Origin of the sequence: Chryseobacterium sp. MYb328 (assembly GCF_037572595.1) — a bacterium.
Taxonomy (GTDB): domain Bacteria; phylum Bacteroidota; class Bacteroidia; order Flavobacteriales; family Weeksellaceae; genus Chryseobacterium; species Chryseobacterium pennae.
Genome location: NZ_JBBGZQ010000013.1, coordinates 57,672 through 115,342, shown reverse-complemented (window position 1 = coordinate 115,342; position 57,671 = coordinate 57,672). Strand labels below are relative to the sequence as shown.

Annotated in this window: 51 protein-coding genes (2 of these 51 cut by a window edge); 31 read left to right on the top strand and 20 right to left on the bottom strand. The window is 35.9% G+C overall.

Annotation, left to right across the window (positions count from 1 at the left end):
• The 7 genes from WH267_RS14195 to WH267_RS14170 all read right to left on the bottom strand — a co-directional run.
• Positions 1-175 carry the 5' end (the start) of a 3-deoxy-D-manno-octulosonic acid transferase gene (locus tag WH267_RS14195; protein WP_340009118.1) on the bottom strand. It extends 1,064 nt beyond the left edge of the window, so only the first 175 of its 1,239 coding nucleotides appear in the window; its start codon is at positions 173-175; its stop codon lies off the left edge, out of view.
• A gap of 11 nt (positions 176-186) precedes the next feature.
• Complete coding sequence (locus tag WH267_RS14190) at positions 187-654, bottom strand: DUF1648 domain-containing protein (protein WP_123320923.1); 468 nt, start codon at positions 652-654, stop codon at positions 187-189.
• Positions 655-657: 3 nt separating this feature from the next.
• Positions 658-1,374: a C40 family peptidase gene (locus tag WH267_RS14185; RefSeq protein WP_123320995.1), complete on the bottom strand. Its 717-nt coding sequence runs from the start codon at positions 1,372-1,374 to the stop codon at positions 658-660.
• 71 nt (positions 1,375-1,445) lie between these two features.
• Positions 1,446-2,093 carry an O-methyltransferase gene (locus WH267_RS14180; RefSeq protein ID WP_340009115.1) on the bottom strand — a complete coding sequence of 216 codons (648 nt, stop codon included), beginning with the start codon at positions 2,091-2,093 and terminating at the stop codon, positions 1,446-1,448.
• Positions 2,094-2,231: 138 nt separating this feature from the next.
• Complete coding sequence (locus WH267_RS25185; RefSeq protein WP_409013142.1) at positions 2,232-2,387, bottom strand: CCPGW family putative bacteriocin; 156 nt, start codon at positions 2,385-2,387, stop codon at positions 2,232-2,234.
• Between the two features lie 483 nt (positions 2,388-2,870).
• Complete coding sequence (locus tag WH267_RS14175) at positions 2,871-5,366, bottom strand: M1 family metallopeptidase (protein WP_340009113.1); 2,496 nt, start codon at positions 5,364-5,366, stop codon at positions 2,871-2,873.
• A 209-nt stretch (positions 5,367-5,575) separates the two neighbouring features.
• Positions 5,576-6,409: an OmpA family protein gene (locus tag WH267_RS14170; RefSeq protein ID WP_340009111.1), complete on the bottom strand. Its 834-nt coding sequence runs from the start codon at positions 6,407-6,409 to the stop codon at positions 5,576-5,578.
• Between the two features lie 87 nt (positions 6,410-6,496).
• Between WH267_RS14170 and tilS the strand changes: the two genes are divergently transcribed.
• From tilS to WH267_RS14140, 6 genes are all read left to right on the top strand, one after another.
• Positions 6,497-7,846, top strand: coding sequence for a tRNA lysidine(34) synthetase TilS (gene tilS / locus WH267_RS14165; RefSeq protein ID WP_340009109.1), 1,350 nt, complete (start codon positions 6,497-6,499; stop codon positions 7,844-7,846).
• Positions 7,836-9,905, top strand: coding sequence for a protein-disulfide reductase DsbD family protein (locus WH267_RS14160; protein ID WP_340009107.1), 2,070 nt, complete (start codon positions 7,836-7,838; stop codon positions 9,903-9,905). Before tilS ends, WH267_RS14160 begins: the two co-directional genes overlap by 11 nt.
• 249 nt (positions 9,906-10,154) lie before the next feature.
• Complete coding sequence (locus WH267_RS14155) at positions 10,155-10,682, top strand: ExbD/TolR family protein (protein ID WP_115970511.1); 528 nt, start codon at positions 10,155-10,157, stop codon at positions 10,680-10,682.
• Between the two features lie 106 nt (positions 10,683-10,788).
• Positions 10,789-11,571: an alpha/beta fold hydrolase gene (locus tag WH267_RS14150; RefSeq protein ID WP_340009105.1), complete on the top strand. Its 783-nt coding sequence runs from the start codon at positions 10,789-10,791 to the stop codon at positions 11,569-11,571.
• 5 nt (positions 11,572-11,576) lie between these two features.
• Positions 11,577-12,389 carry a hypothetical protein gene (locus tag WH267_RS14145; protein WP_123320929.1) on the top strand — a complete coding sequence of 271 codons (813 nt, stop codon included), beginning with the start codon at positions 11,577-11,579 and terminating at the stop codon, positions 12,387-12,389.
• 45 nt (positions 12,390-12,434) lie between these two features.
• Complete coding sequence (locus WH267_RS14140; protein WP_115970514.1) at positions 12,435-13,259, top strand: patatin-like phospholipase family protein; 825 nt, start codon at positions 12,435-12,437, stop codon at positions 13,257-13,259.
• Positions 13,260-13,278: 19 nt separating this feature from the next.
• Here the strand turns inward: WH267_RS14140 and WH267_RS14135 are convergent, their stop codons facing one another.
• On the bottom strand, positions 13,279-14,892 hold the full coding sequence (locus tag WH267_RS14135) for a T9SS-dependent choice-of-anchor J family protein (protein ID WP_340009102.1): 1,614 nt from the start codon (positions 14,890-14,892) through the stop codon (positions 13,279-13,281).
• 77 nt (positions 14,893-14,969) lie between these two features.
• Complete coding sequence (locus WH267_RS14130) at positions 14,970-15,983, bottom strand: DHH family phosphoesterase (RefSeq protein WP_115970516.1); 1,014 nt, start codon at positions 15,981-15,983, stop codon at positions 14,970-14,972.
• A gap of 236 nt (positions 15,984-16,219) precedes the next feature.
• On the opposite strand from WH267_RS14130, the gene rpmH reads away from it, so the two are divergent.
• The gene (rpmH, locus tag WH267_RS14125; protein ID WP_115970517.1) at positions 16,220-16,378 is read left to right on the top strand and encodes a 50S ribosomal protein L34; all 159 of its coding nucleotides are present in this window, start codon (positions 16,220-16,222) and stop codon (positions 16,376-16,378) included.
• A gap of 153 nt (positions 16,379-16,531) precedes the next feature.
• Positions 16,532-17,242: a cell division ATP-binding protein FtsE gene (locus tag WH267_RS14120; protein WP_115970518.1), complete on the top strand. Its 711-nt coding sequence runs from the start codon at positions 16,532-16,534 to the stop codon at positions 17,240-17,242.
• 38 nt (positions 17,243-17,280) lie between these two features.
• Here the strand turns inward: WH267_RS14120 and WH267_RS14115 are convergent, their stop codons facing one another.
• The 3 genes from WH267_RS14115 to WH267_RS14105 are packed head-to-tail and all read right to left on the bottom strand — an operon-like array spanning position 17,281 to position 20,028.
• Positions 17,281-17,988 carry a tRNA1(Val) (adenine(37)-N6)-methyltransferase gene (locus tag WH267_RS14115; RefSeq protein WP_115970519.1) on the bottom strand — a complete coding sequence of 236 codons (708 nt, stop codon included), beginning with the start codon at positions 17,986-17,988 and terminating at the stop codon, positions 17,281-17,283.
• Entirely contained in the window at positions 17,988-19,442 is a 1,455-nt protein-coding gene (locus WH267_RS14110) for a HAMP domain-containing sensor histidine kinase (RefSeq protein ID WP_340009097.1), read from the bottom strand. The genes WH267_RS14115 and WH267_RS14110 overlap by 1 nt, the downstream gene beginning before the upstream one ends.
• 1 nt (position 19,443) lies before the next feature.
• Positions 19,444-20,028 carry a riboflavin synthase gene (locus WH267_RS14105; protein WP_340009096.1) on the bottom strand — a complete coding sequence of 195 codons (585 nt, stop codon included), beginning with the start codon at positions 20,026-20,028 and terminating at the stop codon, positions 19,444-19,446.
• Between the two features lie 48 nt (positions 20,029-20,076).
• Between WH267_RS14105 and pdxA the strand changes: the two genes are divergently transcribed.
• The 5 genes from pdxA to accC all read left to right on the top strand — a co-directional run bounded on the left by pdxA (position 20,077) and on the right by accC (position 24,116).
• Positions 20,077-21,168 (top strand): 4-hydroxythreonine-4-phosphate dehydrogenase PdxA, encoded by a 1,092-nt coding sequence (pdxA, locus tag WH267_RS14100; RefSeq protein WP_340009094.1) that lies wholly within the window; start codon positions 20,077-20,079, stop codon positions 21,166-21,168.
• 84 nt (positions 21,169-21,252) lie between these two features.
• Positions 21,253-21,783: a YceD family protein gene (locus WH267_RS14095; RefSeq protein WP_340009092.1), complete on the top strand. Its 531-nt coding sequence runs from the start codon at positions 21,253-21,255 to the stop codon at positions 21,781-21,783.
• 67 nt (positions 21,784-21,850) lie between these two features.
• The gene (gene rpmF, locus WH267_RS14090; RefSeq protein WP_002976251.1) at positions 21,851-22,054 is read left to right on the top strand and encodes a 50S ribosomal protein L32; all 204 of its coding nucleotides are present in this window, start codon (positions 21,851-21,853) and stop codon (positions 22,052-22,054) included.
• Between the two features lie 127 nt (positions 22,055-22,181).
• A complete protein-coding gene (gene accB / locus WH267_RS14085) occupies positions 22,182-22,667 on the top strand; it encodes an acetyl-CoA carboxylase biotin carboxyl carrier protein (protein WP_340009090.1) in 486 nt (161 codons plus the stop codon).
• 93 nt (positions 22,668-22,760) lie between these two features.
• A complete protein-coding gene (accC, locus tag WH267_RS14080) occupies positions 22,761-24,116 on the top strand; it encodes an acetyl-CoA carboxylase biotin carboxylase subunit (RefSeq protein ID WP_115970525.1) in 1,356 nt (451 codons plus the stop codon).
• 20 nt (positions 24,117-24,136) lie between these two features.
• Here the strand turns inward: accC and WH267_RS25180 are convergent, their stop codons facing one another.
• Positions 24,137-24,226, bottom strand: a complete 90-nt coding sequence (locus WH267_RS25180) for a hypothetical protein (protein WP_409013143.1) — start codon at positions 24,224-24,226, stop codon at positions 24,137-24,139.
• On the opposite strand from WH267_RS25180, the gene WH267_RS14075 reads away from it, so the two are divergent.
• From WH267_RS14075 to rocD, 3 genes are all read left to right on the top strand, one after another.
• The gene (locus tag WH267_RS14075; protein ID WP_340009088.1) at positions 24,208-26,055 is read left to right on the top strand and encodes a WG repeat-containing protein; all 1,848 of its coding nucleotides are present in this window, start codon (positions 24,208-24,210) and stop codon (positions 26,053-26,055) included. The genes WH267_RS25180 and WH267_RS14075 overlap by 19 nt on opposite strands.
• A gap of 58 nt (positions 26,056-26,113) precedes the next feature.
• Entirely contained in the window at positions 26,114-26,665 is a 552-nt protein-coding gene (locus WH267_RS14070) for a YdcF family protein (RefSeq protein WP_340009086.1), read from the top strand.
• Between the two features lie 233 nt (positions 26,666-26,898).
• A complete protein-coding gene (gene rocD, locus WH267_RS14065) occupies positions 26,899-28,146 on the top strand; it encodes an ornithine--oxo-acid transaminase (RefSeq protein WP_340009084.1) in 1,248 nt (415 codons plus the stop codon).
• Here rocD and WH267_RS14060 read toward each other — a convergent pair.
• Positions 28,143-29,228 (bottom strand): glycosyltransferase family 4 protein, encoded by a 1,086-nt coding sequence (locus WH267_RS14060; protein ID WP_340009082.1) that lies wholly within the window; start codon positions 29,226-29,228, stop codon positions 28,143-28,145. The two genes, rocD and WH267_RS14060, sit on opposite strands and share 4 nt — an antisense overlap.
• Positions 29,229-29,233: 5 nt before the next feature.
• Positions 29,234-30,361 carry a glycosyltransferase gene (locus tag WH267_RS14055; RefSeq protein ID WP_340009080.1) on the bottom strand — a complete coding sequence of 376 codons (1,128 nt, stop codon included), beginning with the start codon at positions 30,359-30,361 and terminating at the stop codon, positions 29,234-29,236.
• Between the two features lie 40 nt (positions 30,362-30,401).
• Between WH267_RS14055 and WH267_RS14050 the strand changes: the two genes are divergently transcribed.
• The 4 genes from WH267_RS14050 to WH267_RS14035 all read left to right on the top strand — a co-directional run bounded on the left by WH267_RS14050 (position 30,402) and on the right by WH267_RS14035 (position 35,058).
• Complete coding sequence (locus WH267_RS14050) at positions 30,402-31,304, top strand: glycosyltransferase family 2 protein (protein ID WP_340009078.1); 903 nt, start codon at positions 30,402-30,404, stop codon at positions 31,302-31,304.
• Positions 31,301-32,131 (top strand): glycosyltransferase family 2 protein, encoded by an 831-nt coding sequence (locus WH267_RS14045; protein WP_115970531.1) that lies wholly within the window; start codon positions 31,301-31,303, stop codon positions 32,129-32,131. The genes WH267_RS14050 and WH267_RS14045 overlap by 4 nt, the downstream gene beginning before the upstream one ends.
• 193 nt (positions 32,132-32,324) lie before the next feature.
• The gene (gene gltX, locus WH267_RS14040; RefSeq protein ID WP_340009076.1) at positions 32,325-34,052 is read left to right on the top strand and encodes a glutamate--tRNA ligase; all 1,728 of its coding nucleotides are present in this window, start codon (positions 32,325-32,327) and stop codon (positions 34,050-34,052) included.
• Between the two features lie 49 nt (positions 34,053-34,101).
• On the top strand, positions 34,102-35,058 hold the full coding sequence (locus WH267_RS14035; RefSeq protein ID WP_115970533.1) for an acetyl-CoA carboxylase carboxyltransferase subunit alpha: 957 nt from the start codon (positions 34,102-34,104) through the stop codon (positions 35,056-35,058).
• Positions 35,059-35,116: 58 nt separating this feature from the next.
• Here the strand turns inward: WH267_RS14035 and WH267_RS14030 are convergent, their stop codons facing one another.
• Entirely contained in the window at positions 35,117-35,881 is a 765-nt protein-coding gene (locus WH267_RS14030) for a DUF6759 domain-containing protein (protein ID WP_340009074.1), read from the bottom strand.
• Positions 35,882-36,024: 143 nt separating this feature from the next.
• Here WH267_RS14030 and tsf point away from each other — a divergent pair, with 143 nt between their 5' ends.
• The 9 genes from tsf (at position 36,025) to WH267_RS13985 (ending at position 50,752) form a co-directional block, all read left to right on the top strand.
• A complete protein-coding gene (gene tsf / locus WH267_RS14025) occupies positions 36,025-36,849 on the top strand; it encodes a translation elongation factor Ts (protein WP_340009072.1) in 825 nt (274 codons plus the stop codon).
• Between the two features lie 252 nt (positions 36,850-37,101).
• On the top strand, positions 37,102-40,383 hold the full coding sequence (locus tag WH267_RS14020) for a T9SS type B sorting domain-containing protein (RefSeq protein ID WP_340009070.1): 3,282 nt from the start codon (positions 37,102-37,104) through the stop codon (positions 40,381-40,383).
• A gap of 78 nt (positions 40,384-40,461) precedes the next feature.
• Entirely contained in the window at positions 40,462-43,290 is a 2,829-nt protein-coding gene (locus tag WH267_RS14015) for a T9SS type B sorting domain-containing protein (RefSeq protein ID WP_123320945.1), read from the top strand.
• Positions 43,291-43,403: 113 nt separating this feature from the next.
• Entirely contained in the window at positions 43,404-46,799 is a 3,396-nt protein-coding gene (locus tag WH267_RS14010) for a T9SS type B sorting domain-containing protein (protein ID WP_340009067.1), read from the top strand.
• Positions 46,800-46,994: 195 nt separating this feature from the next.
• The gene (locus WH267_RS14005) at positions 46,995-47,801 is read left to right on the top strand and encodes a hypothetical protein (RefSeq protein WP_115970538.1); all 807 of its coding nucleotides are present in this window, start codon (positions 46,995-46,997) and stop codon (positions 47,799-47,801) included.
• Positions 47,802-48,045: 244 nt separating this feature from the next.
• Positions 48,046-48,819, top strand: coding sequence for a DUF6759 domain-containing protein (locus WH267_RS14000; RefSeq protein ID WP_340009065.1), 774 nt, complete (start codon positions 48,046-48,048; stop codon positions 48,817-48,819).
• A gap of 100 nt (positions 48,820-48,919) precedes the next feature.
• Positions 48,920-49,597, top strand: a complete 678-nt coding sequence (trmB, locus tag WH267_RS13995) for a tRNA (guanosine(46)-N7)-methyltransferase TrmB (protein ID WP_115970540.1) — start codon at positions 48,920-48,922, stop codon at positions 49,595-49,597.
• Positions 49,598-49,618: 21 nt separating this feature from the next.
• Positions 49,619-50,305 (top strand): DUF6759 domain-containing protein, encoded by a 687-nt coding sequence (locus tag WH267_RS13990; protein WP_340009063.1) that lies wholly within the window; start codon positions 49,619-49,621, stop codon positions 50,303-50,305.
• A 6-nt stretch (positions 50,306-50,311) separates the two neighbouring features.
• A complete protein-coding gene (locus tag WH267_RS13985; protein ID WP_340009061.1) occupies positions 50,312-50,752 on the top strand; it encodes a DUF6759 domain-containing protein in 441 nt (146 codons plus the stop codon).
• Between the two features lie 277 nt (positions 50,753-51,029).
• On the opposite strand, the gene rpsB is transcribed toward WH267_RS13985, so the two are convergent.
• The 3 genes from rpsB to rplM all read right to left on the bottom strand — a co-directional run bounded on the left by rpsB (position 51,030) and on the right by rplM (position 52,847).
• Positions 51,030-51,791 (bottom strand): 30S ribosomal protein S2, encoded by a 762-nt coding sequence (rpsB, locus tag WH267_RS13980; protein WP_045501217.1) that lies wholly within the window; start codon positions 51,789-51,791, stop codon positions 51,030-51,032.
• 207 nt (positions 51,792-51,998) lie between these two features.
• The gene (rpsI, locus tag WH267_RS13975; RefSeq protein WP_045501218.1) at positions 51,999-52,385 is read right to left on the bottom strand and encodes a 30S ribosomal protein S9; all 387 of its coding nucleotides are present in this window, start codon (positions 52,383-52,385) and stop codon (positions 51,999-52,001) included.
• Positions 52,386-52,391: 6 nt separating this feature from the next.
• A complete protein-coding gene (gene rplM, locus WH267_RS13970) occupies positions 52,392-52,847 on the bottom strand; it encodes a 50S ribosomal protein L13 (protein ID WP_047385928.1) in 456 nt (151 codons plus the stop codon).
• A 515-nt stretch (positions 52,848-53,362) separates the two neighbouring features.
• Between rplM and WH267_RS13965 the strand changes: the two genes are divergently transcribed.
• Complete coding sequence (locus WH267_RS13965; RefSeq protein WP_340009055.1) at positions 53,363-54,460, top strand: DUF3667 domain-containing protein; 1,098 nt, start codon at positions 53,363-53,365, stop codon at positions 54,458-54,460.
• Positions 54,461-54,508: 48 nt separating this feature from the next.
• Here WH267_RS13965 and WH267_RS13960 read toward each other — a convergent pair whose 3' ends face one another.
• The gene (locus WH267_RS13960; RefSeq protein WP_340009053.1) at positions 54,509-54,841 is read right to left on the bottom strand and encodes a hypothetical protein; all 333 of its coding nucleotides are present in this window, start codon (positions 54,839-54,841) and stop codon (positions 54,509-54,511) included.
• Between the two features lie 256 nt (positions 54,842-55,097).
• Here WH267_RS13960 and WH267_RS13955 point away from each other — a divergent pair, with 256 nt between their 5' ends.
• Positions 55,098-57,671, top strand: partial view of a methylmalonyl-CoA mutase family protein gene (locus WH267_RS13955; protein ID WP_340009051.1) — the 5' portion only. 774 nt of this gene lie beyond the right edge of the window; the window shows 2,574 of its 3,348 coding nt (coding positions 1-2,574); the start codon lies at positions 55,098-55,100; its stop codon lies beyond the right edge, outside the window.

Below are 57,671 nucleotides of genomic sequence, written 5' to 3'. Positions count from 1 at the left end.
CTAAACTCGCAGCATGCATCCAGATCACCTTATCTGTTTTGGTGAAAGCAGACTTCACTTTATTCAAGGACTCCTTCCTTCCATCAACGCCCTTTTTAGTTTTATCGTGAAATAAAGCAAACACCTTCATTCCAAAGATAAGAAGGCTGATAAATATGTTATAAAGTAATTTCAATTTTGATGGATCTAGTTGTTAGATTTTATTTTACTTTCCCGAACCGATTTTATAAGTCCAATTCCAATCACAGCAAACATTAACCCTAAAATAAACAAAACAGCATCACTAAGCTCTGTCTGCTTTCCTTCTGCCACCCTGATACTCTCAACAATAATATCAAGAAATAAAATCATCACTGGAAGCTCCAGAGAAAACAGATATAGTTTCAATGTTTGTGTATTACGAAAGCTTTGGGGAACATTCAGTAACGGAGAATTCGGATTTCCGGATATTCTAAGAAAAAGAAGGTGAATAAAAGTAGCAATACCTACTAAAAACCAAATTGTTGCTTTCCCAGATTCCCCATCTACCTTTCCCTGAAAATTAAAATGGGTAGGAATGATATCAGGCAGCTCAGCATATTTAACTCCTGTAAAAACCCAGATTACAACCAGTAGCAGAGTATTCACGATTAATAATATGCTGGAAGTTTTCATATTTTAAATAATACTTTTAAGTACTCTCAGCTTATGGGTATGTTTATTCATTTCCTCGTTAAAGATTCCGGTAGAATCTAACGTATCAATTCTCACTTTTCCTGAGGCATGAATAATCTTCTGGTTTTCCAGCATGATTCCAACGTGGATAATTTTTCCTTCAGCGTTTTCAAAGAAGGCAAGGTCACCGGGCTGTGTTTCTTCCACAAAAGTGAGAGCCTCCCCCACCTCAGCCTGCTGGGAAGCGTCTCTGGGAATTTTAATATTATGTACTTTGTACACCAACTGCGTAAACCCTGAGCAGTCTACTGCAAAAAAGCTTTTGCCACCCCATAAATAAGGAACGTTAAGAAATTCTTTGGCTGTAAGTGCAATGCTCTCCCTCACATCATGGCTTCTTCTTGAAGCAACAACAGGAAATTCCACTTCAGAACCTATAGAAAGAAGGGTTTTCCCATCTTTCATCAATACGGAGGAAAAGTCTTCTGTAACTACAGTAACTTTTCTCTTCGCCAGTTCTTCGTCTGTCACAGGCCTTAGCTGCTTGGTATCTATCCATCCTTCATAGCCGTCATAGTGCATTTTTATTCTGGTCCAGTTTTTATCGACCTCCAAAATATCTGCACTTTCCCCAAACAATATTTCTGTAACAATCTCTGCCCTGTCAGAACCTTCTGCACGAACCGGCGCTACTGTTACGATACAAATCCCTTTATTCATTTTATTCATTTAGAAATTAGGAAATTAAAAAATGTGGAAATTACATTGCATGTATTTCTCCTGTCTTTTAATTATTTTCTTCTCAGAAAATTTACTCCATCACGCAAAGGTAAAATAAGATTTTCAAAATCTTCGTCTTTTGCCACTAAATCATTCAGCTCCTGAATAGACTGAGTAGATTTAAGTTTTGGATTTTCCTCAAGTACTTTTCCATACCACAAAACATTATCAAACATCACTACTGATCCGGATCGGGTATGAGGCTTTATCAGTCTGAAATAATCTGCATAGTTTTCTTTGTCTGCATCTACAAAAATCAAATCAAAAAATTCAACTGTTTCTTTTAAAAATTCTTTAGCATCCTGAAGTTTAAAATCAATCTGAGCAGCATATTCACTGGATTCAAAATATTTCTTTGGCAGATAAGCCAGATCTTCATTCACATCCAATGTAGTGATCTTACCGTCCTTTGCTAATCCTGAGGCCAGGCACAGAGTAGCATATCCTGTAAACGTACCTATTTCAAGAATACTTTTAGGTTGCAGCATTTGGGAAATGATAGTCAGCAACCTTCCCTGCTGATAGCCTGAAATCATGTGCGGCTGTGTTGTTTTCTGATAAGTTTCTCTTCTCAGTTTTTTCAGAATTTCTGATTCTGAGGAAGCGTGTGCTTCCAAATATCTATCCATTTCAGGATTCTTTTCTTCAAAAAAACTCATACAATTTTAATTTAAACAAATTTAAGGATTTTAAAATTCTTTTTAAACAAACCGCCTCTGGTCAGGATAAGATAAAAAAAGAGAGGAATTAATTCCTCTCTTTTTCTTAGGTGTATCTAACTTTTAAGTAAAAAATCATTATATGGCTATACAATATTGTCTTATACCGGCACAGACCCATCCTGGGCAACACTTAGTCTGTGGACTGGTACAAAATATCTGTGGATTACATCCTTTAATAGCACCTTGTACAGTTTTCATTTCTCCTCTTGAAAGTTTTTTTGAATTTTTCATAATTATTTTGTTTAGTATTAATTTCCTACTCTTTAAGATTTTCGGACACCTCTATATTTATTTCCTATTATAGAGATTTAAATATACACATTCTTTTATTAATCAAGCAATTATATTTATAATAAAATATTTTATAGAATTTATCTCTCTAAATTCCGGGAAAAACACCGTACAAAATACCGGGAAAATACGGATGTTTTTTATGAGGCATTAATGATAAGTTTGCAAAGAGAACGAAGGGGTAAAAACACTGGAAAACAAAATGATTGCAGAAGACCAACTACAAACTAACCATGAGAATCAAAAAAAAGTACCTCTGAAAAGAAGTACACAGTCTTCTGCAAGAAAAAACAAGACTGAAATATCCAATCCTTTTTTGAAGCGAATTATTTCCCTTTTGAAAAAAGAAGAATTAATTTGATTAAAAAATAAATCCCGAATTTCTTCGGGATTTATTTTTGGAATATTTTTATAACGAAATATCTATTTATACATTTCAAGTATTTGTTTCAGAGCAGTGATCTGCTTATTAATACTCTCCTTTTTCTGTGGATTGTTTTTCAAAAGTTCGTTCTTTTTATTCAATCCGCTTTCCAACATATTATAAATTGCTTTTTTAATCTCTGGAGTTTTTACCATTTGAGCTTTTGCATTATCTAAAATCCTGGTAATCCCCTCCGTAGCAGCAATATTATCAGACTCCATAATCATGTTGAATCCTTCTTCTGCAGCTTTCCCCAATTCCGGATTATTGGGTTTTATTAATGGATAAAAAGCTACAATGGGAACAGTATACTTCATCTGGGAGTCTATTTTATTTTGAACAACAATAGGAAGCATTTTGATAAGCACATCCTTAGAAGCCTCTGAAAGATCAATCTTATCAGTAAGAGTTTTCGTTTTTGAGGGATCAGTAGCAATGATGGCTAGTAGTGAATTTGTTTTTACGGCATTAGATACCGCTCCTATTCCTTTTTCAAATACCGGCAGATATTTTTTATTTTTTGTCTTTACCAAAGCAGAGATAGCCGCAGCCTGCACTAACGTTCTTGGATCATTAACTGCCAATTTTTCAACCTCTGTTGCCAGATTTTTATTCTGATATGTATTGGTAAGATCTAATATCTCCAACGCTTTAATTCTTATTCTGAAGAAAGGGTCCTTTAAGGCAGCAGACAACAGTTTAACAGATGCCGGATTACTCAGATCATCTTTAATTCCTACCAATGCTTTAAGGCGGCTTAAAAATTCTTTAGAATGGGTAAACTGCATTAAATTTTGTTCTGCTGTTTTCTTCTCTGTGATTTCGGAAAGTAATATTCCGTCTGCATTGATATTGATCAGGTCAGGTTTCCCGGAAGCATTAAAACTAAAAGTATTTTTCGCCCTGGCATTTACCCAAACATTATACCGTGTAGGGTTTCCATTATCATAGACATCTATTGCCAAAGGAAACTCAAAAGGGACTTCCTGTGATTGATTAATGAATACTTCCACCTGTTTTTTAACAGGCTCAAAAGTATATGAATACTCTAATTTGGGATTCCCGTTTCCGTAATACCATTGGTTAAAAAACCAATTCAGGTCTTTTCCTGATATTTTTTCAAATGATAATCTTAATTGCTGGGCCTCTGCATTTTTATATTCATAGGTTTTTAAGAAATCAGTTGTTCCTGCAAAAAAAGCATCATCCCCTAAATAGTTTCTCAACATGTGAAGAATGCCACCTCCTTTCTCATAGGATACCACATCAAAAACATCTTCGGGAGAATCATAACTGAATCTTACAAGATCTTTCTTAAATTCCGAAGGGTTGCTGATATACTTATTGATATTAGACATTAAATGATAATCTGCCTGATCTTTTCCATATTTGTATTCGTTCCAGAGATATTGGGAATAGTTAGCAAATGATTCATTCAACGTAAGATTACTCCAGCTCTCTGAAGTTACCAGGTCCCCGAACCAATGATGAAACAGCTCATGAGCAATATATTCTTCCCACCTATTTTCATCAATTAATTGTCCTGGTTTCTGCAATACTCCCATATTATGAAGGGTAGCAGTTGTGTTTTCCATGGCTACGCTTGGATAATCTCTTCCGGTTATTTGTGAATATTTCGGCCAGGGATAGTCATAGTTTAGCTTTTTAGAGAAAAACTCCATCATTTCAGGGGTATTTCCGAAGATCTGTCTGGCATAAGGTTCATATTCCTTTTCTATATAATAATCTATTGGAACATCCTTCCATTTATCTTTTACAACACTATATTCTCCAACTCCCATAAAGAAAAGATATACCGCATGCCTTTTCTCCATTACCCAATGATCTGTTCTCATATTACCGGATTCTTTCTGCGACTCTTTTAAAATACCATTAGAAAGGGTTATGTATTTATCCGGAACGGTCATATAAATTTCCTGGGTAGTTTTTTGATTCGGTTTATCTATAGTAGGAAACCATACAGATGAAAATTCAGATTCACCATCTGTCCAGATTTGGGTAGGTTTATCAGGATCTTTGCCATCGGAATTAATGAAATACAGCCCCTTTGCCGGACTTCCCTGTTGGTCCACTACATTAGGCCGGGAAGTATATTTGATATAAACCGTATAATCCTGATTTTGGCTGTATGTTTTATCCAGGTTGATTGTAAGAAGATTATTACTATACTGATACTTTAATGGAAGCTTACTTCCTCCTCTATCCATTGCCACTTCGTGAATCAGCATTCCTTTTGCATCCAGCACCAATGAATCTGACGGATAGAAATAAGGTGATGCCGTAAGCCATTCTTCTCCGTTCATTTCCTCCTTCTGGTAATCAAAATTTACTTTCAGTTTGGTATGCTTCAGTTCTGTTTTTTTTGTATGGGTTGCTTTATATATTTTTTCTCTTCCTGAAGTCTCTGTTTGGGCAAAAGCCGTTCCGGATAAAGAGAAAATTAATAAGCTTACCGATAGAATAATTCTTTTCATATGATTATTATTTTTATGGGTAAATTCATGATAAGCGGTGGCAACCTCCCTTCTCAGCAGTAAAACATCTCATTGATTTCCAAAGATCATATCAATTTATTTTCAATAAGTAGAGCTATTGATTTAAAAGTTACATCCAAAACAGACATTTCATTGCATAAAAAAAGATCCCGAAAAATCGGGATCTTGTGTACTGTATTATTCAGTAATTATTTTTTAGGAGCAATATCCATCAGCTTCATGAATTCATCCAGTTTAGGCATGATGATAATTTCCGTTCTTCTGTTTTCTGATCTTCCGGAAACACTCATATTCGTCGCTTTCGGGTTGTATTCAGAACGACCTCCTGCGGTTATTCTCGCCGGATCTACTCCAAACTGAGTCTGAAGAACCTTAGCAACAGATGTACCTCTTAATGCAGAAAGATCCCAGTTGTCTCTTGGTAAGTTTACAGAATTTAACGGAGCGTTATCTGTATTACCTTCGATCAATACTGAATATTTATCATAATCATTGATTACTTTAGCTACTTTACCCAACACTTCCTGGGCAGCAGGCAAGATATTGTAATCTCCTGTTTTGTATAACATTTTGTCTGAAAGGGAAATCATTACCACTCCTTTCAAGACTTTCACCTGTACGTCTTCATCAGATACATTATCTAAAGATCTCTTCAGCTTATTAGACAAAGCAAGATTTAAGCTGTCGTTTTTAGCATTGCTAGAAATCAACTGCTTGATATATGAATTGGAAGCATTGATCTCTCCCACAAGTTTGTCAATATTAGCAGAGCTTTTTCCTGTATTGGAAAGACATGCATCCAATGATGATTTTAAAGCATCATGTTGGCTTTTTAATAAATTATTTTCACCTGTCAATGCAGAGTTCTGAGATTTCAAATCCTGAATTTCTCTTTGTCTTTCTCCGATATTTTCAATACACTGCTTATAGTTTGTGCTTAAGGCATCATACTGCTTCTTGCTTACACAAGATGTCATTCCCAACGCCACTGCAGAAACCGCTAAAATTTTAAAAATCTTCATAAGTAATCATTTTTAGACTACTCAAAGTTAGGGAAATTCAATTGAATTATATGGTTTATCTTTGCATAAAAGAAATTCTCAACATCTATGTTGAAAAAATCAAGCTTCAGAAAACAATTAGAAAATCTTATTCAGCAACCTGAAAACCACAGCTATCTTTTAGCGGTGAGCGGAGGTGCCGATTCTATGGTTTTAGCCTCTTTATTCAGGGATTTAAGAGACGAAAAACAACGTCCGGGATGTTCATTTCAGATAGCCCATATCAATTACAAACTTCGCGGGGAAGATTCAACTCTTGATCAGAAAGTGGTACAGGATTTTTGTGAGAAAAATCATATTATGTTTCACCTGTACGAAGTTTCTGAAAAGGATAAAAAACCGGAAAATTCTATTCAGCTTTGGGCAAGAGAACTCCGGTATGCTTTTTTTAAGGAAATTCAGGAAAAAGAAAAACTGGAATTTCTGGTTACCGCCCATCACCTGAACGACCAGCTGGAAACTTTTATTATCAATCTGTCTAAAGCTGCCGGAATTAATGGTCTGAGCGGCATCCCTTCCAATGACAATAATATTCTTCGCCCGCTTTTACAGTTTTCAAAACAGGAAATCTATAGATTTGCAGAAGACAATACGATTGAATTCCGGGAAGATCTCTCCAATAAAAAAAGTGATTATTTGAGAAACAAGATCAGAAATGAGATTGTCCCGAAATTGCAGGAAACCAATGAGCATTTTCTGGAAAACTTTAAAAAAAGCTCCTCATACCTGAACCAAACCAGAAATTTTGTTCAAAAACAGATCCAGGAGATAGAAAATAAGCTTAGTATATTTAACCCAGACCATAAAATCCTATCAAAGGAAAAGCTGGATCAGGAAAGTGATTTTGTCAAGTTTGAAATTTTAAAAAAATATGGGTTCAATCAGGAAGAGGAAATTCCCAAAATTTTTAAAGCAGAAAACAACAGTTCTTTTTTCTCTAAAGAATATCAGCTGATTGTCAACAGAAACGAATTAGTCTTTATTGGAAGAAATAAAGACACTGAAAGCGAAAACGAAATTCTTCTGATTGATCATTTTGATTTATCAGAAAACCCAATCAGGATCAATCTTCAGGTTTCTATTGCAGACATTGATGGATTCAATAAAAATATAGAATGGGATTTTGATGCTGAAAAACTTCAGTTCCCACTGTATTTAAGAAAACAGCAGGATGGTGATGAATTTTATCCGATGGGATTTTCGGGGAAAAAGAAAGTTTCTAAATTTTTTAGGGACGAAAAATTATCTATTTTAGCGAGGCAAAAAATTTGGATATTGTCTGACAGTAACAATTCCGTACTTGGAATCATACCTTTCAGACAAGATAGAAGATATGCAAAGGATGAGAAAACAGAACGTATTCTCAAAATTTTTAATGAAACGAAAAATGAAATTTAGAAATTGGTTTTTATTAATTCTACTCTTTTTAGCAACAGGAATTAATGCACAGATTAAAAATCCTGTAAAGTTTAAGTTTACCATCAACGATCTGGGCAACAACCAGTATGAGGCGGTTTTGAATGCTACCATGGAAAAAGGCTGGCATATCTACTCCAAAGATCTTCCTGAAGATACGGGAATTCCAACCGAATACAAGGTTTCAGGAAAGAATATTGAACTTATCGGAAAATTTACTGAAGTGGGTAAAAAACATGAAGAATTCTCTGAAGCTTTCGGAGGAACTATTGTTTTCTATTCCAATACCGCTGGATTCAAGCAGAAATTCAAATTAAAAGATCCTGCAAAACCTGCTGATGTAACGTCTGAAATTACTTATCAGACCTGTGATGACAGGGTTTGTCTTGCTCCCAATACTTTAGAATTCAATCAGAAGGTGACTCCAAAAGGGGCAACTGAGGCAGCTACCCCTGAAGAAACTACAGAGCCTGTAAAAGATTCTGTAAAAACAGTGGAAACAGTAACTGAAAATCCAACCAAAACAGAAGTTACCGTGGCCGAAACCTCTGTACTGGATCCTAAACAGTTAAAAATTGAAACCCTTGATTTCAAAAATCCATTAACGGATTGTGGTACAGCCACTACAAAAGTAGAAGAAAACTATTGGACTTATCTGTTTTTAGGTTTCATTGGAGGCTTAATCGCCTTATTGACTCCATGTGTATTCCCTATGATCCCTTTAACGGTTTCTTTCTTTACGAAAGGAAGTAAGGATAAGGCTAAAGGGAAAAGAGATGCTTTGATCTACGGATTTTTCATCCTTCTTATTTTCATTTTATTAAGTATTCCTTTCCATATTATTGATGGTATTGCAGGAAATATTTTCAATGAGATTTCCACAAGTGTATGGCTGAATATTGCTTTCTTTATCATATTCATCTTCTTTGCCGGAAGTTTCTTCGGATATTATGATATTACGTTGCCTAGCTCTATTGCCAACAAGTCTTCAAAAGCTGAAGAAGCAGGTGGTATCATCGGTATTTTCTTTATGGCATTAACACTGGTAATCGTTTCTTTCTCTTGTACCGGTCCAATTCTGGGAAGTTTATTGGGAAGTGCTGTAACCGGTTCTTCTAATGTTCCGATGCTGTTAACGTTTGCCCTGGCAGGATTCGGATTAGCTTGGGCTATTGTTTTCGGATTATTGGCTTTATTCCCGCAGGCATTACAAAGTCTTCCGAAATCAGGAGGATGGATGAATACTGTGAAAGTGGTTTTAGGTTTTGTAGAACTGGCTTTAGCTTTAAAATTCTTATCAAAAGCAGACCTTGTATCGAAGACTTTCTTCTTAAAAAGAGAACTTTTCATCGCCATATGGATCATTGTTGCTTTAGGATTAGCTTTATATCTGTTTGGATTAATCAAATTCCCGCATGATGATAAAAAACCTAAGATTTCAATTACAAGAAAAATATTAGGGGCATTAGGAATCGGATTTGTGATCTATCTGATTCAGGGATTGATTCCATCCGACCGTCCGAAACTTCAGTTATTAAGTGGAATCCTGCCTCCATTGAACGTGAGCTACTTCCATGATGAAAAAGACGGTATTTTAGGCATGCACCCTGAACATGATTTCTTTAAAGCCATAGAGCTTGCTAAAAAGGAAAATAAACCGATCTTAATTGACTTTACAGGGTATGGTTGTGAAAACTGTAGAAAAATGGAAGAGTTTGTATGGAGTGAAGCGGATATTTTACCGATCCTTCAAAATGATATTGTTCTGGCTTCTTTATACGTAGATGACAAGGAAGAGCTTCCTGAAGATCAAAAAACAAAAATTGACCTTGGGGAGGGACAGATCAAAAAGGTTAAAACTATTGGAGACCGTTGGAGCTTATTCCAGCAGGTTAACTTTAATAACAACTCCCAGCCACACTATGTCTTAATAACTCCGGATGGAAAAGTAATCAATACACCTGTTTCAGGGTATATGCCGAAGGAAGACTTCAAAAAATTTCTGGAATGCGGAGTGAATTACTTCAAGAAAAACAAGTAAATAAACATTTTACATATATTCTAAACTCACACTTTTTCAGTGTGAGTTTTTTTTTATCATTGAAACCCAGACAGATCATCTATATCCAAGCATACTTTTTAACATCATTTAAGCATAATTATTTAATAAAAACAACAATTTATTACATATTTAAATAGTTAGGCATCAACTTTGTATCAACTTTTCAAAATCACGATCAGATTTTTAAAGTTTTCACCAAATACCGTTTAACATTTTAAAATATGAATTATGGCTGAAGTAATTGCACAAGAACAACAAGGCGGCAAGCAAAAAAAGAAATTAATAAAAATTGACATGACTCCAATGGTAGATCTCAATTTCCTACTGTTGATGTTTTTCATGTTTACGACTAATTTTACCAAACCCAACGTGATGGATCTTGGACTTCCCGCAAAAGACCACAACCCCAAACCACCTATTAACGACTATGTTATTGGAGATAAAAATCAGGTTACATTCATTCTGGGAAAAGATAACAGAGTGTTTTACCACCAAAGCAATGCAACAGATTTAAACACCTCAAACCTTAAAGAAACAGACTTTAGTGGATTAAATATTTCAAAAATCATTTCTGAAGCTTATAAAAACGCCCCTAACCAAAAAAAATTCACCGTAATTATCAAACCTACTGATGAAGCTAACTACAAAAACTTTGTAGACATATTGGACGATCTGGCTATTTCTAAAAAAGAGCGTTACGGAGTAACTGATATCAAACCTTGGGAAACAAAGGTTTACAAAGAATTAACTCAATAAAACAGGGAAGAGCATTTTTAAAATGCTCTTTTTTGTTTACATTTGAAAGTAAAACCGGTCAGCAGTAGATCTGCTGTATTATTTTAACCTCTCTAATTTTGAAATCATGCTGAACTTTGAAAGAAAAGGAAATGGAAAAGAAACCTTAGTACTCCTCCACGGATTTATGGAAAACCTGTCTATCTGGAGTGATATGGAGACTCATCTATCCAAAGACTTCTCCCTTTTAAAAATTGATCTTCCGGGTCACGGACAATCGGAGACCTTTGGAGAAATCCATACTATGGAACTAATGGCTGATGAAGTAAAAAAAGTTTTAGATAATCAGAATATAGAGAAAGTACATGTACTGGGACATTCCATGGGTGGCTACACTTCTCTGGCTTTTGCTGAAAAATATCCTGACACACTGAAGAGCTTAACTCTTTTCTTCTCCACTTATTTTGCAGATGATGAAGAGAAGAAACAACAACGCATCAAAAGTTACAGGATCATCAAAGATGCTTTTGCCCATTATGTCAGAGCCGGAACCCCCAACCTGTTCAATCCTAATGAGAGAGATATTCTGGAAGGAAAAATTGAAACGGCACTCGAAACAGCACTTTCCACCAATAATATGGGAGCTCTTGCCTGTGTAAAAGGAATGGTAGAAAGGACTGATAAAAAGCATGTCATGCAAAATCTGGAAGCCAAGATCCTTGTACTGGCAGGCAAGCATGACACTGCTGTAAAAACAGATCTTACCATCAAAAATCTTCCGGACAGAACGAATATCAAATCCTACATATTAGACTGCGGACACAACGGACATTGGGAAAAACCAGGCATTTGTGCAGAAATTATCAATACAGAGCTTTTACATAATTTACCTAAAAAATTAGTATTATAAAAATCATGAGAATTGCTATAATGTCTATCTTTCTTCTTGTATTTCTAAGTTGCAAAAAGGAAAAACAGCCAACATCCAGTACTGAGCCTGCAGATTCAGCTCAGGCATTATCTCAAAAAGCAGATACTTTAACGGCTGTTCAGCCTAAGCAGGAAGTTTTTCAATTTGTAACAGAATTATGTGACAACAAAGGATATTTTGACAGCAATAAATACTCAAAAGAAGAAATTAAAGGAACTTATAAACTTTGGTTTGAACTGAGCGGTTCTTTACTTGATTCCCCATTTGTTCACAACCTTAAAGACCTTACAGAAGTAAGAAATAATAAAGATAAAATTCTGGCAAAGCTGGATAAAGATTTTGCAGAAAGAAAAGCTCAGATTCAAAACCTGAAGGTTGTAAATACCCCATACTGGCAGGATATCAAAAAGAAAACTTATGAAGAACTTGTTCAAACTTATGAGAAATTGAAAACCCAGACTCTTGCCTATTCCGACCCTTCAGTTCTGCTCAAAAATGATAAATGTAAAAACTTTTCAAAGGCTTTAAATTCAACTGATGATCAAATGTTTGCAGAATGGAAAAAGCTCAGGGAGGAAATGAGTAAAACAAACGGGAATCCGCAACGTATCATGGATGAATTCAATGAACAACTGAGTTCATCAGACAATAGAGACTATGCTCTTCTTGATCTGATTACTTTTGGCTGGGGAAATTGTGCCAACGATAAAATACAGAGGATTTCTCATGATGAAAAAATAAATAATGAATTCAATGCTTTATTCATCAAGATCGATTCTGAATGTGACGAGCCATAAACATTCACAAAAAATCCTGTATATTAGTAAGGTATAATTTTCTCAATGGGAATATTCTCGTTCAAAAAAAAGACACCCCCGAAACCTCCGGTTATCGGACTTACACTTTCAGGCGGAGGAATGCGTGGAATTGCACATATTGCCGTTTTAAAAGCACTGGAAGAATACAATCTTAAACCTCATATTATTTCCGGGACCAGCGCAGGTTCTATCATTGCCGCTTTTTATTCATTTGGAAAAACACCGGACGAAATGATGGAAATTGTAAGGCAAACTTCTTTTTTTTCACGGTCTGCCCTGAAGTTATCAAAAAATGGAATTTTCAGCTCTAATTTCATCTTAAAACTATTCAAGGATTATTTCCCTGAAGACAATTTTAACATCCTGAAGATCCCTGTTTACATCGCCACCACAGAAATGACTCACGGTATTGTTGACTTCTTTTCTGAAGGTGAACTATTCACTCCTCTTTTGGCTTCATCAAGTGTCCCTTTCATCCTGCCGCCAGTAAGAATGGGTGATAAAATATATGTAGATGGTGGAGTTCTGGATAACCTTCCCATTGAACCTATTATGGATAAATGCGATTTTCTGATTGCTTCCCATGTGAATTCAATAAGCTATGATGAATTAAACAAGATGAGCCTGATGAAAGAGTTTGACCGTATTCTCCATTTGGCCATCGCAAAATCAGTATATTCTAAAGTGAAACACTGTAATATATTTTTAGATCCGCCTAAAATGACAAAGTACAGTCTTTTCAATAAGAAATATATGGATGAAATGTTCCAGCAGGTCTACGAATACACCTGTCAGGAACTGGAAGAAAAAGGGCATAAAAAAAGCTCTCAAATTGAGAGCTTCTTATAAAACTAACGGATACTTTCCATTATTCTTTTATTACTTTGAATGTCTGTTCAGAATCTGATGTTTTTACTTTTACGATATACACTCCTGAATTCAGACCATCTGTATTAACAGTAGAGATATTTTCTTTAACAGATTTCACTAATCTTCCGTCGGCAGAATAGAATGAAACTTCTGTTATTTTTTTATCTGCAGTAGAAATATTGAGAATATCTTTCATTGGGTTTGGATACACTCCTACTGTAGGTTTAGCTTTACTTTCATTCACTCCAAGGGTTCCTGCAGCAGCCACCATAATACTATAATCCTCAGCCTGTCCCCAACCTACAGCACCAGCAGTAGCAGTAAGAGCAGCTCCTGAAGAATAGCATGGACTTAAATAAAAGTTTGCTGCTGAAGCATAATTCTTCTTAATTCTCATTCTTGTTTTCCCTAATGTTGCTGTAGCCGGAACAACAATATTTCCAGTAGCTGTTACTGCATCTACACCTGTCGAATTTGTTATTGTTACTGCAGTAGCTGCTGTTCCAAAATAAACCTCACCTGCATCCAGGAAGTTTCCATTCTGATTCCAGTCTATAAATACTGTAAATTTATCTGTAGCATTCCCATCTGTATTCCCTTTTAAAGTAATTGGATAGGTTCCCCCTTGTTCTACAGACGCAATTTTATCTGTAAAATTTTCATGAGGAAGACTCGTTAAAACTTCTGAAGAAGTATTGGTCATATTAGCTAGCTGTACCGATGTAATAGGCTCAATCCCACCACTTGTACCTGTAGCTCCCGGACCAAATAGTAAATTACCCGCACAATAAGGAGCAAATGCATCTCTTGTTGTAAAACTATAAACCTGACAACTTGCAGCTGCCCCCACAACATTTTTAGGAACAACCTTCCAATAATAAGTAGTATTTCCTTGTAAATTACTAAAATCAGCAAATAAATAACTGCTTGAAACTAAAGTTGTAGGATTAGGATTGGTATCCATATATACATCATAACTATCTACTGTCGCTCCGGCTGCAGGAGCAGACCATGTAAGCGTCATTGAATTTGGATTTACGTTGGTAGCTCCATTAGCTGGTGATACCAATGTACTACAACCAGGAGCTGTAGTAGGAGCAACATCATTGTTAATACTGTCAAACAGCAATCTGAATTTATCTGTAGAAACTGCATGAAACCCTACATACACTGTTTGCCCTACATAAGCAGAAAGATCTACGGAAAAGAACGTCCACTTGTTAGGAGCTGGTGCCTCCGGAGTTAATACAGTAGTAAAAGCTGCAGCCGTAGCTGTTGTTGTGGACAATTTAATTTCATAATTTTCCACATAATTAGGGTCCTGATTCTTTACAAAATAAGTTAATCTGGTATTAACCCCTGCAGTCACAGTAATAGCGGGAGTTACCAAATAATCATCATGTGCTGTAGCTGAGTAATTAATCTGAGCGGCATTGGGTAATGAATACACACTTCTCGGAGCCCCGGCACTAAAGATAAATCCAGCAGCATCCCCTCCGTTAATGACAGTCCAGCCGGCAGGAGTGGTTGTTCCGGCATCAAAGTTTTGGGTAAATTGCGCATTTGCAGCCAATGGCAATGCAAACAGCATCGCGAGTAATCTTGTTTTCATAATGTTTCGTTTTTTAGTAGGTTTTACATCAAAACTAACAAAAAGCCATCATATAAACAAGCAATTACAAAATAACTTTAGGATTTAATAAAGTCGTCTTTATCTAAAACATCTTTAAAATTTCCAATCGTATTGTTCAGAGAACCATATGATTTTCCTCCGGCAGCATTAATGTGACCGCCACCATTGAAGTATTTTCTTGAGAATTGGTTTACATCCACATCATCTTTACTTCTAAATGAGATTTTGATAAAGTCTTCATAAAGATCTTCCATAAAGAAGGCAGACATTTTCACTCCGGCAATACTTAAACCATAATTTACAAAGCCTTCTGTATCACCTTTCTGGAAACCAAATTCTTTAAGCTCATTTCTTGTAAGGCTTAAAATAGCTACGGTACCATTATTCACCACTTCTATTCTTCCTAAAACCAAAGCAAGCAAATGAAGGCGTGAAACAGTATTGGTATCCCAGGTATTGGAAGTAATCATCGCCGGATCTGCTCCTTTTTCAATCAGATTCGCAATAATTCTATGGGTAGTAGCACTGGTAGAACGGAAACGGAAACCACCTGTATCAGTCATAATTCCGGTATACATACATTCTGCCATATCCTGGTTCACCAGTTTTTCATCTTCCAGCGCTTCAATGAAATGATAAATCATCTGTGAAGTAGCAGGAATTACCGTATCCGAGTAAACAAAGTCAAATTGTTCCGGCTGTTGGTGGTGGTCAATAAGAATTTTCTTTCCCTGAGCCTTTACCAGCCAGTCTCCCAATAAACCGATTCTGGAAGGAGAGTTAAAATCTAGACAGAAAATAACATCTGCAGCAGCAATCATATCAGCAGCCAGCTTTCTTTTGTATTCTGCAATAATCACTTTTTTGGACTCCGGCATCCATTTCAGAAATTTTGGAAAATCGTTGGGAACGATAACCTCTGCATGAATTCCTTTTGCCTTTAAATAATGTTTCAATCCCAGACTGGAACCAATAGCATCACCATCCGGATTATAGTGGGTAAGAATAACTATTTTGTTTTCAGGTGTAAGTAATGTATTGATCTCTAAAAGTTCTGCTGGTGTAAACATCTTGTGTTTATTTTCGTTAAAATTTAAGTTTTCAAAGATAAAGCTTTTATATAAATCATTTAAATATTATTTTTGCACAGATAAATTCAGGTCTCCATAAGGGTTTGTAAATGTCCGATAAAAAAAACACAATAGATAATTTTAAAAAAAGATAATTAAAGTTTGTATCTTATAAAATTTTATATATCTTTGCAACCTGAAAATTAATAGATTAATTACGATTTAAACATATAGTAATGAGTAAAAGAACATTCCAGCCATCAGAAAGAAAAAGAAGAAACAAACACGGTTTCAGAGAAAGAATGTCTACGCCAAATGGAAGAAGAGTTTTGGCTGCGAGAAGAGCTAAAGGCAGAAAGAGTTTAACGATCAGTGCAACACGCGCTAAGAGATAATCTTTTATTATCATATACAAAAAATGCTTGAAAATTTCCTTTTCAGGCATTTTTTGTTGTTAAAATTTATTAAAATTAGAGTCAAATAGACTTCTTTTTTCTATTTTTAAAGATTGAAAATTTTTTGTTAGAAATAGCCTTTAAAATTAAATTATGCCACATACAAATATCTCCGGAGACAATATTATAAGTTTACAGCACGCTAAAATTGCTCAAAAAAACTTCACTGTTCTTTCTGATGTCAATCTTAATATTAAAAAAGGCAGATTCTGCTATCTTATTGGAAAAACAGGCTCCGGAAAAAGTTCCCTTCTGAAAACGCTTTATGGACACATTCCATTAGCATCAGGACACGGATCTGTGGTAGGATTTGACCTGGCTAAATTAAAACCGTCTGATATCCCCAATCTAAGAAGAAAACTAGGAATTGTATTCCAGGATTTCCAGTTGCTTTCTGACAGAACTGTTGAAAAGAATCTTAAATTTGTTTTGGAAGCCACAGGATGGAGTGATAACGTAAAAATAGAAGACAGAATCAATGAAGTATTGGGAAGTGTGAACATGAAGAGCAAAAAGCACAAAATGCCACACGAACTTTCAGGAGGTGAACAACAACGTATCGCCATCGCAAGAGCCCTGCTTAACCACCCGGACCTGATCCTGGCAGATGAGCCAACAGGAAACCTTGACCCTGAAACTTCCAACGAAATTATGACCTTACTGAAGCAGGTTGCCCTTGAAAATGGAGCCGCTGTAGTAATGGCAACACACGATTACCATATGATCCAAAACTTCCCTGGTGAAGCTATCAGATGTGAGGATGGAAAAGTATCAGTATTGGATACAGCAGAATTATTTGAATAAAAAATTAAGAAATACAGAGAATAAGAAATTATGAAATCCTAACCTCTGGCTTCTTTTTTAAAGATATGAAACTCTTTAGTGAGTTCAAGATATTGGTCCGAGTATATTCTCGGACTTTTTTCTATAATAAACTCAGATTCCAGAAGTTTTTTTTCAGTTGGAGAAAATTCTAAGACCAATCTTTTTGTTTTGGCATTTTCAATTCCTTTGATATTAACCTTTCTGTTGAGAAACAGATTACAGTCTTCTGCCATTGAGACAAAGACTTCTCCACCCTCAACCGGAATAATAACAGAAAGAGAGCCATCTTCAGACAAAAAACCGGCAGACTGAGCGATAAGCTGCTTAAAATTCAATTCTACTGTCTGGCGGGCAATTTTATCTTTATCGGATCCGGATTCTTCAAAATAAGGAGGGTTTGAAACAATCAGATCATATTTTTCTTCCGTTTCAAAGGTTTTAAAATCCTGATACAGATTCTTTAATCTTGCGCTGAAAGGTGCATTTTCAAAATTAAGTCTTGTCAGGGCTACAGCATCTGCATTAATATCCAATCCTAAAAAATCAGCATGCAAATTTCTTTGTGCCAGCATCAATGAGATCAACCCCGTTCCGGTTCCTACTTCCAAAACACGGAAAGCCGATTCTATATTTGCTAAAGCGCCAAGCAAAACACCGTCTGTTCCTACACGGAAGACGTCTTTGGATTGCCGGATCTCAAATTGCTTAAACTTAAAAGATTTCACTATAAATTGGTAGGTAATGTAATGATGAACGTAGACCCCTTCCCTACTTCCGATTTCACGGAGATCTCTCCCTTATAGTCTTCAATCATTTTTCTTACCATAGACAGGCCAAGCCCCATTCCACTGCTTTTGGAAGTGAAATTAGGCTCAAAAATTCTTTCGTACATATTTTCAGGAATTCCAATTCCGTTATCCTGAATAGAGATAATCACCCTTCGCTGATGCTGCTCCACATCTACATTGATAATCAGCTTTCTTTCATCACTTTCAGCCTGCTTAGCATTGGTCACAAGATTAGTAATGATCCTGGAAAGATAAATCCTATCCATATTAATCATAATATCACCCTTGTTAGCATGCATAAAGATACTGTCATCATTGAATACACGAAGAATATCTTCTACTTCAGTATTCAAATTGATTACTTCGTTATTTTTTTCAGGAAGCTTGGCAAATTCTGAGAATGCAGAAGCTACGGTAGCAATCAGATCGATCTGATCTACCATTGTTTTACTCATCAGCTTTACCCTCTCTCTGATGTTTGGATCTTCCGGATCAAATTTTCTTTCAAAATTCTGAATGGTAAGTTTCATAGGAGTAAGCGGGTTTTTCACTTCATGAGCCACCTGTTTTGCCATTTCTCGCCATGCTTCTTCAGAGGCTTTAAACCTTAACCTTTCTTTTTGGTCCTGAATCTGAAGAATCATTCTGTTATATGCTCTTGCCAAGGCATTCAACTCATCATTTTTATAATATCTGATAGGACGCATTTCATTTTCAAACAATGTAATACGGGTAATCATATCAGAGAATTTTGTAATCGTTTTTGCCAGGCTGTTAGAGGTCACCCAACTTATCCAGATACTGAACAGGATAAGGAATATATCGACTAAAAGAATATATTTGACATACTGATGCAATACATCAAGGTAGGCTGATTCATTATGATATAAAGGAATATAAACAATACCGATAGGCTCCAGTTCATTGTTCTTCAGTAAAAGATAGGAAGAGGTAAGCTTAGCATCTTTGGCAGCATCATATCTGGTCATATCAACTCTTGCATCCGTAGACAGAATCTTGTTGATAATTTCCATAGAAAGTCTTTTCTGATCAATCAGGCTTTCATCTTTATTGGAAAGTACATAGTTCCCCTGCAGATCATAAATGACAATATCATGCTGATTAATATCTGCGATCTCAAAGATCTTATTCCCCAGAACCTTCGGCAGATCTTTTGTCTCTACCAATGTACGGCTTACAGCATAATCCAGATATCTCATTACTGCATTGGTTTTTTCCTGCATATCGATATTACTCTGCTGCAGGGAATTATTTCTCAATACAAAATAAGGAACCAGTGATGTTGCCACAACACTTAAAAAGCATACCAGTAAGAAACCGAAAAACACACGATTCCTTAAGCTATATCCTTTATATTTATTTAATGACATCCTACTTTTTAATTAACCTAGCAATATACTTACCAATGATATCAAATTCCAGGTTTACTTTATCACCAATTTTCAGGTGTTTCATATTGGTAAACTCCCAGGTGTAGGGAATAATGGCTACAGAAAACTGTGTATCTTCACTTTTCGCAACAGTTAAACTAATTCCATTTACTGTAATAGAACCCTGAGGTACGGTTACAAAATTTCCGTCTGCATCATATTTCATGGTAATGAAATAACTCCCGTCTTTATTTTCGATCCCTACCACTTCTCCTGTTTTATCTACGTGACCCTGAACGATGTGACCATCCAGTCTTCCATCCATTTTCATACAACGTTCCAGATTCACAACAGTTCCCAAACCCCATTTTCCAAGATTTGTTTTCTCCAGTGTTTCGTTGATTGCTGTAACTACGTATTGGTTTTCCTTAATCTCAACCACTGTCAGACAACAACCGTTGTGAGCAAGGCTCTGATCAATTTTAAGCTCGTTTGTAAAAGGGCATGTCAGGGTGAAATCTATGTTGCTTCCTTTCTCTTCAATCTTTTCAATAACACCAACTGCTTCAATAATTCCTGTGAACATATTATTTTTTGCTAAATTTGTAAATTATAATCTTCAAAGATAATCAAAATGAGCCCAAAAAACCATAAAGTACGAGTAGGAATTTCAATCGGTGATTTCAATGGCATCGGTCCGGAGATCATCATGAAGTCTCTGACAGACAAAACCATTACGGATTTTTTCACTCCTGTGATTTTTGGTTCGGGAAAATTATTTACTTATCAGAAAAATATTTTCAAGCTGAATCTTAATTTCAATTATATCAATGAAGCTTCCCAGGCCCAGCCCGGCAAGCTGAATATGCTGAATCTCACCAAAGAAAATGTAAATGTAGAACTGGGAGTTCCTACAGAAGAATCTACCAAAATGGCAATTGATTCTTTAGAAGCAGCTACTGAAGCTTTAATGAATGGAGATATTGACGTTCTTGTAACAGCTCCTATCAACAAGGATGAAATGGTAAAAATGGGCTTTAAACATACCGGACATACTGGATATTTTGAAGAAAAGTTCAATAAAAAAGGATTAATGTTCCTGGTAACTGAAGATCTTAAAGTAGCTGTTTCCACCCATCATATCCCTATTGCTCAGATAGCTGAGAATATTTCCAAAGAAAAAATCAAAAAACAGATTAAGGTCCTGAACCAGACTCTTATTGAAGATTTCTGTATTCAGAAGCCTAAAATTGCGGTATTGGGATTAAATCCTCATGCTGGTGATGGCGGTGTTATCGGAAGTGAAGAAATTGAGATCATAAGCCCCGCTATTCAGGAACTTTCAGATAATGGAATTCTCGCATTTGGTCCTTTCCCCGCAGACAGCTTCTTCCAGCCTAACAAATACAGGAACTTTGATGCAGTTTTAGCAATGTACCACGATCAGGGATTAGCTCCGTTCAAAACACTGGCTTATGAAGAAGGGGTAAATTATACCGCAGGACTTCCTTTTATCAGAACCTCTCCGGATCATGGGGTAGCATATGATATTGCGGGAAAAAATATTGCTGATGAGCAGAGTTTTATGGAAGCAATTTTCACTGCTATTAAGATTTTTAAGAACAGAAGTGAATATGGTGAACTGATGAGCAGCCGCCTTCAGCCGAGAAAAATAGCTGTTGATAACGGAATAGACGAAGATCTTCCTGAGGAAACTGAAGCATAAATTGTTAAAACAAATTTTAAATTAATTTGTTTTAGATTTTGTTTGTTATTATAAAAAAAATGCATATTTTTGCACACTCATTTTATGGACAAGTTAAGAAACTACGATGTAAGCTTTTCCGGACTTAAAAACGGAAAACACGAGTTCAAGTTTGAGATAGATAAAACGTTCTTTCAATTATTTGACACTGAGCAGGAATTTACAAATCCCAGAATAGAAGTAAATGTATTTTTAGATAAGCATACTACATTTCTGGAGTTTGAGATTAAAATACAAGGTTTAGTTGAACTGGTTTGTGATATCACAAATGAAAATTTTGACTACCCTATTGAGAATGAAATCAAAATTCTGGTGAATTTTGGGGAAGAATATGATGACAGCAATGAAGATGTTATCACTATTCCTACCGCAGAGCACGCTTTTAATGTAGCTCATCTGATCTACGAAAACGTAATGCTTTCTATTCCAATGAAAAAAATATCACCGAATGTAAGTGATGAAGATATAAAAATTCTTGACCAGTTCAGTCCGAAAGAAATTGAAGAAGCTGAAGAGGAAGAACATGAGAGTGATCCCAGATGGGACGCTTTAAGAAAATTAAGAGACAATAATTAAATAGAATAATTTAAATATGATGAGATGATGAATCTCATCGCTCATCAATTAAAAAAGTTATTAGAAAATGGCACATCCAAAGAGAAGACAATCGTCCACAAGAAGAGATAAGAGAAGAACTCACTACAAAGCTGTAGTTCCTCAATTAGCTAAAGATGCAACAACAGGAGAGCTTCACCTATACCACAGAGCTCACTGGCATGAAGGAAAACTTTACTACAGAGGTAAAGTAGTATTGGAAAAAGAAGTAGCTGCTACTGAAGAAAACTAAGAGTCGCTTTTCATTGAAAAAGCCTCATTTTAATACAAAAACCGCCCAATTTTGATAAAATTTGGCGGTTTTTTGTTGTTTTTTACGTTTTTTTGGTATCTTTGGATCAAAATCAAATATCAAATTTATGGACATTAAAGACATACAGAATCTTATTAAGTTTGTATCTAAGGCTGAAGTTTCAGAAGTGAAGTACAAAACTAAAGATTTCGAAATCACTATTAAAACTCCATTAGCTGGAAGTGACGCTGTTTATGCACAGCCTGCAGTATACCACACTGCTCCACAAGCGGTAGCTGTTCAAGCTCCTGTTGCAACTTCTGCTCCTGCCCCTGCTGCTGAAAAAGCTGAGACTGCATCTGATGACAGTAAATATATAACGATCAAGTCTCCAATGATCGGTACTTTCTACAGAAAACCATCTCCGGATAAAGACGTATTTGCAAATGTAGGTGACGATGTTTCTGTTGGTAAAGTAGTTTGTGTAATTGAAGCAATGAAGTTATTCAACCAGATTGAATCTGAAGTTAGCGGAAAAATTGTTAAAATCTTAGTTGATGATGCAACTCCGGTAGAATATGACCAACCATTATTCTTAGTAGATCCATCTTAAGGAATTTTAGATTAAAGATTATAAATTTTAGATGAAACTGTTTCATTTAAAATAATTTAAAATTCAAAATTTATAATTTAAAATTTCGGAGAGATGTTCAAAAAAATATTAATTGCCAATCGTGGCGAAATTGCAATGCGTATTTTACGTACTTGTAAAGAAATGGGGATCAAAACCGTTGCAGTATACTCTACTGCTGATAAAGACAGTCTTCACGTAAGATTTGCTGATGAAGCGGTTTGTATTGGCCCTGCAATGAGCAAAGACTCATATCTTAAAATCCCTAACATTATTGCCGCTGCGGAAATTACGAACGCAGACGCCATTCACCCAGGTTACGGATTCTTATCTGAAAATGCTAACTTCTCAAGAATTTGCGAGAAAAACGGAATCAAGTTCATTGGAGCATCTCCTGAGCAGATTGAAAAAATGGGAGACAAAGCTAACGCTAAGGCTACCATGAAAGCTGCAGGTGTACCATGTGTACCAGGTTCTGACGGACTTATTGAATCTTATGAGCACGCTGTAAAGGTTGCTGAAGAAACAGGATACCCTGTAATGATTAAAGCAACTGCCGGTGGTGGTGGTAAAGGAATGAGAGCAGTATGGAAAGCTGAAGACCTTAAAGATCACTGGGAATCTGCAATTCAGGAAGCTGTAGCTGCCTTTGGAAACGGAGGTATGTATATGGAGAAACTGATCGAGGAGCCTAGACACATCGAAATTCAGGTTGCAGGTGATCAATTCGGTAAAGCTTGCCACCTTTCTGAAAGAGACTGTTCTGTACAGAGAAGAAACCAGAAATTAACGGAAGAAACACCTTCTCCGTTTATGACTGATGAACTTCGTGAGAAAATGGGTGATGCTGCTGTAAAAGCTGCTGAATTCATTGGATACGAAGGAGTGGGAACTATCGAATTCCTTGTAGACAAACACAGAAATTTCTATTTCATGGAGATGAATACAAGAATCCAGGTAGAGCACCCTATTACTGAGCAGGTAATTGATTATGACCTGATCAGAGAACAGATTCTTCTTGCTGCAGGAACTCCTATTTCAGGAATCAACTATTACCCGAAATTACATTCAATCGAATGTAGAATCAACGCTGAAGATCCTTATGCAGACTTCAGACCGTCTCCAGGAAAAATCACAGGATTAAACATCCCTGGCGGACACGGAATCAGAGTAGATACTCACGTATATTCCGGATACAGCATCCCTTCTAACTACGACTCTATGATTGCTAAGCTTATCACTACGGCTCAAACCCGTGAAGAAGCTATTGCAAAAATGAGACGTGCTCTTGAGGAATTCTATATTGAAGGAGTAAAAACAACGATTCCTTTCCACAGACAGCTGATGGATAATGAAGATTATCTTGCAGGAAACTACACTACGAAATTCATGGAGGATTTTGTAATGGACAGAAAATATGATAATCACTAAGATTATTTATAATACAACTTTTAATAGTCCGTCATACTTATAGTGTGACGGATTATTTTTTCTTGGTATATTTGGTTAAACCATGATTTATATGAAAAAAATCGCTTTATTTTTTTTATTGACCTTTTATGCCCTTGCTTATTCTCAATTCAAACAAATTCTAACTATTCATAGAGACAGTATCTTAAGCCCCGACACTCCTCTAAAAACCAATCCTTTTGAAGGAAAATTTTTACTGGTGGGCCAATTTCTACCGATAAAAAGAAACTCTGACATTAAACTTGCAAAAGTTCTTACAGCGACAGGATGGGGATTGATTGATGAAAAAGGTAAATTTATTCTCCCTACCCAATATTACAGCATATCAGATTTTAAGAATGGCCTGGCAGACATTATTCTTTATATTCCGCCAAAGCCCGGACAGTCTCAAGGATCTAAATGCCATGCTGTAATCAATGCTCAGGGAAAGATGATCACTCCAAAATGCTTTCCAACCAATGATTACTTTATCTCGGATAAAAAAGATGGATTTTCAAGACTTCGGGTTAAAAACACCTCTCAACTTGCTGATGGATTTATCAAAGTCCGCATCGATAATTTAACAAGCGTTTATAATGAAAAAGGAGAACAGATTATCCCTGCCGAATATTCAGAAATAACCTTTTCCGGGAAATATTTTCAAGCTCAAAAAGAAGCCCCTCAACGGCATACTGTAATCTATGATCAGACAGGAAAAAAAGTAAAAACAGTAGAAAGCACCACTATTTATATTACCGGTGATCTGGCAATTATTCAAGATTACAGAAAAATTTATGTGGAGAACCTGATTACAGGAAAAAGGTATTTTGAAAATCAGTTTGATAGCTTAGGTCCATTGAACGATGAAGATGAAGAATATGATAAGGAAATTATGTTGGTTGGAACCAATTATGTTGATCATATTTATTCAAAAATAAAATCCACAATCTACATCAACAAAAGTCTTGAAATCATTCAGAATAAAATTTATTCAGAATCTAACCTTAGATATTCCGAGGGCCAGATAATTGCAGAAAATCCCGAAAATCATGGTCTTGCAATTTTAAATTCTAAGGGAGAAATTTTACACGAATATACTCGCGAAGAATCTATCAATTATATGTCTTTAGATAGTCCGGGATATCAAAACAAAGAAAACTTAGAAAAAAACATTCTTAAATATCACCCTTTATGGTCAAAACAAACCATAACACAACGGGTAATGTATTTGGAAGATATTTTTATACTACGAATCAACGATAGTAATGATCAAAATAACTCAGAAAGTATATTTATTCAGAAAAAAAACGGCAAGACCATGTATCGTATTAAAGGCCCAACCTATTATTTTGCCACATTTTCTAAAAACAAATTTCTTATCGGCGCCAATAGAAATGAAAAGACAGGCGCCTACACCCATATAATTACTGATACCAAAGGAAATATTTTAAAAACAGCAAAAAAAGGGCAGACATATTATACCTTTATGAAAAAACCTTTTACTAAAGAGAATAGCAATAAATACCCCTTAGATAAAAACTACAATCCTATTTATAAAGAAAAACTCTTGGCCAGTGAACAAATAAGAAATACTCTCAATTATATTATAATTTCACCTGAGAAAACAGAAATCTATAATAGTAATGGGAAAATAGTACAAACAGTCAATGGTTCTACGGATAATCAATATAATGATTACATTAATGGATCTATAGGCGAGGATTATTTAATTATTGGCACAGAAAAAAGCTACACACTTCTTAATAAAGATACATGGAAGCCTGCGATGCAATTAAAATTCAAATCAACGCTTAAAGGTTATTCAGAAGGAGGAATGTTTGTACATGATGATTATGATGGAAAAACAACTTCTAAAACATATATTGATCCTTATATGAATGTTATCAAAATCATTTATTAAACTGTTGAAATATATTTACAAAAAAAAATCCAAATTTAATTATTTGTACCTCTACAGTATGCTTAAAAATATTATTAAATTCACCCTCTTAATTGCCTTCTCCTGGTTTGTTATTCATTCCCTATATATCAGTTATGATGGCTTTACAAACCCTAATCAGAAAGCCGATATTGCTGTGGTCTTCGGAAATAAGGTAAATGAAGATGGAAGCCTTTCTTCAAGGTTGAAAGCAAGATTAGACAAAAGTATTGAGCTCTATCAGAAAAAACAAACCAAAGAAATCCTGGTTAGTGGAGGCCTTGGAAAAGAAGGCTATTGGGAAGGTACGGAGATGAAAAAATATCTGATAAGAAATAAAATCCCTGCCAAAAAGATACTTGTGGATAACTTTGGGGATAATACAGAGAAGACTGTTATCAATACTATAAAAATTGCTGATAGCTTAAAGTATAGCCGTATTATTTCTGTATCACAGTTTTATCATCAGACCAGAATCAAAAAACTGTTCAGGGAGCATCATTTTAAAAATATTGAAAGTTCAAGCCCTGTTTATTTTGAAATCAGAGACTTCTATTCGGTTTTCAGAGAGTTTTTTGCTTATTATCTATAAAAAAACAATATATCATTTAAATATCAACTCATTTATAGTTTAATAAAAATTAACCTTCAAAAATCAACTTCATGTAAAGATATAATACCTGCAACAAGAGACTGTAAAGAAAATATTCTCTGATTCACCCTTATTCTGCCTCAAAATTTACTTCAATTCTGACCTTTAACTGCACCTGGTATTTGTTCATTCATCTCACTAATATTGTGTAAATTTGTTGAAAACCAAAACATATGTCAGCAGAAACAACAAAAAACTCACAGTACTTTATTGACCTTGAAGACAAACATGGAGCGCATAACTATCACCCTCTACCAGTAGTTCTGGATCGCGGAGAAGGTGTTTTCGTTTGGGATGTAGAGGGAAAGAGGTATTATGATTTTCTTTCAGCATATTCTGCTGTAAATCAAGGACACTCACACCCTAAAATCGTAGGAGCTTTGGTAGAGCAGGCCCAGAAATTAGCTTTAACTTCAAGAGCATTCTACAACTCTAAATTAGGGGAATACGAACAGAAAATCACTACCCTTTTCGGATTTGATAAGGTATTACCTATGAACTCCGGAGCTGAAGCAGTAGAGACAGCTGTAAAATTAGCCAGAAAATGGAGCTATGAAGTAAAAGGAATTTCAGAAAATGCAGCAAAGATCGTAGTTTGTGAAAATAACTTCCATGGAAGAACAACCACTATCGTTTCTTTCTCTAATGATCCGGATGCCAACCAAAACTATGGTCCTTTTACCCCAGGATTTATCAAGATTCCTTACAATGATATTACAGCATTAGAAGAAATATTAAGTAGAGAAGCTGGAAATATTGCAGCATTCCTTGTAGAACCTATCCAGGGAGAAGCCGGAGTATATGTTCCGGATGAAAACTTCCTTAAAAATGCTTCTGAGCTGTGTAAAAAACATAATGTACTTTTCATTGCCGATGAAGTACAGACAGGGATTGCAAGAACAGGAAAACTGATCGCCTGTCACCATGAAAATGTACAGCCGGATATCTTAATCCTTGGAAAAGCACTTTCAGGAGGAATGTATCCTGTATCTGCAGTATTAGCTAATGATGAGATTATGAATGTGATTAAGCCAGGACAACATGGTTCTACATTCGGTGGAAATCCAATTGCCTGTGCGGTAGCTGTAGCAGCATTAGATGTAGTAGCTGATGAAAAATTATCTGAAAGAGCAGAAGAGCTTGGACAGCTTTTCAGAGCTGAGATCGATAAACTTATTGAAAAGACAGATCTGATTACCAAAGTAAGAGGAAAAGGACTTTTAAATGCTATCCTGATCAACGATACTCCAGACAGCTCTACAGCATGGAATCTTTGTTTACAATTAAAAGAAAACGGATTGCTTGCTAAACCAACCCACGGGAACATCATCAGATTAGCACCACCATTGGTAATTACTGAAGAGCAATTATTGGATTGTGTAAAAATTATTGAAAAAACTATTCTGGAATATAAAGCTTAGTTCTTATTCAGAACAGATTCATAAAATTTAAGATAATTATTGGACATTGCGGTATAACTATATTGCTCTGTCCAATTTTTTATTTTCTGGCTCATGTCTTCCTCATGACTGCGATAAAGATTCATTTTGTCCTGAAATAACTGAGACATTAATTTCGGTTCAAAACTTTCAAAATAAAAAGCCGCATCCCCGCCTATTTCCGGAAGGCTTGTATATTTCGAAAGAAAAACAGGTTTACCAAAAGCCATAGCTTCAATAGGAGGTATCCCAAAACCTTCTGCAATAGAAGGGTGGCACATTGCTTCCGAATGCTGAATGACAGCATACTTCTCCTCTTCCGAAAGATTTTTAAGAAAATAAACTCTTTGTTCTAAATGTAACTCTTTGATTCTCTGTTTCACTTCAGCGGCATAAGATGACTTCTCATCTGATGCAATAAGCACAAGATCCTCCTTTATATAAGGTAGCATTTCAACTAAAGTCAGCTGATTTTTTTTATTAAAAAGAACCCCGATATTTAAAATATACTTTTTATTTTTTAAATAACTGTATTTTCCCAATTGATATTCCCTTTGCTCAGGAAGCTGAATTCCATTGTGAATAACAACAATATCTTTAAGTTTAGTAAAAGTAAAAAGCTTTTTATTCTGAATAAAATCCTGCTTGGCATGTTCTGAGATACAGACAATATAATCTGCATTTTTTACATTGCTTCTCACTTTACCAAGCATTTTTTTCTTTTTGAAATCGGTAAGGTTTTCATGCAAAAAATTCAGATCATGAAGGGTAATGATTTTAATTGTGTCTTTGTAATTTCTATGAAAATAAGAAGAAAGCTGATGGCTTACATGAATCAGATCAAACTCACCACTAAAACGCTCAAAAAAACGATGTGTTTTGTTCCAAAGCACACAATTCGGTATAGGCTCAAATTTTTCGAGCTGTTCTTTCTTACCGAAAAAAAATATTTCAAACTTAGAATTCCCCTCTTGTAATCCTTTTGCGAGGTTTCTAAACACATTAGCTATTCCTGAATTGGGGTATCTTAGACGTTCGAGGTCAATTAAGATTTTTTTCTTCATAAATTTTATAAAAAAATAGAATCAAGAATTTCTTTTTCTATTTTTGAGTTGTGGTTTTCTTTAAAATAACAAATTGCCTGTTTTTTTACCTTTTCATAAAAAACATCATCATTCATAAGCTGATGAATGGATTCTGAAAATTCTACAGGGTCCTGGCTTACCAAGCATCCGTTATTTTTTTTATTAATGAGTCCATCTACTCCTCTTCTGTTTGTTACTACCGGTAATCCATAGGATAAGGCTTCCAGTACTTTAATTTTCACACCCGTTCCACTCATCATTGGGCAAATGGCAACTCTTGCATGGTTGTAGAATTCCTGTAAGTCATCTACCATACCATATTTAATTACATTTGGATAATCTTCTGCAATTGCCTTACCAATCTTACCAATGATATGAATTTTAACATTATTCAGCAAAGGTAATACTTCTTTTAAAAACCATTGAATTCCATTTATATTGTGTGGATTATCACTGGCAACGTAAATAATATCATATTTAAACTCCTGTTTTTTTTCACTAAAGTTCTCAGGAAATGAAACAGGCATCAAAGTGACCTTCTTATTGGTAAACTGATCAAATATATACTCCTCCTCTACCGAATAAGTCCAGATATTATCATACTGTTTTAAAATGGATATCTCATCCTGAAATAGCTTTCCGACAGTACGTTTATGACGGCTCTGTGCAGTAATAAAATCATGGGTATCAATAATTTTACAGGTCCCGGCAGAAACTTCGTTAACCAGTCTTCCCCATGTTGCATAGCTTATTAATACAACATCAAAAGCAGATTTTTTAATAATTTCCGAAAATTCTTTTCTAAGAATATAACTTGTTGTATCTATCGAGTTTATTTTAAATAAATAAGGTATTTTATATAAAAAAAGATACTTAAAAAAACTTTTTTTATATTTCTTATCCAAAAGATGCAACTGAATATTCGGGAATTTCTCATGAAACAGGATTTCTTCTTCCTTTTTCCACATTCCCCAGTCTCTCAATGAAACAAAAGTAACATCAAGCGCCTTGTTTTCGTTAAAATAAGAAAGCATATAATTAAGCCTGGTAGTATTTCCGGCCTTTCCAGACATCGGATTATCAGGCATAAAATAAAGAACTTTCTTTTTCATTATATTTATTTATTTTTGCGGCTACAAATATGACTATTTAATGAGAGATATAAAAGAATTAATTATAATAATATTAAATTATAACTCCTCTAAAGAGATCATCAGACAGCTGTCAATGCTCATCGATAAAGGAGAAATAAGCAATGATTCTTTTATTATTCTTGATAATAACTCTAATGATGGAAAAGAGCTGGAAACCTATTGCAAAGCTCATCATTTTTTCTTTCATCAGATGGGAAGCAATCTTGGGTATGCATATGCCAATAACTGGGCAATCAGGCAAGCTATTGAATGGGGAAAGAAATATTTTTTCATTCTTAACCCTGATATTCATATCGACGCCACTACTATCGAACAGCTGTATTTAAAATTAAAATCCGACGCATCATTGGGCGTAATTGGCCCAAGATTACTGTACCATAACAATCCTGATTTTATTTTTTCTGACGGAGGGCTCCTATTTCCTAAAAAGGGATTTGAAGGAAACCATATCAATTTCCTGAAAAACGTAAAAGATGCAGGATCTCAGGGAATGACTTATGATATGGCCTATATCAATGGAAGTGCTATGATGTTTAAAAAGGAAGTTCTGGATGACATGGGATACATGGAAGCAGATCTGTTTATGTATTATGAAGAATCTGAATGGTGTTACAGAATCAAAAAGAGCAACCGATGGAAAATTGCAGTTGATACGGAACTTGTAGCATATCAGTCTGACAGCTCCAGAGGAAAAGTATATGAATACTATATGACCAGAAACAGGATCTGGTTAACGAAAAAATATTCAGGAAGTTTATTTTTTGTAATCCGGGAACGTTTGATTGTAGCCCGTAAAAAATTCTTCTCATCTAAAGGAAACTTTAAAGAAAATATATTATTTTCCAGGAATATTCTCAAAGGAATAGTTCATGGGTTAATCGGAAAAACAGGAAAATTATGAATGAAATTGTATCTATTGTAGTTCCCTGCTACAATCAGGAAAAATATCTGGCTGAAACTTTAGATTCTGTTATTGCCCAAACCTCAGATTCTTGGGAATGTATCATCGTAAATGATGGCTCTACAGATCATTCTGAAGCTATAATAGATGACTATTGTGCCAAAGATCCAAGATTTACCAAACTTAATCAGGAAAATCAGGGGCTTGCCGCCAGCAGAAATAATGGAATAAAAATGGCCAAAGGGAAATATATCCTTCCTTTGGATGGTGATGATAAAATCGGAACTCAGTATATAGAGCTTGCCAAAAAAGAATTTGAAAAAAATCCAAAGCTCAGATTAGTTTACTGTAAAGCCGTATTTTTTGATGCTAAAAATGAGCCTTGGGATCTACCGAAATATGATTACGAAGCTTTATTATTTGCCAATCATATCTTCTGTTCCGGGATTTTCAGGAAAGAAGATTACCTGAAGACCAGTGGTTATGATACTCATATGAAATTTGGATATGAGGACTGGGAATTCTGGATTCAGCTTCTAAAGAAAGATGATGATGTTGTACAATTGAACTCTGTACAGTTTTTTTACAGACAGAGACAAAGTTCCATGTTAAAATCTTTACAGGAAAGTAAAGCAAAGCAAAACCAAATGGAGGCATATATTTTCAACAAACACCGTGATCTTTATGCTCAGGTTTTAGACTCTGATCTGTCTCTGGCTGATATACAAAATGCATTTCAAACCAGACAGACGATGAAACAGGTAAAAAAAACCTTCACTTATAAAACTATTTATAAGCTGGAGCGTGCTATAAGATCTATTTTCTAAACTAGCTTAAGCACATTATATCATAAGAGTACATTAAGTTTCCTGTAATTTACCTAAGGAAATTTAATGTACTTTTTTTATCCCTCAACCAGAATAGCTGTGAAAGAGAATTTGGGATCAAAAGAACAACAATCAGTTATAATTGTATCGCAACCGTATAATTTTAAGTAAATTTGCAAAAATTTTAATTGAAATGGAGAAAGTAAGAGTACGTTTTGCTCCAAGTCCTACCGGACCTTTACATTTGGGAGGCGTAAGAACTGCATTATATGATTACCTTTTTGCAAAAAATCAAGGGGGAGAATTTGTATTGAGAATTGAAGATACAGATACCGCAAGATATGTAGAAGGAGCTGAAGAATACATTGAAGAAGCTTTAGAATGGTGTGGAATCATCCCTGATGAAAGTCCTAAGAAAGGAGGAAAATTTGCCCCTTACAGACAATCTGAAAGAAGAGACATCTATGACAGATATACAGAGCAGATCTTAAAAACGGATTATGCTTATATGGCTTTTGATACTCCGGAAGAATTGGATGCTGTACGTGCAGAATTTGAAGCAAACGGAGAGGTTTTTTCTTATGATAATAAAACAAGAAACCGTTTAAAAAACAGTCTTGCCCTTTCTGAAGAGGAAGTCCAGAAATTATTGGATGCAAAAACTCCATATGTGGTAAGATTCAAAATGCCTGTAGACAGAGTATTGAATCTTGAAGACATCATCCGTGGAAAATCATCGGTTAACACCAATACTTTAGATGATAAAGTGCTGGTAAAAAATGACGGAATGCCAACTTACCATTTTGCCAACATTATCGATGATCATGAAATGGAAATCTCCCATGTAATTCGTGGTGAAGAATGGCTACCATCTTTAGGATTACACACTTTATTATATGAAGCAATGGAGTGGGAAGCTCCACAATTTGCTCACCTTTCTTTGATTCTAAAACCTGATGTTTCAGCATTAATCAGTAAAGATAATATTGACGGGATCACAAAATCTTTTACGGATGAATTTATAACAAAGAACAGTCAGTTTTCTTTTGACGAATCTGCCCCGATCATCAAATCATTCTTTGCAGAAGTAAAGAGCCCTAGATTCAAATCAATGCTGGGTGAAAATGATAATGACAATCCGTTAACTGCTGCTGTAAAGCAATTTTTAAAGAAAGGACTTTCAGGAAAACTAAGCAAAAGAGATGGTGATAAATTCGGATTCCCGGTATTCCCACTTGATTTCAAAGATCCTGCAACAGGTGCTGTTTCTAAAGGATACAGAGAAAACGGATATCTTCCTGATGCGTTCATCAATATGGTTGCGTTATTAGGCTGGTCTCCGGCAGATGATAAGGAAATTCTTTCTTTGGATGACATGGCTAAAGAATTTGACCTTCATAAAGTACATAAGGCAGGTGCAAGATTCAGCAAAGAAAAATCAGAATGGTTCAACCACCAGTATATTCAGATGAGATCAGATGAGGAACTTCTTCAGATGCTTAAAAGCTCAGATCTTGATCTTTCAGGTGCTACCGACGAAAAATTATTGAAAGTAATTCCTCTGATGAAAGAAAGAGCTACTTTCCCGAAAGACATCTATGAAAACGGAAAATTTTTCTTTGAAGCCCCTACTTCTTATGATGAAAAAGCTTCTAAAAAAGCATGGAATGATGAAACATCTGCTATTTTAGGAGAATTATCGACAACCCTTGAGTCTACAGACTTTGCTGCAGAAACATTAAAGCAGATGATGCATGATTTCGCAGAAAACAAAGGATTGGGAATGGGTAAAGTAATGATGCCATTGCGATTAGCTTTAGTAGGAGAACTTAAAGGACCAGATGTTCCGGATATTCTGGAAATCATTGGAAAAGAGGAAAGTATCGCCAGAATAAGCAATGCTATAAATAATTTTAAATAAAATTACCATAATTTTTCATACATTTGAAAGATTTAATTTACTTCAAGAAATGGAATATTTAAGTTTCGAACTTCCTATCAAAGAATTGATGGATCAATACCAGACATGTTCTTTAGTAGGAGAAGAAAGTGGTGTTGATGTAAAATTAGCATGCAGCCAGATTGAGGATAAGATTTTAGAAAAGAAAAAAGAAATCTATTCAAATCTTACACCTTGGCAAAGAGTACAACTGTCCCGTCATCCGGATCGTCCTTATACTTTGGACTATATTAACGGAATGGCAGACAAAGGCAGTTTCTTAGAACTTCACGGAGACAGAAATTTCGCTGATGACCCGGCAATGATTGGAGGATTGATTACCCTGGATGGTCAGAGAGTAATGATCATCGGGACTCAAAAAGGAAGAACGACTAAGGAAAGACAGCACAGAAGATTTGGAATGCCCAATCCGGAAGGATACAGAAAAGCTTTAAGACTAATGAAGCTTGCTGAGAAATTCAACATCCCTGTAGTGACTTTAGTGGATACACCGGGAGCTTATCCGGGACTGGAAGCTGAAGAAAGAGGACAAGGAGAAGCAATTGCAAGAAATATTTTTGAAATGGTTCAGCTGAAAACTCCGATCTTCACTTACATCATTGGGGAAGGAGCCAGTGGTGGAGCATTAGGAATAGGTGTAGGTAACAAAGTATATATGTTGGAAAACACTTGGTATACTGTAATTGCACCGGAAAGCTGCTCTTCTATCCTATGGAGAAACTGGGATCATAAAGAAGATGCTGCCAATGCACTAAACCTTACTCCAAACGATGCTCTAAGAGAAAAATTCATTGACGGAATTATTGAAGAACCACTTGGAGGTGCTCACTACGATCAGGAGACCACTTATCTGAACTTGAAAAATTCAATTTTACAGAATATCAAAGCTTTTTCCAAATTTACAGGACAGGAGCTTGAAACCCAGAGACAGGATAAATTTATCGCGATGGGTCAGTTTAAAGGATAAAAAATAAAAAAGGTTAAGAAATATTTCTTAACCTTTTTACTTTAGTTTTCTTCTTTCGTTAATCAGCTACATTGAGAGCGATCTCAACATCCTGAGTAATTTTCTTCAGTGAAGAATACTTTGCATCACATACCATCGTGGTCAGCACATATTCTCCTTTATCAATCAGAATAAAGTTTTCCCCTTTAGCAGGAACACTCAAATTATAATATTTTTTACCACTTATTTTCACGATCAGATTACAGCTTGACCTGTTTTTAATATTGATATAAGCTTCATTTTTATTAATATCATTATTAAAAAGATGGGTAAGCATAGCTGCTGTTTTCTTATTCGCTTCGCTAGGTTCGGATTTAGCCGAAGAACCTACACTTTTTGCAGAACCTGCTGAAGCATAGGTTGCCAACCTTTCTTCTTTCAATGCATTGATAGCATTATTTACTTTATCTGTATTCTTCGTATTATTTGTAGTAGATGCCTTATTAGCAGCAATTACTTTACCACTGTTCAGTTCATTATTTTTAACAATGTTTTCAATCTTTTCTTTACTGATTGGCTTTATAGTAGGTTTTGCTTCAGGAGAATTATCTGCCATGATAATTTCCATCAATCTTTTTTTAAAGTAATCGGTTCGTGCATGCCCGGGATTTTGCTTGATGAAACCAGCAATCACCCTTGTCTCTTTTGAAGTTTCAGCTTCCTGCTCCGTGTAAATGATCACAGTTTCTTTTTCCACTACGGCTTTAGATTTTGTCTTTTTCTTTTTTTGAGAAAAACCAAGAGCAAAAATGCATACAAAAAGGAGAAGGAAGATTTTTTTCATTAATCAAATCTTTAAAATAGTATTAAATATATTAATAACGTGAAAAGTCATTTTTTAGTTTATCATTAAAATCATTATCTTTGCACTGCTTTAAAATTAAGCTAAAAATTAATACTAATCTTAAATAAAAAATAATAGATATTATGTCTTATACACCAGTTGCTGCAGACGTAGCTAAATTAAGAAACCAAACAGGTGCAGGTATGATGGACTGCAAAAAAGCTCTAGTTGAAGCTGAAGGAGACTTCGAAAAAGCAGTAGATATCCTTAGAAAAAAAGGACAAAAAGTAGCTGCTAACAGAGCTGACAGAGAATCTACTGAAGGTGCTGTAATCGCAAGAGTAAATGAAGATAACACTTTAGGTGCTATTATCTCTTTAAATTGTGAGACTGACTTCGTTGGTAAAAACGAAGCTTTCATCGAGCTAGCTTATGAATTAGCTGAAATGGCAATCTTTGCTGCTACTAAAGAAGAATTATTAGCTACAGATTTCCACGGAATGACTGTTGCTGATAAATTGATTGAGCAGACAGGTGTTATCGGTGAAAAAATCGAAATCGGTACATTCGAAAGAATCGAAGGACCATTCCTAGGAGCTTATATCCACGCTGGAAACAAAATTGCTGCAATCACTTCTCTTTCTGCAAAAGTAGACGGAGCTGACGAAGTTGCTAAATCTGTTTCTATGCAAGCTGCTGCGATGAACCCTATCGCTCTTGACGAAACTAAAGTTTCTCAGGAAACTATCGACAAAGAATTAGAGATTGAAAGACACAAACTTACTGAAGAAGGTAAGCCTGCAAACATTATCGATAATATCTTGAAAGGTAAAATGCAGAGATTCTACAAAGACAACACTTTGGTACACCAGGATTTTATTAAAGATTCTAGTATATCAGTTGCTGATTATGTAAAATCTGTAAACGCTGATCTAAAAGTAACAGGATTTGTAAGAGTAAGCTTATAATCCCACTTTTAAAAATATTGAATCCCGATGATTTTTTCATCGGGATTTTTTTATGGAATAAAACCAACAAACATGAACGTAAAATGAAGTAAATTTTAAATATTTAATAATTATGGAATAATCCGGAATTCAAAGATTTTTTTTATATAAAATTTTGATTATTAATGCTTAAATTTGCGGCCCTTATAATAACGCATGAAAAAATATCTACTAGCTTTTTGCACTTTTTTTTGTCTATTAGTGAATGCCCAATTGGATACAGAACACTGGTTTGCTCCAATGGCAGCGAAAGCTAATGTTAGCCAACTTCAAGGATTTTTGTATCTGTCTACAGACGAATCCACACCATTTTCCGTACAGGTTTTCAATAATAATATGCTTTACACTACAGTACAGGTAAGCAAAAACAATCCTATATCGGTATCAGTACCTAATAATTTTTTAATTGCCACTTCTCAGTCTCAGCTATTCACCGCAAATTCTATGGGACTTCATGTGAAGGGAGCTAAGAAGTTCTTTGCTAATTACAGATTCTCACTTCAAAATCAGGCTGAAATCCTTACTTCCAAAGGAGCAGCAGCTTTGGGAACGACTTTCTATGCCGGCATGGCTCCTATTGCAGGCTCTGCCACCTATATGAATTCTTCTATTGGTGTTACCGCAACCGAAAACAATACAGTGGTGGAAATTTCAGGTTATGATCCTTCTCTTCTTTTTTCAAATGGAACTACTTCCCCAACGAAAACTTTTACTCTCAATAAAGGCCAGTCTTATATTCTTGATGTAGTAAGTTCTCAAAAGAATATAAATAAAACGGGTCTGATTGGAGCTAAGATTACCTCTACAAAACCCATCACAGTTACAAATGGAAATTTTAACGGGGCTTACGTAAATGTAACCAATAATGATGTATTGATGGATCAGTCTGTTCCGGTAGACAGACTGGGGAAGAGCTTTGTAATGGTAAAAGGTAACGGAGGGGTCACTTCTCAAATGGAAAGTGCAGTAATTGTTGCTACAGAAGACAATACACAGATTACTTTCAACGGAACCGGGTCACCTGTGATCCTTAATGCAGGAAAGTACTATCTTGTTCCCAGTAATAAATATATCAATCAGGGAAATGGTCATTATAACATGAATATTTCTGCTACCAAGAACGTTTATGTATACCAGTTGTTATCAGGAGCAGTAAGTGGAAATGAATTTGCCTCCGGAGGAATGAATTTTATCCCTCCTGTAAGCTGCTTTATGCCAACAAAAATAGACGAGATAGGAATTATCAACAAAATCGGAAGTGATTCTTTCACTACGAGACTGAATATCATTACACAGAAAGGAGCCATTGTAACAGTAAGCGGAAATCCGATTGCTGCAGGAAACGGTCCTTATTCCGTAACGGGAAATCCAGATTGGGAAACTTATTCCATATTGGGAGTGACGGGGAATATTACAGTAAACTCAACCAAGCCTGTAACTGCTGGAATTGCTGCCGGAAACGGAGCTGTAGGATACGGAGGATATTTTGCAGGATTCTCTTCAATTCCGGTGATCAAGAAAACCGGAGACTGTTATAATGGAGTTCTTTTAGAGGTAGAATCAGGCTATGATAACTACAAATGGTACCTTAATGGCACTGAAATCACAGGGGCAACAACTCCTTCAATTAATCCGGACACATACGGATCCGGAATCTACACCTGCAAGATTACTAAGAACAGCTGTGAAACCAGACTTACCGCAGAGTATAATTATACAGTATGCCCACCTATTACTACAACAACCTATGATATTGGTTCATGTAACCCTAAGGTAATTATTCCTGCATTTACAAGCTCTAGTCAGACAGTAGATCCTTCCAAGACTAGCATTATGGCACAGCCTGCCAACGGAACGGTTACCATCAATCCGACAACAGGACAAATCACTTATACTCCTAATGCAGGTACACCTACAGATTTCACAGATACCTTCACCTATTATATTCAGGGAAATGGAGACCCTGCAGCTTTTGAATATTTTAAGATAGAAGTGAATATTCACACTCTTCAGGTTACTAATGATGTCATGTTTTCCTGTGCTGACACTAATGGAAATGGAACATACAATCTGAAAACAGCCAGTGTAAGCCCAACTCCGGGAGCTACGATAACTTACTTCACCAATGCTAATCTAACAGGGCCTATTGCTAATCCGCTCAGTTACACAGGTCCGGCAGGAGTTGTGTATGCCAATGTAACCTCTTATGGATGCTCTAAAGTAGCTACCATTACTTTAAACACATTCCCTGTTCCCGTTATTAATACCAGTAATTTCAATGCCAATAGCTGTGGAAGTGATCTTGACGGAAGTGTAGTGATCAACTTTAACAATGTTACTCCGCAGATTGTTGCCAACTCAGCCATCTTTACAGTAAAATATTACCTTAACCAGGCTGATGCCATTGCAGGCAACAGTAATACTCTTCCTGATAACTGGACTTATACAGCGAATACTACGGTATATGTAAGAGCGACAGGTAATACCGGAAGCTGTCCCGCAGTCTTCGGACAGATTAATTTCACAATCGGAAATAAGGTTTCTTTAATTACAAATAATGCTAAAGCTGATGTCTGTGATAATGATATCAGTGGTTCTGAATCTGTAAACCTGAATGATTACAAAGGGTTATTTACAGTTGATCCTAATGTGATCTTAACATTCTATACCTCTGCTGCTGATGCGCAGGCGGGAACTAATCCTGTCTCAGCATCACAGATTATTACTTCTACAGGAACTATTTATCACGTAAGATTCCAAAGCAGTACAGCATGTCCTACCACAGGTGTCTTAACACTTGCTTTAAAAACTCCTAAAAAGTCTACTACACTCTATGACCAGATGATCTGTTCTAATGAAAAAATTCTTTTGGATGCAGGCTCAGGATTTTCGTCCTATTTATGGAGTAATGGAGCAACCAGCCAAACCATTAGTGCTTCTGCAGGAAACTATTATGTAGATCTTGGGTTTAACGGTTGTGTATACCGTCAATATGTAAAGGTAACTACTGCACAGTCACCTGTTATTTCAAGAATAGATGTTTCTGGTACCACAGCTACTGTACAGGTAACCGGTGGAACGCCTCCTTACCGATATTCATTAAATGGTTTTGATTATCAGAATTCCAATGTATTTACAGGATTATCAAGAGGAATGCATACAGTGTATGTATTGGGCTCAGACGGATGCCGACATGTAACCAAAGAGTTCCTGATTATTAATCTTATCAATACCATCACGCCCAATGGAGATGGAATCAATGATGTCCTGAACTATTCCGAATTAAGAATAAAACAGCATGTATCAATAGAGGTGTCAGACCGATATGGAAATCCTGTATATAAGTCTTCTGACAAAAATTATATCTGGGATGGAAAATCCAATGGCAGAAGTCTTCCTACGGGAACTTACTGGTATGTTATAAAATGGGTCGAACCAGACACTCAATTACCAGTTTCACATTCAGGATGGATTTTAATTAAAAATCGGGAATAATTTTCAACATTTATTTACATTTTATTAAAAGTATTTGATTTTTTATTTTAATTTTGTAGAAATCCTAATTCCATACACATGAAAAGATTTCTACTCAGTCTGGTATTAACTTTTTTAACAATTAATACCCTCTTCGCGCAAAGGGATACCGAGCACTGGATTGCACCTTATTATAGTGTGTTGACACCATCAACGTTTAACAGCTATGAAAATAAGGTATATCTATCCACTGATTCTACGACTCCCTTTGACGTAAAAATATTCAGCGCAAACACCCTTATAGGTACCGTTACTATTGCCAAAGGAGACCCTAAAACATTTGATGTCGAAGAATCTCTTATTACAGCTAATGGAGCTACCGATGCATTTGTTGTAGGTTCAAAAGGGCTTTATTTAAAAGCGGACAAACCATTCTATTGCAGTTTACGATTAGCACAGGATGCCCATGGTGAAATTATTACCAGTAAGGGAAGAGCTGGAATCGGTAACCTATTTTATGTAGCTACCAGCCCTAACCAAAGAAACCCAGGTGATTCTACACTAGATGGCTTTACAGCAGGAATCCTGGCTACTGAGGACAACACAACCGTTACTGTAAGCTGGACTACTAACGACTTAAAATTTGTTAATGGTACTCCACCTGGCAAAAACCATTCGTTTGTTTTAAACAAAGGGCAATCTTTTATTTTTGCAGGAAGAGGAAACACAAAAGCTAATCAGGAAGGCTTCATTGGTGCTAAGATTGTTACCAACAAACCAGTTACCCTTACCAATGGTAGCTGTAATGGTAACTTTTCAACCGGCGGAAGTGGCGGTTCTGATGCCGTTCTTGACCAGTCTGTCCCTGTAGAAAGATTAGGGAATACGTTTGCTATGGTGAAAACCATATCTACAGATCCTTCTCTAAATATGGAAGGAGGTCTTATTATTGCCACTGAAGACAATACTGAAATATATCTTAATGGCTCAACCACTCCTGTTGCTACCAGAAATGCAGGAGGCTGGTATAGAATCAACGAGACCAACTATGTGGCTCAGCCTGGAGGAACCCATTCTAACATGTTCATTTCTACCTCTAAGAATGTATACCTATATCAATTCGTTGGAGTTGGATCAAGTGGTGCAACCAACGGCTATAATTATATACCACCGTTGAACTGTTTCTTACCCCGAAAAATTGATGAAATTGGTAAGATCAATGAAATGCCGGGCATTGCTACTAGTGATATTAAGTTAAAACTTAATATATTAACTGAGGTAGGAGCAACTGTACTAGTCAATGGTGTAGCACCTTCTGCAGCTGATGGACCATATCCTTTAACGGGAAATTCTCAGTGGGTAACCTATTCAGTGGGAACCTTCCCTCCTAACCTTACCATTACCTCTACAAAAGCGGTAACAGCTGGTATCAACGGAGGATACAGCTCTGCCGGATATGGTGGATATTTTGCAGGGTTCTCATCTGTTCCTGGAATTTCTAAGACAGGTGACTGTGTTCCTGGAATTGTTTTAGATGTGGCTGATACTTATGATACGTATCAGTGGTTTCTTAATGATGTAGCCATTTCCGGAGCAAATGCTTATAAGTATTCTCCTACACAACCTGGCTATTATTCTGTAAAGGTTACAATGGGAGCATGCCAATCAATAACAACAGCTCCATATAAAGTAACGAACTGTCTGAAGCTGACTACTAAAGAAGAACCAGCATGTTCTACTAAGATCATTACTCCAGCCTTCTCCTCTTCGACTCAGACTCCGGTATTCAGTACTTTAAAAATCCTTACTCCTCCTACTAACGGAACGGCAGTGATAAATCCAGATGGTACAATTACCTATACACCGAAACCTAATTATGAAGGAACTGATACTATCGTTTATACATTCTGTGGAGACTCCCCGGATTTTATGGATTGTGAAGAAGTTACCTTAAAACTTACGGTTATCCCTTTCATTGTGAAAGATGCTTCTATTAAAGCTTGTTGGTACGATGTAGCACCTTATGCTTATTTTGATCTGACAACAGCAAACGTTACAGACTATGGATTAGCAATAAAAAAATATTACCGTACATTAAAAGACCTTACTTCAGGTTTGAATGAAATAAAACCAGCGAACAACTATCCTGCTACAGGAGGTTTTGTTTATGTGAAGATTACTACTGAACAAGGATGTAGTGCAACTGCAAAAATTGAACTGATCCCTCTTCCAATCAAAAAATCTCCAGTCCTTGTAGATAAATACATCTGTATTGATGCTACAACTGACCTGGATGCTGGACCTGGATATGATTCTTACTTATGGAACAACGGAGCAACATCTTCAGGAATCAGAGGTGTAGGTGTAGGTGAATATTCTGTAATTCTTGAGAAAAACGGATGCCTTCTTACACAGGTAGTAAGAGTGAAAAAAGCAGTTGAACCAGTTATCCAGCAAATTGAAATCAACAATACTACAGCTACAGTAGTTGTGGTAGGAGGTAAAGCCCCTTACAAATATGCTGTTGACGGAACTACGAACTGGCAGGATTCAAATACTTTCACAGGGTTAAGCAGAGGACAGCATAAATTCTATGTAAAAGATGCTTACAACTGTACTCCTAACTCAGCAGAAGTAACAGTTCCTAATTTATTGAATGCCATTACTCCTAATGGAGATAACATCAATGACTATATCGATTACAGTGATCTTTCATACAAAGACAACCTTAACTTTGTAGTGTATGACAGATACGGAAATATGATATTTACAGGAAATAAATTCAATAATTACAAGTGGGACGGAAGACACTTCGACAAGAAACTGATAACAGGTACATACTGGTATCATGTTTCATGGAATGAATCAAACAAAGAAAAAACCGAAATTAAATACACAGGTTGGATTATGGTAAAAAACAGGGAATAACCATATACCTTTATAACTTTCAAAACCACGATTTCAAAATCGTGGTTTTTTTATTTCATTTTCAACACTTTAATACATTTTATTGTTAAATTTGTGATAAATACCATCACTGAATGAAGAAAATTCTATCTTTTTTATTTATACTTTATATATTCAATTCTACCTTTGCACAATTAGACAGAGAGCATTGGTTTGCCCCTATGATAGACCGGTCAGGCGCTTCCTTTCCCTATCAGAAGCTCTATTTATCTACCAACCGCACCACATCTTTTCCGGTAAGTATCTATAATAATAACGTTCTGATAGGAACCGTGGATATCAGCAAGAACAATCCGCAGAAGTTTGATGTTTTAAGAAACTTTATCATTACCACCCAACAGACAGATCTTTTTACTCCTACCACAAAAGGATTATACCTGAAAGCTGAATTTCCGTTTTATGCAAACTTAAGGTTTTCAGTATTTAACCATGCTGAAATCATCACTTCTAAAGGAATCCCATCAACCGGGAAAAGTTTCTTTGCTGCTTCAGCTCCTATCAGCGTAAATAATGATATCCTGAACTTTATGACCAGTATTCTGGCAACAGAAAATAACACCACTGTTACCATTACCGGTTACAGCCCACTTGTACAATTCTCAAACGGGACCACGGGAGCAACTAATCCCACTATAAACATCACTCTAAATAAAGGACAGTCGTATATTATTGATGGAATCGGAAATAATACAGGAAACTTCGATGGGTTTATCGGTGCTAAAATCACTTCGAACAGGCCAATCAATGTCACCAATGGAAACTTCAATGGCCAATATGCCGGAAACTATCCTACCAGCTCTGACATTTTAATGGACCAGGCTGTACCTGTTGACAGGCTCGGAAGTGAATTTGCTCTCGTAAAAGGTAATGGAAGTATTGGCGCCAATATGGAGGGAGCTTTGATTATTGCCACGGAAGACAATACCCAAATCTATGTAAATAATGAATTAACACCTATCACCACACTGAATACCGGAAAATATTTTGTAATTCCCGACACTAAATACAGTCTTCAGGGAGGCAACCATTATAACTTATTCATTAAAACCTCTAAAAATGCTTATGTTTACCAGATCTTAGCAGGAGATTCAAAAACATCGAATGAAGTGGCCACCGGAGGATTTAATTTTATTCCGGCTTTAAATTGTTATCTTCCCAAGCAGATCAATGAGCTGGGGTTTATTGATGAAAATTTTGTTCACTCCAATGTAAACCCGTCCGGGGTTCTCAATATCCCTACTAAGCTGAACCTAGTTACAGAAAGAGGAGCTGTGGTTACGGTAAATGGCGGAACTCCGCCTGCATCAACGGGACCTTATAATATGACCGGTACCACTAACTGGGTTACTTATGGAATTCCTGATGTAACCGGAACAATCACCGTAGTTTCAAGTAAAGCCATTACAGCAGGAATTACGGCAGGAAGTGATGCTGTAGGGTATGGAGGTTTCTTTGCAGGCTTTCCTACACAGCCTGTTATTTTAAAATCCGGGGGAAACTGTATTCCAGGACTTGTACTTACGGTAGACCCTATTATTTATGATACCTATCAGTGGTACAGAAACGGAATAGCAATTTCAGGAGCTAACAGTTCTTCTATCAATCCTACACAATCCGGGTATTATACTTGCTCTGTAACAATGGGAAGCTGTGCTCCTTTGGTTACCGAAAAATTTAAAGTTACCAACTGTACAAAACTGACCGCTACAGCTTACGACGTGTGTACCACACAGACGATAATTCCCACCTTCAGTACCTCTTCACAAAATCCTGTACCGGCTACAGTAGCAGTGACTACGCCTCCTGCATTGGGCACGGCAGCCGTAGATCCGGCTACCGGTAAAATTACCTATACTGTCAATACTCCCGGCACAGCAGGAACTGATACATTCACTTATACTTTCTGTGGAGATGATCCTGACTTTCCGGATTGTGAAACAGTAACAGTAACCATTAATATTAAAGCAATTACGGTCACCAATTCAGTATTATTTGCCTGTGACATAAATGGAAAAGGAACATTTAACCTTACAACAGCCAGTGTAACCACAAATTCTCCCGTTACCATAACTTATTACCCAACACTGGCAGATGCCCAAGCGGAAAACCCAGCTACCAGAATCACAGTACCTAATGCTTATTCGGCAACAAACGGTACAATCGTCTATGTTGTAGTTAAAAATACACTCGGATGTAAAAGCATCGCCCAAATCACTTTGTCTTTTTACAACAAAATAACATTAGTGGATAATTACAAAGGAGAATTCTGTGATGATAATTTCGATGGAACCGTCAATATCATTCTTTCTAATGTTACTGCTACAGTCCTTAATAATCCTACTTATTTCACCGTAAGATATTATGAAAAATTAATTGATGCCAATGCAGGAAATACAAATACCCTGCCTAATAACTGGAGCTATACCGCAGCTACCACCATCTATATCAGAGTAGATTCACCTGACGGGTGCCCATCTGTCATTAAGCCTTTACAGTTCAGTATCGGAGCAAAAATACAATTGGCAAGCCAGGCAGTAGAAGAAAATGTATGTGATGACGACCTGGATGGAGTAAAGAACGTAAACCTGGCTCAGTTTATTCCACAATTCACACTAGATCCTAATGTTACTTTTACTTTTCATGCAAGTTTAGCTGATGCCCAGAACAATGTATCTCCATTAGCAGCTACTGTAAATATTACTGCATCTCAAACATTTTATATCCGTTTTGAAAAAAATGGGGTATGCCCGGAAGTTGCTTCTATTAAAATAACCATCAAAATTCCTAAAACCTCAGAACTTCTTAAAGACCAGATTATCTGCCCAAAAACAACAACTACATTGGATGCAGGTCCGGGATTCGAAAAATACCTGTGGAGCACCGGAGCAACCAGCCCTTCAATTAATAATGTACCTGCCGGCAGCTATTGGGTAGAGCTTACCTTTAAAGGGTGTGTGTACAAACAGAATGTCAACGTTACTGAATATCAGATTCCGATTATTACGTCTATTGAAATTGAAGGAACAACAGTGAAGATTGGAGCTAGTGGAGGTACTCCACCTTACGAATATTCATTGGACGGAGTGATTTGGCAGACTTCAAATATTTTCTATAATGTACCTAGAGGTGCACATTATGCTATGGTAAGAGACTCTAAAGCATGTGGAGAAGCTAAAAAGGAATTTGCCATCATCAATCTGATCAACACCATTACGCCTAACGGAGACGGGCGCAATGAGTCCATAGACTATTCTGCGCTGATGTCTCATGATAATCTTGTATTCAGAATCTTTGACCGGTATGGTGCAGAGCTCTTCAGAGGTACTCATGAAAACCGATATACCTGGGATGGAAGAGTTGGAGGCAGATATGTCCCTACAGCTACCTATTGGTATTTCATCAGCTGGACAGAATTTGGTTCCACAGTTTCAATAAAATACTCAAGCTGGTTACTGGTAAAACATCGATAAAATCATAAAAAGGTTGAAAGAAAACAATCCTCCTTCAACCTTGGTATCTTAAGTATATCAGAACACAATTCAGCCTGGAAATATATTTATAACATTCATTAACAATTGAATACTAAAGTTTAATATAACTTTAACCACTATTCGTTATCTAATTAAGCAGAAATTGCTGGATTTCTATGTAATTTTGCCAATTATATGAAGAAACTGTTTACTCTGTTGCTGTTGATTTTTCTGGCAAAAATCAATGCCCAAATATATTCCGGAGAGGTATTTCTGAGAGACAACTCGATCCTTTATCTTAATCAGGTATATGTTACCAATTTAAATACTCAAAAGACTGTACTTGCTGACTATAACGGTAACTTCAGTGTTCCTGCCAATTCTGGAGATGTCATCCGGTTTACCTCAATTGTTACTGAACGGAAGGATATTAAGCTTACTCCTCAGCTTATGGAACAAAAAAACCTGGTAGAGCTGAAAATTGCCTATTATGAGATCCAGGAAATTGTGCTCAGCAGGTTTAAACCTACAGGTAACTTAAGGTATGATGTAAACTCACTAAGAAAAGAAGACAAAGCACTGGCGATCAAAAAAGTGATAGGGCTTCCTGAGCCTAAAGGAGACGGAACACCACCAGAGCTTCCGGTTGCCGGATTAAGAGATGGCGGATTGACCTTCAGCATTGAAAGCATCTATGATATGCTTTCCGGAGAGAGAAAGAAAAAACAACGTTATAAGGCTTATGAGAGCATGAATACTTCTATCACCCAGATCAAAAATTACTTAGGTAAAGATTATTTTGCGAAATTTAAAATTCCTGAAAATCTGATCGATAACTTCCTACAATTCGTTTATACTTCTGAAAATATACAACCTTATGTACTGGCAGGAAATTACGAAGCTATAAAAATTCCTATTGAAAAATACATGCCTATTTACCAGAAACGACTAAAGAACTCGCATCTTCAGGAAGTCATTAGTCCTCAACAGGCTGATAAATAGCCATTCAGATCTATACAAACCATGTAATTTTTACATGGTTTTTTTTATAACAAGCAGAACACCCCATTATTAATCATTTATTTTTTATTGAATATATTTCATTCATATTTAAAAATATATTTAATTTTATGTCACAATAATGTGTTTAAAATAAAAACAATACTAATTCGTTATCCTATTAAATACTAATTGCCCAAAAACCAAATTAAGAAAAAGTAACCCATTTTTAACTTAATATTTATTAATGAAAAAAATACTTTTACTTCTTGCCTCGGTCTTGTTTTTCAGTATGTCTGCCCAAAAGAAAGGAAAAGACTACAGCGAAATTCTGAAAAGCAATAATATTTACGAAATCAATGCTTTCTTAAGGGACGCTCATCCTGATGATCCCCGAAGGTCAGTACTGAAACCCCGGGTTATGGAAATGATGAAAGAATACATTAAAAATGCCCATCCGGAAGATCAAAAAGTAAAAGACATGCAGGAAATGCTGGCTTTGTTAAGGAGGCGACCTTCTACGAAGATTACTTTTGATGAAATGAATGCAATCATCAAACAGAAGCAGATTGCTAAATATAAAGCTGAACTTGCCGCTAAAAAATCTACAGAAACCTATACTCCAAGCAGCACTCAGAATGCTTTTGTTGTTAATACATCAGCCAATGCAGCCATTCCTAATGCAGAAGCAGAAGAATTTAATATGCTGATGAATATTTCTCCTATCGAACATCAAAATAAAACAGTGAAGATCCTTAACTCTCTGTTTGATAATGATCCCAATGCCAAGGAATGTATTGTTCTTATCCAAAATCAATCTGACTGTAATATTATCGTAAGAATGGAAGGGGTAGGAACTACAAAATATAGACTTGCTGTTCCGGCTCATAAAGACAACTCAATTGTAGTGGAAAAAGGCCAGTATCTTTTCACAAGTTTAGTCTGTGGTGCACAGTACGCATCGCAAAAGACCATCCAAAAACCCATCATGGTTGCATTAGGCAGCGCAACATCAAAATAATCAAAACAATATAATAGTTTCCCCATAGGTCTTTTAGCATTAAAAGACCTCAATTCTGTCTAAATTTTACTATTTTTGCACTCATTTTATAAATGACTTAATGGGCAAGAATAAATTAGCAAGATTTGCAGAAAACAAGATATTACCGAATGTAATTCAACCTACAAGAGAAAATGCTTTAGAAGGCTTTGAACTTAAGGGAAAATGGAGAGAAAACTTCTTTAAAAACGACAACCCTATTGTTCTTGAGCTAGGCTGTGGAAAAGGAGAATACTCTGTAGGATTAGCCAAAACATTTCCTGAAAAAAACTTTATCGGGATTGATATTAAAGGGGCTAGATTCTGGTTCGGTGCCAAAGAAGCAGTGGAAAACGGAATGACTAATGTGGCTTTTTTAAGAACACAGATCGAACTTGTAGATTATTTCTTTGCCGAAAATGAAGTGGATGAAATCTGGATTACCTTCCCGGACCCACAAATCAAATATAAAAGAACAAAACATAGATTAACACATCCGGACTTTTTAGCCCGTTATAAAAAATTCCTGAAGCCAGGAGGGATCATCCACCTGAAGACGGACTCAGAATTTCTTCACGGATATACGCTTGGATATTTACAGGGAGCAGGATATGAAATCATTACCGCTCACCACGATATCTACGGAGCACCTGAATACGATCCTAATACGCCGCATTTGAGAGACATCCAGACGTATTATGAGCAACTGTTCTCAGCAAAAGGAAAAACGATAACCTATATAAAATTCCGGATACACTGATGAAATAAACAAACACTATTGATGAAAAAAAAAATTTTGACGATTTTATTTTTCTCTTTCCTTACCCCTGTCTTTATCTATTCACAAAAAGGTAATAAAGACATCCTAAAAAGCACAAATATCAAGGAAATTGAAGAATATCTTAAGACCGCACACCCTGACGATCCTAAAAAAAGTGTGCTGAAACCTAAACTCATTGCTTTAAAAAACTCTGAGTGGACGAAGGGATCACGTACTGCCAAACCTATGGAAGCCAGGCCCGTCATTGCAGATATCCCCAAAAATGCAATGAAAGATCCCAACTCTAATGAAGCAGAAGAATTCAAGCGGTTACTTGCCGAAACATCTGCAGAACATAAGGAGAAAACCGCACAGCTTTTAAATACAATGCTTAATGAGGACATTACTAAAAAAGAATCTATTCTTTTATTTAAGAATAATTCGGATTGTAATATTGTTCTCCGGATAGAAGGAAAAGATTATTACAATCTTGCAGTTCCCGCTCACGGAGAAAACTTCATTATAGTTAATAAAGGCTCTTATACACTAAGCAGCAATGTTTGTGACATGAAGTACTTTTCTCAAAAAGATATAAAAAGAAGTATCTTTGTAACCATAGACAATCCAGGTCAGCCAGGAGTTCAACCGGTTTCAACAACAAAAGCTCCGCCTGAAAAACCATTAAAAAAAAGAAAAGCAAAAAAATAAACGGGTATGAAAAAGTTATTAGTTCTTACCGGGGTTTCAATGATCCTTACCAGCTGTAGTGTAAATTACGGTGGTTATCCCATAAGAAACCCCTACCCTACCAATACTGGTGGAGGCAGCAGTGCAGCTAATGCGGAAAGGGAATACAATGAACTGATAAAAACCTATAAGCCTGAGACAGCTGAAGTTCTGAATGATCTTCTCAATAATGATGACCCCGGTAATCCTAAGACTTCCATTTCTGTAGAAAACAAATCTCCATGCAATATGGTTCTTACAGTAAGCGGAAACGGATTTTTTAAAAAAATTCCAATAGGTGCCGGAAAAATAGGATATACAATGGTGACGAAGAATCAGAACTACAGATTATCCGGAATGCTTTGCAACTCTTCTTATCAGTCTACAAAGTTTATCACCACTTCTTATGTTATAAAAATTTCAAATTAAATAAACCCCGCAGATTACTGTGGGGTTTTTATTTTATAAATATTTTTCAGATATTCTAAAGGCAGTCGATTTCTGCTTTCTTATGCCATTTTTTCGGATCCTCTAATTATTCCGTAGAAGTTAATCAATATATCATTTAAAGCTCTTATTGAGACTTGTATAGGATTATAAACGCTTATATAAATCTGCATTATCTACAAAATCTGTGAGTACATATAAAAACAAAAAACGCTGGATCGAAATCCAGCGTTTTTCCTATATTAAAGAAAATCTTTAATTATTCTGCATCGAAATCAGCATCTGTATCAGCAGATACCTTTTCTCCTTCTTCTTTAGATTTTTCTTTATCAGCTTTTCTTTGAGACTGACCTTCTTTGATAGAATCAGAAACAATGCTCAAGATCATATCGATAGATTTAGAAGCATCATCGTTTCCTGGGATAACGAAGTCTACTTTTCTAGGATCAGAGTTTGTATCAACGATACCGAAAACTGGAATACCTAATTTCTTAGCTTCAGTTACCGCGATGTGTTCTCTTAAGATATCAACTACAAAGATTGCAGAAGGAAGTCTAACCATGTCAGAGATAGAACCTAAGTTTTTCTCTAAGTTAGCTCTTTGTCTGTCAACTTGTAATCTTTCTTTTTTAGATAAAGTTTCGAACGTACCGTCTTTTTTCATTTTGTCGATAGAGTTCATCTTCTTTACCGCCTTTCTGATAGTAACGAAGTTCGTTAACATACCCCCTGGCCATCTTTCTGTAATATAAGGCATATTAAGTTCAGAAGCGTGTTTTGCAACCACTTCTTTCGCTTGCTTCTTAGTAGCTACGAAAAGAACTTTTTTACCTGCAGAAGTTAATTTTTCTAAAGCGCTGCACGCTTCATCTAATTTAACTGCTGTTTTATGTAAGTCTACAATGTGAATACCGTTCTTCTCCATAAAAATGTATGGAGCCATATTTGGATTCCACTTTCTAGTCATGTGACCGAAGTGTACGCCAGCCTCTAAAAGGTCTTTTACATTTGCTTTTGCCATGTTTTCTGTTTTTGTTAGTTTACTTTCCGTCTTTTAAACAATCAACAACTTCTTTAGATGGGAGAAGCGTTTGGATGCTAAACATAACGGGCAATGGGCGTTTTGCTTTTTGCTTTTGGCAGCAGGCTTTTCGCCGAGATTAAGTTTAAATAAAATGTAGTACATTTCTGTAGCCAATAGCCATAAGCCATTCGCCAACAAGAAATCTTAACGTTTTGAGAATTGGAATCTCTTTCTTGCTTTTTTCTGACCTGGCTTCTTTCTTTCCACCATTCTTGCGTCTCTTGTAAGTAAACCAGCTGGCTTTAATGCTAATCTGAACTCAGCGTTGATTTCGCATAAAGCTCTTGAAATACCTAATCTGATAGCTTCTGCCTGACCTGTATTACCACCACCGAAAACATTTACGGTAACGTCATACTGACCAACAGTCTCAGAAAGGATAAACGGTTGGTTTAATTTGTAAACCATCACGTCTGTAGAGAAATAAGTTGCAGCATCTTTACCGTTTACTGTAATAACACCAGAACCTGGTCTTACATAAACTCTAGCTACAGAAGTTTTTCTTCTTCCGATTTTGTGAACTATAGACATAATTAATTATTTAAATTCGTTAACATTAATTGTTTTAGGCTGTTGAGCTTCATGTTTGTGCTCAGTTCCTTCATATAAATAAAGGTTCTTAAGGATAGCAGATCCTAATCTGTTTTTAGGTAACATACCTTTTACAGACTTCTCTAATACCTTTAAAGAATCTTTCTTTTGAAGTTCAGCCGCAGTCATAGACTTCTGTCCACCAGGATATCCTGTATGCCAGATATAAGTCTTATCAGCCCACTTGTTTCCGGAAAGCGTAATTTTCCCAGCATTCAAAACGATTACGTTATCACCACAATCTACGTGAGGTGTAAAATTCGTTTTGTGCTTACCTCTCAAAATCTTTGCAACCGTAGAAGCTAGTCTTCCTAACGGCTGTCCTTCAGCGTCTACCACAACCCATTCTTTATTAGCAGTAGCTTTGTTCGCTGAAACAGTTTTGTAACTTAATGTATTCACACGTTTTAGTTAAAGATTAAACATAATTTACCCCTAAAAGGGTGTGCAAAGGTACAAATTATTTTTATATCCCAAAAACATATTTCATTTAATCTATAGAATATCTGCTATTCAACTCTATAGCAATAGATTTTAACACTATTTATACTTTTGGCACAAAACTTGTTAAATGTTGTGGCGATGAAAAAAAACGTTTAGAAGGTTCTAAAAACACAAATTATGATAAAGCAAGAGTTCTTTCCCTCAACTCTTTCTTTATTACTTTTCTTCTAAAATTCAAGCAAGGTTCTTTCCTGACCTTTAAGTTCTAATCTTAAGAGAATCTATTATATTCTATAAAGTAGATATTTCAACTCAACCTATTAATATTGTAGTTCATTTATATATTGACTCCTTTTTCTTTGAAGCATCATTATTGATTCTAATTTTAATTTTATTTAAAGATTCCTTTAAAAGTCTAGTGATATCATTGCTTATTTACTGAAATAATTATCTTTGTCGCACAAATAAGTACTATGAGCCACGGAAAGATACGAGAAGATAAAACCTGCCTGAATTGCGGGCATCAAGTAGAGGAAAGATTCTGTCCTCACTGCGGACAGGAAAATACTGAGAGACGGCAGCCTTTCTATTTTCTATTCACTCACTTCGTTGAAGACTTTACTCATTATGACGGACAATTTTGGGGAACCGGGAAAAATCTTTTGTTTAAACCCGGGAAACTAACGAACACTTACCTTGAAGGAAAAAGGCAGATATTTGTTCCCCCGGTAAAGCTTTATATTTTTGTCAGCTTTATTACATTTTTTGTATTTGCGTTGTTTCCTATGGTTAATATAGGTTCCAATGACAAAAATAATGAAGAACATGACAAACCTGGTATTTTAAAAATAGTAAAACCTATTAATTCTCTTGGAACCAAGAAGATCATAGACAGTATAAAGACTAAAAAAATTCTGACAGAAGAAGATTCTCTTGCCATTGAAAAACTAGAAATGATTCCTGATTCTGCCAATCTGGAAAAAATGCTGGATATGAACAAAACAATAGATTCCGGTGATGGAATCTATAAAACGAAGAAGGCCTATGATTCTGCCATGGCTAAAAATCCAGGGTCCCTTGATTTCGTAGAGAAACCAATTGTTCACAAATACTTCGAACTCAAAGAACACGGTATTACCAAAAAAGAACTATTTAACAATATGATAGAAAAATCATTTCACAATCTTCCTAAAGCTCTTTTCATTTATCTTCCTTTGTTTGCATTCTTCTTATGGGTGTTTCACAATAAGAAAAAATGGTGGTATTTTGACCATGGAATTTTCACTCTGCATTATTTCTCTTTCCTATTACTTACCATTTTACTGATATTCCTATTGGGTAAAGTGGCAAAATTAACAGAAATTAAAGCTCTAAATGCATTTCTCTATTTAGGAATGACTATCATTACCATATACAGTATGGGATATTTCTTCATTGCTCACAGACGGGTTTACCGTGCAAACGGATTAGTAAGCATTATAGTTGGTATAATCCTATTAACCATCAACTTTTTTGCATTCATGTTTTTACTCACAGGTCTTGCTCTGGTAAGTTTCATGATGCTCCATTAACTATAAAATAATAAGGCTGTCCAATGTGACAGCCTTATTTATATTTGTTTATTTTCTCAATGATTTGGTTGCCCTAAAACTTGCAATTACATAATAGGCTACAAAAACCATTGAAAATTTCAGTATGGATGGAATGGCCAGTTCAAGTTTAAAAATTAAAGTTCCTATCAAAACTAAAATTCCCATCACAACAAATGACAGGCCCAATTTTTTAGGCAATGTAAAATCCGGAGTATCCAAATAATAAGCAATGCCCCATGCTGCCCCAAAGGCAACGGCATAATAAAATTCCAGGCCAATATTATCTGAACTTAAAAAGAAATAATTGATAAGGAAGCTTACTACTGTTCCCAACGCGAAATATATTAAGGCTTTCTGCATGTCTGTAAAATATGATGCAAAAGTAAAGATTTTAATTTGAGTAATTCAGTATCTGTCAATTTCTAAACAAAATCCGGAAGTCATTTTTAATTCTGTAACTACCGAACCTTTAGACTTTCAAATTCTCAAACCTAAAATTGGAGATATTTTATTAAATAAGGCAATATAAACAAATGACAATCAATTCAATAAAATCAAACACAGGGTTGTTTTTTTATTATTATATTTGAAAACTTAGAAACTTTCTAGAATTTTTATGGAAACCCAAAAATATACTCCAACCAACAAGGTAAGAATCGTAACGGCTGCCTCATTATTTGACGGCCATGATGCTGCGATCAATATTATGCGTCGTGTCATTCAGGGAACTGGATGTGAAGTGATTCACTTAGGACATGACAAATCAGCAGAGGAAGTTGTAAATACAGCGATCCAGGAAGATGCCAATGCCATTGCACTAACTTCATATCAGGGAGGTCACAATGAATATTTCAAATATATCTATGATCTTTTAAGAGAAAAAAATTCACCACAGATCAAAATTTTTGGTGGTGGTGGTGGTGTTATCCTTCCGGAAGAGATTAAAGATCTGATGTCTTACGGAATCGACAGAATCTACTCTCCGGATGATGGCCGTGAACTTGGTCTTCAGGGAATGATTGATGATTTGGTACACCGTTCAGACTTTGCTACCGGAAAAGATGTAACAGCCAACGATCTGGACTCAATCAATTTTGAAAACTCAACAAGTATTGCCAGAATTATTTCTGCGGTTGAAAACTTTTCAGAAGAAAAACCTGAATTGGTAAAAGCTATTGATGAAAAATCAAAAGATTTAAATATTCCAATTATCGGGATTACAGGAACAGGAGGTGCCGGAAAATCATCTTTAACCGATGAATTGGTAAGACGTTTCCTGCGTTCCAATACAGATAAAAAAATTGCAATCATTTCTATTGACCCTTCTAAAAAGAAAACAGGAGGTGCACTTCTTGGTGACAGAATCCGTATGAACGCGATTAATGATCCTAGAGTGTATATGCGTTCAATGGCTACCAGAGAGAACAACGTTTCTGTTTCTCCATTTATTCATTCTGCATTAAATGTCCTGAAACTGGCTAATCCGGATGTGATCATTCTTGAAACTTCAGGAATCGGGCAATCAGGATCGGAGGTTTCAGATTTTGCAGATGTTTCCATGTATGTAATGACTCCTGAATATGGTGCTTCTACTCAGCTGGAAAAAATCGACATGCTAGATTATGCGGATTTAGTTGCTTTAAACAAATCTGACAAACGTGGTGCTCTTGATGCTCTTCAGGCCGTAAGAAAGCAGTTCCAGAGAAACCACCTTTTATGGGAAAGTCAACTGGAAGATATGCCTGTATATGCTACAAAAGCATCTCAGTTCAATGATCACGGAACAACAGAACTTTATAACAGACTGGTTTTAAAAGTAAACGAAAAATTTGCTGATTTAGGACTTAAAACTTTCGTTGAACAGGAAATTACGGATGAAGTAACGATTATCCCTCCAAAAAGAGTCCGTTATCTTTCTGAAATTGTTGAAAATAACAAACAGTATGATGCCAGTGTTGAAAAACAGGCTGAACTTGCAAGAAAACTGTATCATATTGAAGGCGTAAAAAATATTATTTCCAATGAAGCTTTAGATACTGAATATCAAAAGGCTGAAAAAGAACTTCAACAGGAAAACATCGACTTCCTGAGAACCTGGGATGATACAAAGAAAGCTTTTCAGGCAGAATTCTATTCATATTTTGTAAGAGGAAAAGAGATAAAAGTAGAAACGTCTACAGAATCTTTATCACATTTAAGAATTCCAAAAATTGCTTTACCAAAATATAATGACTGGGGAGATCTTATTCAATGGAAAGGCCAGGAAAACCTTCCTGGAAGCTTCCCTTATACTGCAGGAATTTATCCGTTCAAAAGAACAGGTGAAGATCCAACAAGGATGTTTGCAGGAGAAGGAGGTCCGGAAAGAACCAACAGAAGATTCCATTATGTATCTGCAGAAATGCCTGCAAAACGTCTGTCTACAGCGTTTGACTCGGTAACTTTATATGGACAGGATCCAGCTTTACCACCGGATATTTACGGTAAAATCGGTAATGCCGGAGTTTCTATTGCTACATTGGATGATGCTAAAAAGCTATATTCAGGATTTGATTTAGTCAATGCATTGACTTCGGTTTCTATGACAATCAACGGACCTGCTCCAATGCTACTGGCTTTCTTCATGAATGCTGCTATCGACCAGAATGTTGAAAAATACATCAAGGAAAACGGATTAGAGGCTAAAGTTGAGGCTAAGCTTAAAGAAAAATTCGATGATAAAGGGTTAGAAAGACCAAAATATAAAGGAGAACTTCCACCATCCAACAACGGATTGGGATTACAGCTTTTAGGATTAACAGGTGACGAAATTATCCCTACAGAGGTATATGCTGAAATTAAAGCTAAAACGATTGCTACTGTTCGTGGTACCGTTCAGGCTGATATTTTAAAGGAAGACCAGGCTCAGAATACCTGTATCTTCTCTACTGAATTTGCCCTAAGATTAATGGGTGACGTTCAGGAATATTTCATCAAGGAGAAAGTAAGAAACTTCTACTCTGTTTCCATTTCAGGATATCACATTGCTGAAGCGGGAGCTAACCCTGTTTCTCAGCTGGCATTTACATTGGCAAACGGTTTCACTTATGTGGAATACTACCTGTCCAGAGGAATGGACATCAATGATTTTGCTCCAAACTTATCTTTCTTCTTCTCTAACGGTATTGACCCTGAGTATTCAGTGATCGGA

What these genes read in the sequence shown, in the direction of transcription:
- WH267_RS13985 (WP_340009061.1), top strand. Translation starts at nt 50,312, where the DNA reads ATGAAAAAGTTATTAGTTCTTACCGGGGTTTCAATGATCCTTACCAGC.
- WH267_RS14035 (WP_115970533.1), top strand. Translation starts at nt 34,102, where the DNA reads ATGGAATATTTAAGTTTCGAACTTCCTATCAAAGAATTGATGGATCAA.
- WH267_RS14135 (WP_340009102.1), bottom strand. Translation starts at nt 14,892, where the DNA reads ATGAAAACAAGATTACTCGCGATGCTGTTTGCATTGCCATTGGCTGCA.
- WH267_RS14145 (WP_123320929.1), top strand. Translation starts at nt 11,577, where the DNA reads ATGAGAATTGCTATAATGTCTATCTTTCTTCTTGTATTTCTAAGTTGC.
- WH267_RS14030 (WP_340009074.1), bottom strand. Translation starts at nt 35,881, where the DNA reads ATGAAAAAAATCTTCCTTCTCCTTTTTGTATGCATTTTTGCTCTTGGT.
- rpsB (WP_045501217.1), bottom strand. Translation starts at nt 51,791, where the DNA reads ATGGCAAAAGCAAATGTAAAAGACCTTTTAGAGGCTGGCGTACACTTC.
- gltX (WP_340009076.1), top strand. Translation starts at nt 32,325, where the DNA reads ATGGAGAAAGTAAGAGTACGTTTTGCTCCAAGTCCTACCGGACCTTTA.
- WH267_RS14075 (WP_340009088.1), top strand. Translation starts at nt 24,208, where the DNA reads ATGAAAAAAATCGCTTTATTTTTTTTATTGACCTTTTATGCCCTTGCT.
- rocD (WP_340009084.1), top strand. Translation starts at nt 26,899, where the DNA reads ATGTCAGCAGAAACAACAAAAAACTCACAGTACTTTATTGACCTTGAA.
- trmB (WP_115970540.1), top strand. Translation starts at nt 48,920, where the DNA reads ATGGGCAAGAATAAATTAGCAAGATTTGCAGAAAACAAGATATTACCG.
- WH267_RS14055 (WP_340009080.1), bottom strand. Translation starts at nt 30,361, where the DNA reads ATGAAAAAGAAAGTTCTTTATTTTATGCCTGATAATCCGATGTCTGGA.
- WH267_RS14005 (WP_115970538.1), top strand. Translation starts at nt 46,995, where the DNA reads ATGAAGAAACTGTTTACTCTGTTGCTGTTGATTTTTCTGGCAAAAATC.
- WH267_RS13990 (WP_340009063.1), top strand. Translation starts at nt 49,619, where the DNA reads ATGAAAAAAAAAATTTTGACGATTTTATTTTTCTCTTTCCTTACCCCT.
- WH267_RS14110 (WP_340009097.1), bottom strand. Translation starts at nt 19,442, where the DNA reads ATGTCATTAAATAAATATAAAGGATATAGCTTAAGGAATCGTGTGTTT.
- WH267_RS14140 (WP_115970514.1), top strand. Translation starts at nt 12,435, where the DNA reads ATGGGAATATTCTCGTTCAAAAAAAAGACACCCCCGAAACCTCCGGTT.
- WH267_RS14160 (WP_340009107.1), top strand. Translation starts at nt 7,836, where the DNA reads ATGAAATTTAGAAATTGGTTTTTATTAATTCTACTCTTTTTAGCAACA.
- WH267_RS14175 (WP_340009113.1), bottom strand. Translation starts at nt 5,366, where the DNA reads ATGAAAAGAATTATTCTATCGGTAAGCTTATTAATTTTCTCTTTATCC.
- pdxA (WP_340009094.1), top strand. Translation starts at nt 20,077, where the DNA reads ATGAGCCCAAAAAACCATAAAGTACGAGTAGGAATTTCAATCGGTGAT.
- WH267_RS14130 (WP_115970516.1), bottom strand. Translation starts at nt 15,983, where the DNA reads ATGTTTACACCAGCAGAACTTTTAGAGATCAATACATTACTTACACCT.
- rpmF (WP_002976251.1), top strand. Translation starts at nt 21,851, where the DNA reads ATGGCACATCCAAAGAGAAGACAATCGTCCACAAGAAGAGATAAGAGA.
- WH267_RS14045 (WP_115970531.1), top strand. Translation starts at nt 31,301, where the DNA reads ATGAATGAAATTGTATCTATTGTAGTTCCCTGCTACAATCAGGAAAAA.
- rpmH (WP_115970517.1), top strand. Translation starts at nt 16,220, where the DNA reads ATGAGTAAAAGAACATTCCAGCCATCAGAAAGAAAAAGAAGAAACAAA.
- WH267_RS14050 (WP_340009078.1), top strand. Translation starts at nt 30,402, where the DNA reads ATGAGAGATATAAAAGAATTAATTATAATAATATTAAATTATAACTCC.
- WH267_RS14180 (WP_340009115.1), bottom strand. Translation starts at nt 2,093, where the DNA reads ATGAGTTTTTTTGAAGAAAAGAATCCTGAAATGGATAGATATTTGGAA.
- WH267_RS14190 (WP_123320923.1), bottom strand. Translation starts at nt 654, where the DNA reads ATGAAAACTTCCAGCATATTATTAATCGTGAATACTCTGCTACTGGTT.
- WH267_RS13960 (WP_340009053.1), bottom strand. Translation starts at nt 54,841, where the DNA reads ATGCAGAAAGCCTTAATATATTTCGCGTTGGGAACAGTAGTAAGCTTC.
- WH267_RS14015 (WP_123320945.1), top strand. Translation starts at nt 40,462, where the DNA reads ATGAAAAGATTTCTACTCAGTCTGGTATTAACTTTTTTAACAATTAAT.
- WH267_RS14060 (WP_340009082.1), bottom strand. Translation starts at nt 29,228, where the DNA reads ATGAAGAAAAAAATCTTAATTGACCTCGAACGTCTAAGATACCCCAAT.
- WH267_RS14155 (WP_115970511.1), top strand. Translation starts at nt 10,155, where the DNA reads ATGGCTGAAGTAATTGCACAAGAACAACAAGGCGGCAAGCAAAAAAAG.
- accC (WP_115970525.1), top strand. Translation starts at nt 22,761, where the DNA reads ATGTTCAAAAAAATATTAATTGCCAATCGTGGCGAAATTGCAATGCGT.
- tsf (WP_340009072.1), top strand. Translation starts at nt 36,025, where the DNA reads ATGTCTTATACACCAGTTGCTGCAGACGTAGCTAAATTAAGAAACCAA.
- WH267_RS14000 (WP_340009065.1), top strand. Translation starts at nt 48,046, where the DNA reads ATGAAAAAAATACTTTTACTTCTTGCCTCGGTCTTGTTTTTCAGTATG.
- tilS (WP_340009109.1), top strand. Translation starts at nt 6,497, where the DNA reads ATGTTGAAAAAATCAAGCTTCAGAAAACAATTAGAAAATCTTATTCAG.
- WH267_RS14105 (WP_340009096.1), bottom strand. Translation starts at nt 20,028, where the DNA reads ATGTTCACAGGAATTATTGAAGCAGTTGGTGTTATTGAAAAGATTGAA.
- WH267_RS14070 (WP_340009086.1), top strand. Translation starts at nt 26,114, where the DNA reads ATGCTTAAAAATATTATTAAATTCACCCTCTTAATTGCCTTCTCCTGG.
- rpsI (WP_045501218.1), bottom strand. Translation starts at nt 52,385, where the DNA reads ATGTCTATAGTTCACAAAATCGGAAGAAGAAAAACTTCTGTAGCTAGA.
- WH267_RS14095 (WP_340009092.1), top strand. Translation starts at nt 21,253, where the DNA reads ATGGACAAGTTAAGAAACTACGATGTAAGCTTTTCCGGACTTAAAAAC.
- WH267_RS25185 (WP_409013142.1), bottom strand. Translation starts at nt 2,387, where the DNA reads ATGAAAAATTCAAAAAAACTTTCAAGAGGAGAAATGAAAACTGTACAA.
- accB (WP_340009090.1), top strand. Translation starts at nt 22,182, where the DNA reads ATGGACATTAAAGACATACAGAATCTTATTAAGTTTGTATCTAAGGCT.
- WH267_RS13965 (WP_340009055.1), top strand. Translation starts at nt 53,363, where the DNA reads ATGAGCCACGGAAAGATACGAGAAGATAAAACCTGCCTGAATTGCGGG.
- WH267_RS14010 (WP_340009067.1), top strand. Translation starts at nt 43,404, where the DNA reads ATGAAGAAAATTCTATCTTTTTTATTTATACTTTATATATTCAATTCT.
- WH267_RS14150 (WP_340009105.1), top strand. Translation starts at nt 10,789, where the DNA reads ATGCTGAACTTTGAAAGAAAAGGAAATGGAAAAGAAACCTTAGTACTC.
- WH267_RS14120 (WP_115970518.1), top strand. Translation starts at nt 16,532, where the DNA reads ATGCCACATACAAATATCTCCGGAGACAATATTATAAGTTTACAGCAC.
- WH267_RS14185 (WP_123320995.1), bottom strand. Translation starts at nt 1,374, where the DNA reads ATGAATAAAGGGATTTGTATCGTAACAGTAGCGCCGGTTCGTGCAGAA.
- WH267_RS14170 (WP_340009111.1), bottom strand. Translation starts at nt 6,409, where the DNA reads ATGAAGATTTTTAAAATTTTAGCGGTTTCTGCAGTGGCGTTGGGAATG.